Origin of the sequence: Kribbella sp. NPDC006257 (assembly GCF_040613535.1) — a bacterium.
In the GTDB taxonomy this organism is placed as follows: domain Bacteria; phylum Actinomycetota; class Actinomycetes; order Propionibacteriales; family Kribbellaceae; genus Kribbella.
The window spans coordinates 168392-221857 of the sequence record NZ_JBEXSJ010000005.1 but is presented as its reverse complement, the minus strand read 5'-3'; the positions used below and the strand labels follow the sequence as shown (position 1 = coordinate 221857).

The 53466-nt window shown below is 67.0% G+C and carries 65 protein-coding genes and 1 pseudogene (1 of these 66 running past the window's edge); 33 read left to right on the top strand and 33 right to left on the bottom strand.

Annotated elements, in window-relative coordinates:
• Positions 1-147: 147 nt before the first annotated feature.
• From ABZ004_RS08965 to ABZ004_RS08945, 5 genes are read right to left on the bottom strand one after another with little or no spacing between them, the layout of a single operon-like run.
• Complete coding sequence (locus tag ABZ004_RS08965) at positions 148-1212, bottom strand: LacI family DNA-binding transcriptional regulator (protein ID WP_355679221.1); 1065 nt, start codon at positions 1210-1212, stop codon at positions 148-150.
• A gap of 10 nt (positions 1213-1222) precedes the next feature.
• Positions 1223-2344 carry a glycoside hydrolase family 172 protein gene (locus ABZ004_RS08960; protein ID WP_355679220.1) on the bottom strand — a complete coding sequence of 374 codons (1122 nt, stop codon included), beginning with the start codon at positions 2342-2344 and terminating at the stop codon, positions 1223-1225.
• Positions 2345-2370: 26 nt separating this feature from the next.
• Positions 2371-3210 (bottom strand): carbohydrate ABC transporter permease, encoded by an 840-nt coding sequence (locus tag ABZ004_RS08955; protein ID WP_355679219.1) that lies wholly within the window; start codon positions 3208-3210, stop codon positions 2371-2373.
• The gene (locus ABZ004_RS08950; protein WP_355679218.1) at positions 3207-4097 is read right to left on the bottom strand and encodes a sugar ABC transporter permease; all 891 of its coding nucleotides are present in this window, start codon (positions 4095-4097) and stop codon (positions 3207-3209) included. Before ABZ004_RS08950 ends, ABZ004_RS08955 begins: the two co-directional genes overlap by 4 nt.
• 13 nt (positions 4098-4110) lie before the next feature.
• The gene (locus tag ABZ004_RS08945; protein WP_355679217.1) at positions 4111-5421 is read right to left on the bottom strand and encodes an extracellular solute-binding protein; all 1311 of its coding nucleotides are present in this window, start codon (positions 5419-5421) and stop codon (positions 4111-4113) included.
• A 221-nt stretch (positions 5422-5642) separates the two neighbouring features.
• Here ABZ004_RS08945 and ABZ004_RS08940 point away from each other — a divergent pair, with 221 nt between their 5' ends.
• From ABZ004_RS08940 to ABZ004_RS08925, 4 genes are all read left to right on the top strand, one after another.
• Entirely contained in the window at positions 5643-5792 is a 150-nt protein-coding gene (locus ABZ004_RS08940) for a hypothetical protein (RefSeq protein WP_355679216.1), read from the top strand.
• 38 nt (positions 5793-5830) lie between these two features.
• Positions 5831-7042, top strand: a complete 1212-nt coding sequence (locus ABZ004_RS08935; protein ID WP_355679215.1) for a NosD domain-containing protein — start codon at positions 5831-5833, stop codon at positions 7040-7042.
• Positions 7039-8913, top strand: a complete 1875-nt coding sequence (locus ABZ004_RS08930; RefSeq protein ID WP_355679214.1) for a ricin-type beta-trefoil lectin domain protein — start codon at positions 7039-7041, stop codon at positions 8911-8913. The genes ABZ004_RS08935 and ABZ004_RS08930 overlap by 4 nt, the downstream gene beginning before the upstream one ends.
• A 115-nt stretch (positions 8914-9028) precedes the next feature.
• Entirely contained in the window at positions 9029-10015 is a 987-nt protein-coding gene (locus tag ABZ004_RS08925; RefSeq protein ID WP_355679213.1) for a right-handed parallel beta-helix repeat-containing protein, read from the top strand.
• An 80-nt stretch (positions 10016-10095) separates the two neighbouring features.
• Here ABZ004_RS08925 and ABZ004_RS08920 read toward each other — a convergent pair whose 3' ends face one another.
• Entirely contained in the window at positions 10096-11661 is a 1566-nt protein-coding gene (locus tag ABZ004_RS08920) for a cellulose binding domain-containing protein (protein WP_355679212.1), read from the bottom strand.
• Positions 11662-11811: 150 nt separating this feature from the next.
• Between ABZ004_RS08920 and ABZ004_RS08915 the strand changes: the two genes are divergently transcribed.
• From ABZ004_RS08915 to ABZ004_RS08905, 3 genes are read left to right on the top strand one after another with little or no spacing between them, the layout of a single operon-like run.
• Positions 11812-12306 carry a SigE family RNA polymerase sigma factor gene (locus ABZ004_RS08915; RefSeq protein WP_355679211.1) on the top strand — a complete coding sequence of 165 codons (495 nt, stop codon included), beginning with the start codon at positions 11812-11814 and terminating at the stop codon, positions 12304-12306.
• Positions 12303-13175: a hypothetical protein gene (locus ABZ004_RS08910; RefSeq protein WP_355679210.1), complete on the top strand. Its 873-nt coding sequence runs from the start codon at positions 12303-12305 to the stop codon at positions 13173-13175. The genes ABZ004_RS08915 and ABZ004_RS08910 overlap by 4 nt, the downstream gene beginning before the upstream one ends.
• An 8-nt stretch (positions 13176-13183) precedes the next feature.
• Entirely contained in the window at positions 13184-13567 is a 384-nt protein-coding gene (locus ABZ004_RS08905) for an ester cyclase (protein WP_355679209.1), read from the top strand.
• 4 nt (positions 13568-13571) lie between these two features.
• Here ABZ004_RS08905 and ABZ004_RS08900 read toward each other — a convergent pair whose 3' ends face one another.
• The gene (locus tag ABZ004_RS08900; protein WP_355679208.1) at positions 13572-14210 is read right to left on the bottom strand and encodes a response regulator transcription factor; all 639 of its coding nucleotides are present in this window, start codon (positions 14208-14210) and stop codon (positions 13572-13574) included.
• Entirely contained in the window at positions 14198-15760 is a 1563-nt protein-coding gene (locus ABZ004_RS08895) for a sensor histidine kinase (RefSeq protein ID WP_355679207.1), read from the bottom strand. Before ABZ004_RS08895 ends, ABZ004_RS08900 begins: the two co-directional genes overlap by 13 nt.
• Before the next feature lie 163 nt (positions 15761-15923).
• On the opposite strand from ABZ004_RS08895, the gene ABZ004_RS08890 reads away from it, so the two are divergent.
• From ABZ004_RS08890 to ABZ004_RS08870, 5 genes are all read left to right on the top strand, one after another.
• Complete coding sequence (locus ABZ004_RS08890) at positions 15924-16556, top strand: hypothetical protein (RefSeq protein WP_355679206.1); 633 nt, start codon at positions 15924-15926, stop codon at positions 16554-16556.
• The gene (locus ABZ004_RS08885; RefSeq protein WP_355679205.1) at positions 16553-17131 is read left to right on the top strand and encodes a hypothetical protein; all 579 of its coding nucleotides are present in this window, start codon (positions 16553-16555) and stop codon (positions 17129-17131) included. The genes ABZ004_RS08890 and ABZ004_RS08885 overlap by 4 nt, the downstream gene beginning before the upstream one ends.
• A 41-nt stretch (positions 17132-17172) precedes the next feature.
• Positions 17173-18162, top strand: a complete 990-nt coding sequence (locus ABZ004_RS08880; protein WP_355679204.1) for an ornithine cyclodeaminase family protein — start codon at positions 17173-17175, stop codon at positions 18160-18162.
• 174 nt (positions 18163-18336) lie between these two features.
• On the top strand, positions 18337-18627 hold the full coding sequence (locus ABZ004_RS08875; RefSeq protein ID WP_355679203.1) for a DUF167 domain-containing protein: 291 nt from the start codon (positions 18337-18339) through the stop codon (positions 18625-18627).
• A gap of 355 nt (positions 18628-18982) precedes the next feature.
• The gene (locus ABZ004_RS08870; RefSeq protein ID WP_355679202.1) at positions 18983-20584 is read left to right on the top strand and encodes a molybdopterin-dependent oxidoreductase; all 1602 of its coding nucleotides are present in this window, start codon (positions 18983-18985) and stop codon (positions 20582-20584) included.
• A 36-nt stretch (positions 20585-20620) separates the two neighbouring features.
• On the opposite strand, the gene ABZ004_RS08865 is transcribed toward ABZ004_RS08870, so the two are convergent.
• From ABZ004_RS08865 to ABZ004_RS08850, 4 genes are all read right to left on the bottom strand, one after another.
• The gene (locus ABZ004_RS08865) at positions 20621-21325 is read right to left on the bottom strand and encodes a GAF and ANTAR domain-containing protein (protein ID WP_355679201.1); all 705 of its coding nucleotides are present in this window, start codon (positions 21323-21325) and stop codon (positions 20621-20623) included.
• Positions 21326-21410: 85 nt separating this feature from the next.
• Positions 21411-21767, bottom strand: coding sequence for a J domain-containing protein (locus ABZ004_RS08860; protein ID WP_355679200.1), 357 nt, complete (start codon positions 21765-21767; stop codon positions 21411-21413).
• Positions 21768-21953: 186 nt separating this feature from the next.
• Complete coding sequence (locus ABZ004_RS08855) at positions 21954-22229, bottom strand: hypothetical protein (protein ID WP_355679199.1); 276 nt, start codon at positions 22227-22229, stop codon at positions 21954-21956.
• Positions 22230-22294: 65 nt separating this feature from the next.
• The gene (locus tag ABZ004_RS08850; protein ID WP_355679198.1) at positions 22295-22738 is read right to left on the bottom strand and encodes an Hsp20/alpha crystallin family protein; all 444 of its coding nucleotides are present in this window, start codon (positions 22736-22738) and stop codon (positions 22295-22297) included.
• Positions 22739-22916: 178 nt separating this feature from the next.
• Here ABZ004_RS08850 and ABZ004_RS08845 point away from each other — a divergent pair, with 178 nt between their 5' ends.
• The gene (locus tag ABZ004_RS08845) at positions 22917-23423 is read left to right on the top strand and encodes a DUF2231 domain-containing protein (protein WP_355679197.1); all 507 of its coding nucleotides are present in this window, start codon (positions 22917-22919) and stop codon (positions 23421-23423) included.
• A gap of 37 nt (positions 23424-23460) precedes the next feature.
• Here the strand turns inward: ABZ004_RS08845 and ABZ004_RS08840 are convergent, their stop codons facing one another.
• From ABZ004_RS08840 to ABZ004_RS08825, 4 genes are read right to left on the bottom strand one after another with little or no spacing between them, the layout of a single operon-like run.
• A complete protein-coding gene (locus ABZ004_RS08840) occupies positions 23461-23598 on the bottom strand; it encodes a hypothetical protein (RefSeq protein WP_355679196.1) in 138 nt (45 codons plus the stop codon).
• 58 nt (positions 23599-23656) lie between these two features.
• Positions 23657-24532 (bottom strand): Vms1/Ankzf1 family peptidyl-tRNA hydrolase, encoded by an 876-nt coding sequence (locus ABZ004_RS08835; RefSeq protein ID WP_355679195.1) that lies wholly within the window; start codon positions 24530-24532, stop codon positions 23657-23659.
• A 60-nt stretch (positions 24533-24592) separates the two neighbouring features.
• The gene (locus ABZ004_RS08830) at positions 24593-24766 is read right to left on the bottom strand and encodes a hypothetical protein (RefSeq protein WP_355679194.1); all 174 of its coding nucleotides are present in this window, start codon (positions 24764-24766) and stop codon (positions 24593-24595) included.
• On the bottom strand, positions 24763-24924 hold the full coding sequence (locus ABZ004_RS08825) for a hypothetical protein (protein ID WP_355679193.1): 162 nt from the start codon (positions 24922-24924) through the stop codon (positions 24763-24765). Before ABZ004_RS08825 ends, ABZ004_RS08830 begins: the two co-directional genes overlap by 4 nt.
• Positions 24925-25044: 120 nt before the next feature.
• On the opposite strand from ABZ004_RS08825, the gene ABZ004_RS08820 reads away from it, so the two are divergent.
• Positions 25045-25266, top strand: coding sequence for a DUF6343 family protein (locus ABZ004_RS08820; RefSeq protein ID WP_355679192.1), 222 nt, complete (start codon positions 25045-25047; stop codon positions 25264-25266).
• A 57-nt stretch (positions 25267-25323) separates the two neighbouring features.
• Positions 25324-25704: a hypothetical protein gene (locus ABZ004_RS08815; protein WP_355679191.1), complete on the top strand. Its 381-nt coding sequence runs from the start codon at positions 25324-25326 to the stop codon at positions 25702-25704.
• A 1-nt stretch (position 25705) separates the two neighbouring features.
• Here ABZ004_RS08815 and mmsB read toward each other — a convergent pair whose 3' ends face one another.
• From mmsB to chvE, 3 genes are read right to left on the bottom strand one after another with little or no spacing between them, the layout of a single operon-like run.
• Entirely contained in the window at positions 25706-26956 is a 1251-nt protein-coding gene (mmsB, locus tag ABZ004_RS08810; protein ID WP_355679190.1) for a multiple monosaccharide ABC transporter permease, read from the bottom strand.
• On the bottom strand, positions 26953-28491 hold the full coding sequence (gene mmsA, locus ABZ004_RS08805) for a multiple monosaccharide ABC transporter ATP-binding protein (RefSeq protein ID WP_355679189.1): 1539 nt from the start codon (positions 28489-28491) through the stop codon (positions 26953-26955). The genes mmsB and mmsA overlap by 4 nt, the downstream gene beginning before the upstream one ends.
• A gap of 27 nt (positions 28492-28518) precedes the next feature.
• Positions 28519-29652, bottom strand: coding sequence for a multiple monosaccharide ABC transporter substrate-binding protein (gene chvE, locus ABZ004_RS08800; protein WP_355679290.1), 1134 nt, complete (start codon positions 29650-29652; stop codon positions 28519-28521).
• A 279-nt stretch (positions 29653-29931) separates the two neighbouring features.
• Here chvE and ABZ004_RS08795 point away from each other — a divergent pair, with 279 nt between their 5' ends.
• From ABZ004_RS08795 to ABZ004_RS08770, 6 genes are read left to right on the top strand one after another with little or no spacing between them, the layout of a single operon-like run.
• Positions 29932-30165, top strand: a complete 234-nt coding sequence (locus ABZ004_RS08795) for a hypothetical protein (RefSeq protein WP_355679188.1) — start codon at positions 29932-29934, stop codon at positions 30163-30165.
• Between the two features lie 43 nt (positions 30166-30208).
• Positions 30209-30694: a DUF6328 family protein gene (locus ABZ004_RS08790; protein ID WP_355679187.1), complete on the top strand. Its 486-nt coding sequence runs from the start codon at positions 30209-30211 to the stop codon at positions 30692-30694.
• A 42-nt stretch (positions 30695-30736) separates the two neighbouring features.
• Positions 30737-31402 carry an HAD family hydrolase gene (locus ABZ004_RS08785; RefSeq protein WP_355679186.1) on the top strand — a complete coding sequence of 222 codons (666 nt, stop codon included), beginning with the start codon at positions 30737-30739 and terminating at the stop codon, positions 31400-31402.
• 41 nt (positions 31403-31443) lie between these two features.
• Positions 31444-31929, top strand: coding sequence for a hypothetical protein (locus ABZ004_RS08780; RefSeq protein ID WP_355679185.1), 486 nt, complete (start codon positions 31444-31446; stop codon positions 31927-31929).
• A 42-nt stretch (positions 31930-31971) separates the two neighbouring features.
• Positions 31972-32457: a MarR family transcriptional regulator gene (locus ABZ004_RS08775; protein WP_355679184.1), complete on the top strand. Its 486-nt coding sequence runs from the start codon at positions 31972-31974 to the stop codon at positions 32455-32457.
• Positions 32454-33641: an MFS transporter gene (locus ABZ004_RS08770; protein ID WP_355679183.1), complete on the top strand. Its 1188-nt coding sequence runs from the start codon at positions 32454-32456 to the stop codon at positions 33639-33641. Before ABZ004_RS08775 ends, ABZ004_RS08770 begins: the two co-directional genes overlap by 4 nt.
• Positions 33642-33673: 32 nt before the next feature.
• On the opposite strand, the gene ABZ004_RS08765 is transcribed toward ABZ004_RS08770, so the two are convergent.
• Positions 33674-33886, bottom strand: coding sequence for a CDGSH iron-sulfur domain-containing protein (locus tag ABZ004_RS08765; protein ID WP_355679182.1), 213 nt, complete (start codon positions 33884-33886; stop codon positions 33674-33676).
• 72 nt (positions 33887-33958) lie between these two features.
• Here ABZ004_RS08765 and ABZ004_RS08760 point away from each other — a divergent pair, with 72 nt between their 5' ends.
• From ABZ004_RS08760 to ABZ004_RS08735, 6 genes are all read left to right on the top strand, one after another.
• A complete protein-coding gene (locus ABZ004_RS08760; protein ID WP_355679181.1) occupies positions 33959-34936 on the top strand; it encodes an iron-containing redox enzyme family protein in 978 nt (325 codons plus the stop codon).
• Positions 34937-35047: 111 nt separating this feature from the next.
• Positions 35048-35989 carry a hypothetical protein gene (locus ABZ004_RS08755; protein ID WP_355679180.1) on the top strand — a complete coding sequence of 314 codons (942 nt, stop codon included), beginning with the start codon at positions 35048-35050 and terminating at the stop codon, positions 35987-35989.
• A complete protein-coding gene (locus ABZ004_RS08750; RefSeq protein ID WP_355679179.1) occupies positions 35986-36969 on the top strand; it encodes a polysaccharide deacetylase family protein in 984 nt (327 codons plus the stop codon). The genes ABZ004_RS08755 and ABZ004_RS08750 overlap by 4 nt, the downstream gene beginning before the upstream one ends.
• A 4-nt stretch (positions 36970-36973) precedes the next feature.
• Positions 36974-37354: a VOC family protein gene (locus ABZ004_RS08745; protein ID WP_355679178.1), complete on the top strand. Its 381-nt coding sequence runs from the start codon at positions 36974-36976 to the stop codon at positions 37352-37354.
• 76 nt (positions 37355-37430) lie between these two features.
• Complete coding sequence (locus tag ABZ004_RS08740) at positions 37431-37988, top strand: hemerythrin domain-containing protein (protein ID WP_355679177.1); 558 nt, start codon at positions 37431-37433, stop codon at positions 37986-37988.
• A gap of 22 nt (positions 37989-38010) precedes the next feature.
• Positions 38011-38235, top strand: coding sequence for a hypothetical protein (locus ABZ004_RS08735; protein ID WP_355679176.1), 225 nt, complete (start codon positions 38011-38013; stop codon positions 38233-38235).
• A 41-nt stretch (positions 38236-38276) separates the two neighbouring features.
• Here the strand turns inward: ABZ004_RS08735 and ABZ004_RS08730 are convergent, their stop codons facing one another.
• From ABZ004_RS08730 to ABZ004_RS08690, 9 genes are all read right to left on the bottom strand, one after another.
• Positions 38277-39227 (bottom strand): YihY/virulence factor BrkB family protein, encoded by a 951-nt coding sequence (locus ABZ004_RS08730; RefSeq protein ID WP_355679175.1) that lies wholly within the window; start codon positions 39225-39227, stop codon positions 38277-38279.
• Positions 39227-39859: a DUF3618 domain-containing protein gene (locus ABZ004_RS08725; protein WP_355679174.1), complete on the bottom strand. Its 633-nt coding sequence runs from the start codon at positions 39857-39859 to the stop codon at positions 39227-39229. The genes ABZ004_RS08730 and ABZ004_RS08725 overlap by 1 nt, the downstream gene beginning before the upstream one ends.
• Positions 39835-40260, bottom strand: coding sequence for a phage holin family protein (locus ABZ004_RS08720; protein ID WP_355679173.1), 426 nt, complete (start codon positions 40258-40260; stop codon positions 39835-39837). Before ABZ004_RS08720 ends, ABZ004_RS08725 begins: the two co-directional genes overlap by 25 nt.
• A gap of 1 nt (position 40261) precedes the next feature.
• Positions 40262-41008, bottom strand: a complete 747-nt coding sequence (locus tag ABZ004_RS08715) for a hypothetical protein (protein WP_355679172.1) — start codon at positions 41006-41008, stop codon at positions 40262-40264.
• A gap of 205 nt (positions 41009-41213) precedes the next feature.
• On the bottom strand, positions 41214-42056 hold the full coding sequence (locus ABZ004_RS08710) for an SDR family oxidoreductase (protein ID WP_355679171.1): 843 nt from the start codon (positions 42054-42056) through the stop codon (positions 41214-41216).
• A complete protein-coding gene (locus ABZ004_RS08705; protein WP_355679170.1) occupies positions 42053-42508 on the bottom strand; it encodes an SRPBCC family protein in 456 nt (151 codons plus the stop codon). The genes ABZ004_RS08710 and ABZ004_RS08705 overlap by 4 nt, the downstream gene beginning before the upstream one ends.
• Positions 42509-42589: 81 nt before the next feature.
• Positions 42590-43408: an endonuclease/exonuclease/phosphatase family protein gene (locus ABZ004_RS08700; protein WP_355679169.1), complete on the bottom strand. Its 819-nt coding sequence runs from the start codon at positions 43406-43408 to the stop codon at positions 42590-42592.
• Positions 43409-43427: 19 nt separating this feature from the next.
• On the bottom strand, positions 43428-43664 hold the full coding sequence (locus ABZ004_RS08695; protein WP_355679168.1) for a hypothetical protein: 237 nt from the start codon (positions 43662-43664) through the stop codon (positions 43428-43430).
• An 89-nt stretch (positions 43665-43753) separates the two neighbouring features.
• Positions 43754-45427 carry an alpha-amylase family protein gene (locus ABZ004_RS08690; RefSeq protein ID WP_355679167.1) on the bottom strand — a complete coding sequence of 558 codons (1674 nt, stop codon included), beginning with the start codon at positions 45425-45427 and terminating at the stop codon, positions 43754-43756.
• A gap of 25 nt (positions 45428-45452) precedes the next feature.
• Between ABZ004_RS08690 and ABZ004_RS08685 the strand changes: the two genes are divergently transcribed.
• Positions 45453-46394, top strand: a complete 942-nt coding sequence (locus tag ABZ004_RS08685) for a glycosyltransferase (RefSeq protein WP_355679166.1) — start codon at positions 45453-45455, stop codon at positions 46392-46394.
• On the opposite strand, the gene ABZ004_RS08680 is transcribed toward ABZ004_RS08685, so the two are convergent.
• Both ABZ004_RS08680 and ABZ004_RS08675 read right to left on the bottom strand, forming a co-directional pair.
• The gene (locus ABZ004_RS08680) at positions 46364-46876 is read right to left on the bottom strand and encodes a DUF1360 domain-containing protein (protein WP_355679165.1); all 513 of its coding nucleotides are present in this window, start codon (positions 46874-46876) and stop codon (positions 46364-46366) included. The two genes, ABZ004_RS08685 and ABZ004_RS08680, sit on opposite strands and share 31 nt — an antisense overlap.
• 58 nt (positions 46877-46934) lie before the next feature.
• Positions 46935-47501, bottom strand: a complete 567-nt coding sequence (locus ABZ004_RS08675; protein WP_355679164.1) for a hemerythrin domain-containing protein — start codon at positions 47499-47501, stop codon at positions 46935-46937.
• A 335-nt stretch (positions 47502-47836) separates the two neighbouring features.
• Between ABZ004_RS08675 and ABZ004_RS08670 the strand changes: the two are divergent.
• The 3 genes and pseudogenes from ABZ004_RS08670 to ABZ004_RS08660 form a co-directional block, all read left to right on the top strand.
• Positions 47837-47926 (top strand): annotated as a pseudogene (locus ABZ004_RS08670) (DEAD/DEAH box helicase); the annotation flags it as partial.
• A 134-nt stretch (positions 47927-48060) separates the two neighbouring features.
• A complete protein-coding gene (locus ABZ004_RS08665) occupies positions 48061-49386 on the top strand; it encodes a RecQ family ATP-dependent DNA helicase (RefSeq protein WP_355679163.1) in 1326 nt (441 codons plus the stop codon).
• An 81-nt stretch (positions 49387-49467) separates the two neighbouring features.
• A complete protein-coding gene (locus ABZ004_RS08660) occupies positions 49468-50469 on the top strand; it encodes a Ppx/GppA family phosphatase (protein ID WP_355679162.1) in 1002 nt (333 codons plus the stop codon).
• Positions 50470-50477: 8 nt separating this feature from the next.
• On the opposite strand, the gene ABZ004_RS08655 is transcribed toward ABZ004_RS08660, so the two are convergent.
• Together ABZ004_RS08655 and ABZ004_RS08650 are read right to left on the bottom strand one after the other, a co-directional pair.
• Positions 50478-51698, bottom strand: coding sequence for a divalent metal cation transporter (locus ABZ004_RS08655; RefSeq protein WP_355679161.1), 1221 nt, complete (start codon positions 51696-51698; stop codon positions 50478-50480).
• Complete coding sequence (locus ABZ004_RS08650) at positions 51695-52126, bottom strand: hypothetical protein (protein WP_355679160.1); 432 nt, start codon at positions 52124-52126, stop codon at positions 51695-51697. Before ABZ004_RS08650 ends, ABZ004_RS08655 begins: the two co-directional genes overlap by 4 nt.
• 104 nt (positions 52127-52230) lie before the next feature.
• Between ABZ004_RS08650 and ABZ004_RS08645 the strand changes: the two genes are divergently transcribed.
• Positions 52231-52674 (top strand): hypothetical protein, encoded by a 444-nt coding sequence (locus tag ABZ004_RS08645; protein ID WP_355679159.1) that lies wholly within the window; start codon positions 52231-52233, stop codon positions 52672-52674.
• Positions 52671-53466, top strand: partial view of a divalent metal cation transporter gene (locus ABZ004_RS08640; protein WP_355679158.1) — the 5' portion only. Its footprint extends 434 nt past the window's final position; 796 of the gene's 1230 nt are visible here — the first part of the coding sequence; its start codon is at positions 52671-52673; the stop codon falls past the right edge of the window. The genes ABZ004_RS08645 and ABZ004_RS08640 overlap by 4 nt, the downstream gene beginning before the upstream one ends.

Below are 53466 nucleotides of genomic sequence, written 5' to 3'. Positions count from 1 at the left end.
CGTGGCCTTGGTGCAAACATCATACGTATGCTAAACGAACCGCTAGTCGTGCCGGAGCGCGGAAAGTCGTGGACGTGCCGGCCATCGATCTCGAGAAGCTGCGGGGGTGAAGTAATATCGCGGACGCATGCCGGCCTTCCGGTGGTGTCAATGGTTGTTCTGGGCAACAGACTCACGAACGACGACCGGGCAGGGCAGCAAGGTCGGGTGCGTCGATCGGTACCACGAGGTGCTGCTGCTCTGGATGAGCCGGGTCAAGGTGGCCACCGCCCAGGCGCCCATCTCGTAGTGCGGCAGGGCGACGGTGGTGAGCGCCGGGTAGACACTGGCCGCGATCGGCGCCTGGTCGTCGAAGCCGACGATCGACACGTCATCGGGAATTCGCAGCCCGAGCTCCTGAGCCGCCCGGTAGGCGCCCATCGCCATCCGGTCGTTGTAACAGAAGATCGCCGTCGGCCGATCCGCACGATCAAGCAACTCGAGGCTGGTCGTGTACCCGCCGCCGGCCTCCGAAACCCCCGAGGCGATCAGCCGGTCGTCCCGCGGGATCCCTGCCTGCTCGAGACCCCGGAGGTACCCGGCCAGCCGGCCTTGGGTCGCCGGAACCTCGATGCTCGAGTCTGCGAACGCGATCCGCCGATGACCGGCGTCGACCAACAGGGCGACGAGATCGGCCGCCCCATTGGCCTCGTCCGGTAGCACGGCCGGTACGACGCCCTGCCGGTCGAGGGCTCCTATCAGCACCGCCGGTACCGCGCGCAACTCGCGCGGTACCGACACCTCGTGGTGGAAGACGGTGGCGTAGATGATGCCGTCCACCTGACGTTCGATCAGCGCCCTCGCGTCGGCGCGGCGGGCGTCCGCGCCGGCGTCGAGATGCGAGTTGATGATCGCGAGCGTGAGGTTGTGCCGGCTCGCCTCCTCCTGCGCGCCGAGGATGATCCGGCCGGCGTGCGGGGTGGTCGCGATCTCCTCGGTGAGCAGCCCGATCATGTCCGACGCGCGGGTTCGCAGCCCGCGGGCAAGCCGGTTCGGGGTGTACCCCAGGGTCCGGGCGACCGATCGCACCCGGTCCCGGGTCGCCTCACTCGTTCGCGTGTGCGGAGTCTCGTTCAGCACATGCGAGACCGTCGTGACGGACACCCCCGCCGCGCGCGCGACATCCCGGATGCCCACCTTCGGCGTGACCGCTTCCTCGTCTGCCCCGCTCATCGGTTCGACCTCACTCGTCCCAGAGGCCGTGCTCCGGCCAGCGTCGCGGTAGCCGCTCCTCGACCGGTGGCAGCTCGGCATGCGGGGCATGCTCGCCCAACTGGTACCAGTAGGCGACGCTCGAGTAGTCGTTGCCCTGATCGTTGGCATGTCCGTGCTCGATCGACACCCGCAGGCTCTTCGCGAACCGGACCGGGTCCTCGATGTGCCAGCGGAACATACTCCACAAACCGAAGTGTTCCTGCGGGCTCGCACCGAGCGTGATGCCGTGGTACGGACCGGCATACTCCCCACTGGGGAATCCCCAGGCGGCGCCGAAGTAGTCCTCCGTGCCGGTCCCGTGCAAGGACGGCGGCCAGACCTCCCCGTCGATGAAGAACATGTCGTCGCCCTCCCCAGGCCAGGTGAACACCTGGTTGGAGGCGTCGAAGTTGTCGATGCTCAGCACGCAGCCAACGTAGTGCCCGGTGCCGATCGCATCGAGGATCACATAGTTGTCGTCACCGGTCAGGTTCGTCCCCGGCAGGTCCCACGGTGCCGGGTTCTCCAGACCAGAGCTGTGCCGTACGGCGGTTGTCGGCTTCTCCTGCCGGTAATACGCATGGAAGCGAGCCACGTCGTCCGGGATCGGCTGGTCGCTGAGCTCGTAGTCGACGTAGTAGAAGAGGTTCTCGATCGGCTGATCGCTCTCGTTGCGGATCTGGATCTTCGCGTGGCTGCCGAACGGCATCGGGAAGTAGCTGTTCATCGCGGCCGCGAACGGACCCTTGGGACCCCGCCGCGGACCGAACACGGCATTCAGCGGAAGGGAGATGTAATGCTTCGCGACCGCGTGCCCGACACCGAAGAAGTCGCCGAGCGGCGCGCGGACGCTCGGGTTCTGCTCGCCGTCCCAGAACATCTCGATGACGAGCTTGCGCAGGTACTTCTCCGAGTAGCACCGCGTGGTCAGCCAGATGTGCTCGATCCGTCCTGCCCCGCTGATGTCGGCGATCACGAAGGTCTCGCCCGCGGGGACGACCGCGAAGTCACGGTTGCCGCCGGTGCGGTCCCAGCTCGACTCGCGGCGCGATCGGCCGGACTTCACGTGCGCCAGGCCGCCGAGCGGGCTGTTGGGTTGCCAGAATTCCATATCTTTTCTCCGGTGGTCGAGTGGTGTCAGCCCTTGACGGCGCCGAGGGTCAGGCCGGCGACGATGTGCCGCTGGAGTGCGAGGGTGAGCAGGATGACGGGGACCGAGTAGACCGCCGAGAGCGCGGTCATCCCGCCCCAGTCGAGGCCGAACTGGGTCTGGAAGTTGGCGATCACGATCGGTGTGGTCTGGGCCCGCACCGACGTGAGCAGCAGCGCGAACAGGAACTCGTTCCAGGACGCGAGGAAGGCGAAGATGGCGGTGACCGCCAGGCCACCGGAGACGACCGGCAGTACGACGTACCGGAACGCCTGGAGCCGGCCGCTGCCGTCGACCTTCGCGGCTTCTTCGAGCTCGCCCGGGACCGCCTCGAAGAAGCTGGACATCAGCCAGATCGACAGCGGCAGCGAGATCGTGGTGTGGGCGATCGCCAGCCCGATCGTGGTGTCGGAGATGCCGAGCCGCCGCATCGTCTCGACCAGCGGCGCCCCGACCGCGATCGTCGGCACCATCCGGGTGATCAGTGCCGCGACCACGAAGATGCGCCCGCTCGGCGTCCGGAAGCGGGTGATCGCGTACGCCGCCGGCACCCCGAGAGCGAGCGAGAACGCCGTACTGAGCACCGCTGTTGCGACACTGTTGATCAGGGCCGGTACGACGCCTTCCTTGCTGAGCGCTGCGACGTAGTTGTCGAGCGTCCACTGCGATGGCAACACCTGGGGCGGTACGGCGATCGCGTCGAGCGGCGTCTTGAACGACGTCAGCAGCAGGTAGACGAAGGGGAATCCGTACAGCACCAGTACGGCGATCAGCGCGCCCCACAGGATGATGCGCGCCGGCCGGCGACGGGTCTCGAGGCCGTTCATGCCTGATCACCCCCGGGCCGCCAGATGGCGAAGATCGCGATCGTGGCGACCACGAGCATCCCGATCAGATAGACGGTGCCCATCGCGCTGGCCAGACCGGGATCGCCGTTGCGCGTCATCGTGCGGTAGATCAGCAGGCTCAACGTCGTCGTACTGTCCTGTGGCCCGCCGTTGGTCTGGATCAGGATGATGTCGAACGCGCGGGCCGCATCGATGCCGCGGACGATCAGCGCCACCGCGATCACCGGTCGCAGCAGCGGCAGGATGATCCGGAACAGCAGCGTCGGGAACCGTACGCCGTCGATCCGGGCGGCCTCGATGACGTCACCCGGCACGTTCTGCAGTCCCGCGAACAGGACGAGCGTGATGAACGAAGTCGTCAGCCAGATGTCCGGCAGCGCCACCGAGAACAAGGCGATGTCCGGATTGCTCAGCCAGGCGATCTGGTCCGTGCTGTGCAAAAGTCCGACCCGGCGCAGGAGCTCGTTGAGGATGCCGAAGTTGTCGATGAGCAGGAATCGCCACAGCAGGCCGGCTACCACCGGGGCGACCATCAGCGGATACATGAACACGGTCCGGAACACTGCCGACCGATTGCCGATCGCCGCGAAGACCAGCGCCACGGCAAGCCCGAAGGTGAACTCGAGCGCGACCACGATAACCATGTAGACGATCGTCCGCAGGGCGGCTCCCTGGAAGGCCGGCGAACCGAACGCGGTCGCGAAGTTGTCGAATCCCACGAAACTCCGCGGGCCGCCGGCCATCGGCGAGATCTCGTAGAACGCGTTCGTGACGAATCTGAGCAGTGGCCACGCCACGAACGCGGCCAGGAAAAGTGCGGCCGGCGCGATCAGTGCGAGCGCGAAGCGGCGGTCGGTAAGGCGCACGAGAGTGTCCGGTCTACTTGACGATCGCCTGGATCTGAGCCTTCGCCTGTTTCAGTAGGGCCGCGTTGTCCGCACCCTTGGCGACCGCCTTCTGCAGCATCGGTGTCAGTACCGAGGTCACGATCTGCTGCCACTTCGGGGTGGCCGGCCGCGCGACCGTCGCGGGAGACTTCAGTGTCGTGAGGATGGCCGGGTAGTTCTCGTGCCCGGCGACACCGGCCTGCGATTCGAAGGCCGAGATCCTTGCCACCAAGCCCAATGACGTCTTGATCGAGAGATCGTTGTGTGCGTAAGCGAAGGTGATGAACTTCTTCGCCTCGGCCTGTTTGCTGGTTGCCTTGGGCACCGAGAGGTACCAGGCACCTGGTACGCCGGCGACGCCGCCCGGCCCCGCGATCATCGGCGCGACACCGATCTTGCCCTTGACCGCTGCGTTGGCCGGAGTCTGGGTGTAGGCGTGTCCCCAGAAGCGCATCATCGCGAGCTTCCCCTGGTAGAAAAGGTTCTGCGCACCGGCCCAGTCGAGCTGCGCGGCACCTGGTGGGGCCGAAGGCAACAAACTGGTGTAGAAGTTCAACGCTGCCAGGTGATCGGCGTCGTCGATGGTGACGTCGCCGCTCTTCGGATCGAGAACCATCGTCTTCTCGCCGGTCTGCGAGACCGTGGCCAGCCATTCCGTCTCCACCGCACCCTTCACATCGGTGCCGTACAGATCGGTCTGGCCGTCGCCGTTCGTGTCCCGGGTGAAGAACTCGGCCACGTCCTTGTACTGCTTCCAGGTGGTCGGCGGCACCAGCGGATACCCGTACTTCGTTTGGAAGGCAGCCTTCTCCTTCGGGTCGCCGAACAGGTCGGTGCGGTAGTAAAGAATCTCGGAGTTCGTCCAGACCGGCATCCCGACGTACGATCCGCCGACCTGTGCCTCGGTCACCAGGCCCGGGAACAGATCGCGTTTCACGTCGTCGGTGAACAGATCGTCGAGCGGCGCGACGCCGGCCGAGAAGGCGCTCAGCCAGATGGCGTCGAGCGCCGCGACGTCGAAGGACGTCTTGCCCGCACCGAGCTCGGTCTGGATCCGGTCGTAGAGACCGTCGTAGGGCAGTTCGACGAGTTCGACTGTCGTGCCGGTCTCCTTCTGATAGAGATCGGCGATCGGCTGGAGCTCGGCCTTGCCGCCACCTTCCACCAGGACGGTGAGCTTGCCGGCGGCACCTTCCGGGCTACCACCGGCACCGCAACCGGCCATGGCCAGGGCCACACTCGTCGCCACGGCGATACCGGCCATCGCGGTCCGGAGACGACCGCCCGTACTACGAAGCTTCATACTCCGACTCCGTTCCCAAGCTTGTGATTAAACGTTTTGGCAAAACGTCTTGGCAGAAGTGTTTGCCCGCCGGGGCCACGCGGTCAACGCCAAACTTCCGCCAAACAGCTGCCAAAACTTTTGGCAGCCACGACGACCTTGCCGCCGCCTGGCGACCGTCCTACCTTCGGATCAATTCAGCTCTGCCAAAACCTTTTGGCACCTCTCGAGAAGGAGCCGCCATGCCCTCCTCCAACCCTCTCTCGCGCCGGGCCTTCCTGGCTGCAGCGGCCGCCGCGAGCGCCGCGGGCTTGCTCCGGCTGCCGAGTACACCGGCCGTCGCCGCGGCCCCGGCGCCTCGACCGCACAACACGCTCCTCGGCGTGCTCTGAACGATCCAGCCATCCCCGCATCCCCGAAGGAGAAGACGATGCCCTCGACGATCTACGACGTCACCACCTGGACCATCCCCAGCAGCCCGTCGACCACCGCCTACACCGACATCGGCGCGGTCGTGAACAGCATCATCGCCGACATCAAGACGAACCAGCCGAACCAAGCCTCCAAGCCCGGCGCGGTCATCTACATCCCGCCCGGCGACTACTCACTCAAGACCCGCATCGTGATCGACATCAGCTACCTGCAGCTCAAGGGATCCGGGCACGGGTTCACGTCGTCGAGCATCCGGTACAACTCCGGCAACACCTCGAGCTGGCACGAGATCTGGCCCGGCGGCAGCCGGATCCGGGTCGAGAACACCGACGGGAATGCCGAGGCCATCCTGATCAGCCGGAGCGGCGACCCTCGGCTCAGTTCGATCGAACTGCTGGACTTCTGCCTGGACGGCATCTCGTTCACGCCGAACCAGAACAGCTATCTCAACGGCAAGATCGGGATCCGGTCGGCCACCGCCACCGACTCGCTGCGGATCCGCGGCCTGGGGATGGTCTACCTGCAGCGCGGACTCGTGATCACCGACGCCGACGCGCTGCACATCCAAGGCAACTTCCTCTGCGAGAACGGCAGCTGCATCGAGCTCGTCGGTTCCGGACAGGCCAGCATGGTCAACGACAACATGATCGGCGCCGGCTATGTCGGCTACTCGATCTTCGCCGAGAACCATTTCGGCCTGATCACCTCCGGGAACAACATCTTCCCGCGCGGCAAGAGCTCGGTGCACCTGAAGAACTGCACGAACAACAACATCAGCGCGAATCGCCTGCACGCCTTCTATCCCGGGATGATCCAGTGCGAAGGCGCCTGCCACAACAACCTGATCGGGTCGAACCACTTCCTCCGGGTCCCCGAGTCGTTCCCGGCGATGACCGGCTTCAACAACGGGCTCGACGATCTGTTCGGCCTCGTGCAACTGAACGGCAGCGGCAACACCGTGGTCGGCAATCACTTCTCGTACGACGTGCCGCCGGCGAACATCACGCCCGCCGGAGCGACCCCGACGATGGTCCTGGTGAAGTCGGGGAGCAACAACTACGTCGCCACCAATCACACGGCCGCCAACGTCGCCGTACGGACCGTCGTCCTGGACGGATCGACGGTCAACACCAAGGTCCTCGACTGCGGCAGCACGGCGGAGTTCCAGGCGCTGAGCGGAGCGACGTACGGATTCCGGGCCACGCCATGATCCGGGTCGCGTCGTTCCTGGCCTGGGTTCTCGCACTCACCGGTCTCACGGCGCTGCCGGCCGCCGTAGCCGGTTCACCTGCTGACTATCCGGAGTACCCGTACGCCGCCACCGACTACACCGAACCGCTGCGTGGTCAGTTCCACTTCAGCCCGCAGAACGGCTTCATGAACGACGTCAACGCTCCGCTGTACTACCGCGGCGTGTACCACCTGTTCTTCCAGCACAATCCGCACGGGCTCGGCTGGGACGCCGCGGTGCACTGGGGACACGCAACGAGCACGGACCTGGTGCATTGGACGCAGCAAGCGATCTCCCTCGAACCGGGTGTGCACAGCGGCAATCTCTGGTCGGGATCGGGCTGGGTCGACGTGAACAACGTGACCGGGCTGAAGACCGGGGCCGACGATCCGATCCTGTTGTTCACCAATACCAACGGCGTCAGCATCGCGTACTCGACCGACGGGGCGAAGACCTTCCAGATGTACAACGGCGGCGCGAAGGTCATCACCGATCCGGTCGAGAGCCGCGACCCCAAGGTTCAATGGGACCCACAGCACAACCGCTGGGAACTCGTCACGTTCCGGGCCGGGACCGGCGCCGCCTTCTACACCTCGACGAACCTGCTCGATTGGTCCTATCGCGGCGCCTACGCGGCCAGCTGGTTCGTCGAATGTCCTGACCTCTACCAACTGCCGGTCGACGGGAACACCAACGTCCGGAAATGGGTCCTCCAGGATGCCAGCGGCGAGTACGTCACCGGCTCACTCGACGCGAACGGACTGTTCGTCGCGGACTCGGCGACCCCACAGCGGATGGAATGGGGAGTCTCCGGTGCGGCCTTTCCCCCCTCGACCTGGTACGCACCGCAGACGTTCAACCAGCTGCCGAACGGCCGCATCGTCCAACTGGCCTGGCAACCGAGCAACGCCGGCGTGACCTGGACCGGCAACGCGTCCTTCCCGGTCGAGCTCGCCCTCAAGACCTATCCGGAAGGCATCCGCTTGACGCGCAATCCGGTCAGCGAGATCTCTACCCTCCGGACGTCGACGCAGACCTGGGGAACGCGCACGATCACAACGGATCCAGCGACCGATCCGCTCAGCGGCAGCTCGGCCGACACCTACGAGATCAACGCGCGGTTCGACCTCACCGGCACCACCGCTTCGGAGTTCGGCTTCCGCTTGCACGTGCGCCCGGACGGATCGAGCGATCGCACTGTCGCTTATGGCGTTCCGGCGCAGTCCCTGTACGGCGTACCGATGCCGCCGATCGCGAACCAGGTCACGATCAGACTCCTGGTGGACCGCGGGCAGCTAGAGGTCTTCGGCAATGACGGCAAGACCGTCGTGAGCGACAACGTCGCCTTCAACTCTTCTCCCACAAGTCTCGGGCTTCACCTGTACGCCGTCGGCGGTGCGGTCACCCTCACGTCGCTGAGCTTCTCCCCCATCGGGGCGACCTGGACTCCCGCCCCCGAGGGCACGGCTCCCGCCAGCGCGATCGTGTCGACAACACGCCAGGGCTTTTGCGTCGACCGGGATGTTGCCAGCGGCAAGGTTCAGCTGTGGTCATGCCTGGCGAACTCCAACCAGACGTGGACTCTCGACAGCTCTGGAGAACTGAAGACAGGAGGCGTCTGCCTGGAGGTGCCGTCCGGCCAGACGGCGAACCTGACCTTGCTGCGCGTCGCGACCTGCTCAGGCAGCAGCAATCAGACGTGGCATCGCGGCAACTTCGGTTCACTCGTCAACCAGGCTTCCGGGCGGTGCCTGGATCTCCCCGAGGCCGACTTCACCAACGGCCGCCAGCTGCAGATCTACGACTGCGTCGGCACCCGCAACCAGAGCTGGGTCGGTCCTCCCGGTTGATCGAAGCGCTTCGAAATCACAGGGGGTGAGCTATTGACCGGCACGCCGGGCGTTTATAGGTTTCGTCCTGGAAAGCGCTTCCCGTTAAATTCTCCGCCCCAACTGGAGGTTTCCGATGCAATTCTTTCCATCGATGACGCCTGCCCGGCGCCGGTTGCCGTACCTGGTGATGGCAACAGTGCTGACCGCTACGACCGTTTCCGCCGTCGCTGCTCCTGAGCTCCTCCCGAAAGCGTCAGCGTCGACCTACGCCTTGCAGGGCTGGGCAACGCAAGGAGGCGGGACATCCGGCGGAGGCAGTGCTTCTGCCGTCACGGTGACCACTGCTTCCGCCTTGATCAGCAACATGCAGGCTTCCGGAGCCCGGGTCATCCGGGTCTCCGGCACCATCGCCTTGTCCGGGATGAACAAGGTCGCCGCCAACAAAACCATCATCGGCGTCGGCAGCGGTGCCGCGATCACCGGCGGCGGCCTGAATGTCGCGAGTGTCAGCAACGTGATCATCCGGAACATCAACTTCCACGACTGGAGCGACGACGCGATCAACGTGCAGTACTCGACCCGGGTCTGGATCGATCACAACAGCTTCAATCACGGGTACGACGGTGCTGTCGACATCAAGCGTGCATCGGATTACGTCACCGTGTCGTGGAACAAGTTCTCCAACCACGACAAGGTCGGCCTGATCGGCCACAGTGACGACAACGGCGCCGAGGACCGCGGCAAGCTGCGGGTGACCTACTACGCCAACTGGTTCGACGGTACGACGCAACGGCACCCGCGGGTCCGCTTCGCCAACCCGGTGCATGTCTTCAACAACTACTACCGCGGCAACAGCGGGTACGGCGTGGCCTCGACCTGCAACGCAGGGGTCTACGTCGAGCGGAACTACTTCGACGGTGTCGCGAACACGGTCGTCGCCCAGACCGGCGACTCACCGGAGGGCAACGTCAAACTACTCAACAACTACCTGGTGAACTCCGGTACGCCGGTCTCCCGTAACGCGGCCAGCGTTGCGGCGATCCCCTACTCCTACGTGGTCGACGCCGCCGAGAACGTCAAGTCGATGGTCACCGGCGGAGCAGGCACCGGCAAGATCTGACCCCACTCCGACTGCCGTCTCCGGCCCGCCCCATCCGGGGACGGCAGTCACCCAATCAGCGGTGAGCCGAGTTGTGAGGATCAGCCGGTGTAGGCGGCGAAGAGTTGGCTGAACTGGTAGGGGGTTTGGGGGACGTTGGTGCAGTTCGTGAGGGAGCCGTTGCAGGCGTTGCGGTCGCGGGTCATCTCCCAGAAGGACAGCATGCCGAGGTGTTTGGTGCGGGCGAAGTTCACCAGTTGGGTGGAGTGGGTCTGGTTGAAGGTGCCGCCGTCGTCGTTGCGGCCGAGCATCGGCGTGACGCCGACCTTGAGCCAGGCTTGCGCATCGGTGAGGGCCGGCCAGAGCGACTTGATCTGGCTGAACGTGCTCTGCGCAGCCTGTACGGCGAAGTCGCCATAGTTGCCCGAGGCCCGGTTGTAGTCCATCGCCATGATGTTCACCAGGTCGAGGTTGATGCCGTTGTCGCGAGCGGACTTGAGGACCGCGAACCCGTTCGCGTCGAGGCCCTCGGGCAGCACCGGCAGCGTCAGCGAGATCTTCAGGTTCGGCCGGTTCTGCTGGAGGATCGAGAGCGCCTGGGACCGCCGGAGGATCGAGACCGGATCTGCGACCGCACTACCTTCGATGTCCACGTCCAGATAGCGCAACTGGTAGGCGTCGACGACCGCCTGGTACTCCGTCGCGGTCGCCTGCGCGGTCGGGCAGACCTGCGCGAGCTCACTGCCGGCCGCACCACCGAAGGAGATCTTGACGTCGCCACCGCGGGCCCGGATCGCATCGGTCTGGTCCTTGCCCCAGGCCGTCCGGGGATCGTAGGCGCCGAACCAGCTCGCCTTGCAGCCGTTCCCGGTGATGAATCCCAGGGAGAAGGAATGCAGGTTGCCGGCGGTGGCCATCTCGGTGAGCGAGGGTGTCGGCCAGGCACCCATGTCGACGTACGGCGCGACCGGCACCAGCGACCCGGCCGGCCCGGACACGGTCGTCGCGGTGACCGAGTTGCCAGGCTGGGACGAATTCCCGGCAGCGTCATGCGCCCGTACGGCGAACGTGTAAGTGGTCCCCGGATTGAGTCCGCCGACTGTGCCGGTGGTTGTTGCAGTGCTGATCAACAGCGCGCTGCCCGAATACACGTCGTACCCAGTGACGCCGATGTTGTCGGTCGATGCGTTCCAGGCCAGCGACACGGTGCTCGTGGTGGTTCCGGTGACCCGGACGTTCCCGGGTGCGGTCGGCGCACTCGTGTCGCCCGCACCGCCCTCGCACAGGCCGCCGTTGACCCGGCAGTTCGCCGGACGAGCCGGACCATTCGCGATGAACCCGAAGGTGGCGGATTGACCCGCGGCCAACGGAGCATTCCAGCTCGCGTTCCCGGCGACGATGTGATTCCCGGTGCGGGTGATGACGGCATCCCAGGAGCTGGTGATGTTCGTCCCGGCCGCAAGGTCGAACTCGACCCGCCAGGTGCTGATGGTTGCCGCGGTCCCATTGGTGATCGTGTAGGCGGCCTGGAAATTGCCGTTCCATTCACCGGTCAGGGCATACGCCGCGGTGACCGATCCCGCCGCCGTCGCCGGGGGCGCAGCACCGAAGGGAACCAGCAAGGCTAGGAGGGCGAAGAGCAGGACACGTGATCTGGGGCGGATCATGGCGGCCTCCGGGCAGCTGTTCAATATATTTAAGAAGTAACCATATATAAAGAACCTTTCCAGTCAATAGCTCGTCGATCGGCGCGCGGATGCAACCAACTTCTCCCCCGCGGGCGTGTCTAACCCGGTAGCGAGGACGGCGGAGGACAGATGAGTGATCGGGACGCCGCCTTCGAGGCGTACTTCGCGGCGCGGTCGGATGCAATGCGCGGTACGGCGTATCTGCTGTGCGGCGACTGGCATCGGGCGGAGGACCTGGTCCAGCTGACCTTCACGAAGATCTACCTGGCGTGGCGCCGGATCCAGCGGCACGAGTCGATGGACAGCTACACCAGGCAGACGCTCGTCCGGACGTTCCTGTCCGAGCGGCGCCGCGGCTGGTTCCGGCACGAGTCGGTCGGCTCTCCGGCGACCGATCGGCCCGCGCCGCCGATCGGCCATGCCGACGACCGGGTGGTGTTGCTGGAGGCGCTCGCGAAGGTGCCGCCGAGGCAACGCGCCGTACTGGTACTGCGGTACTGGGAGGACGCCTCCGTCGAGCAGACTGCCGCGCTACTCGAATGCTCTACCGGAACTGTCAAGAGCCAGGCATCCCGTGGGCTGGCCACGCTGCGGGGTCTGCTCGAGGAGGAGAAGATTCGATGAACGAAGAGGATCTCAACCAGGCACTGCACGACGTCATGACGCGGAGCAGTCCGCCGCCGTCGATGGATCCGGCGCCGGTGATCGCCCAGGGTCGCCGCGCTCGCAAGCGGCGCAGGGTGGCCTGGGCAGGAGTCGCCGTCGTACCGCTGGTGGTCGGCGTCGGAGCAGGCCCGGCGCTGGTCGCGAACTTCACCGGTCACCGGCCGACGGACCAGATGGTGGCGGGCGGCGGCACCCCGACAACGGTGGGCGGGACGACGAAGGCGCCGGTCTCCAGCGTGGCGCCGACGACGACGCGAAAGACCGGTGACCCTTGGCCGGAGGGTCAGACGGACCGTACGGCGACCGCCGGCCCTCGCGCCGAACGAGCCGTCACGCTGATGAACGACCTGACGTCCGTAGTACCGGCAGGGTTCGGTACGCCGAACCTGAGGTACCCCGATGGTCGTGCGATGAGGTGGCCGCAGGGCCAATATGCGTCGAATGACGGCGAGCCGGACTACTGGGAGTACTCGGCAGCCATTCCGGTGCAGCAAGGCGACAAGGTCGGCGAACTGCGGGTGCAGTCGACCACGCCCGACGGCAAACCAGCGACTGACCCCTGCAGGCTGGCGCAGAGGTTCTGGGGTGGAGCCGGTAGCTGCACCATCGTGGACGTCGGCGGCAAGAAGGTCGGCGTGGTGACGGACAACGGAGCCGGCCGCTACAACCAATGGGCCGCCTACCGCCACGACGACGGCACCGTCGTCTATCTCGCGCAGGCCAAGGCCACCGACGACCCGGACCTGTCACCCCTGACGCAACCGATCTTCACCAACCTCCAACTGGCCGACCTGGTCACGTCGCCAAAATTCAAGATCAGCAGTTGAATCGAGGTATGTCGAGTCGAGACGAAGTCGTCCGCCGGTACCGCGACTACCTGGACGCGTGTAACCGGCGGGCGTGGGATGAGATCGGGACGTTCGTTGCGGACTCGGTGCTGGTCAACGGAATCATCCGATCCCGCTCGGAGTACATAGCGGACGTTCAGCACACCTTCTCGATCTTTCCGGACTACCGATGGGAACTTCGCCGGGCCGTCCAAGAAGGCGAATGGCTGGCCGTCCACCTCTACGACACGGGCACTCGGCGAGACGAGTTCCTCGGCGCGCCAGGCGACGGCTCCCCGGTCGAAACCCATGAGTTCGACATGTACCGCATCGTCAAGGGCCTCATCGTCGAAGTAGAAGGCACCGCCGACAACGCAAGGTTGCGTCAGTAGCCGGCTAGCGGGCGCCGGCGCTGAGGTGGGTCAGTACGGCGAGAACGCGGCGGTGGCCGTCTTCGGTTTCGGGGAGCGCCATCTTGGTGAAGACGTGGCGGACATGCGCCTCTACTGTGCGCTCGCTGACGTAGAGGCGCTTCGCGATCCCGCTGTTCGTCAGTCCCTCTGCCATCAGCTCCAGCACCTCCCGTTCCCGATCGGTCAGCAGAGCCAGCGGGTCGCTGCGGGCCACCAGCCCGGCCACCACCTGCGGATCGAGCGCCGACCCACCCCGCGCGACCCGCTCGGCCGCGGCCAGGAACTCGCTCACGTCGAGGACCCGGTCCTTCAGCAGGTAGCCGAACCCGCCGAGTGCCACCAGGTCGACCACGGGCTGGGTCTCGATGTGCTGCGACAACAGCAGCACGCCGACCTCGGGATGCGCACGCTTCACCGCCTGAGCCGCCCGGGCTCCCTCGTCGCTGAACCCCGGCGGCATCCGGATGTCCGCAACCACCAGATCCGGCCGGTACGACGTGACCGCGGCGAGCAACTCCTCCGCGTCGCCGAGCGTCGCCACCACCTCGTGGCCACCATCGACGAACAGCATCGCCAGTCCCTCGCGCAACAGCACCTGGTCCTCGGCGATCACGATCCGCATGGCAACTCCGCGGAGAGTGTCGTCCCTTGACCAGGGACGCTGTCCAGACGGAAAGTGCCGCCGAGTGCGGCGATCCGATCCGCCAGGCCGGTCAGCCCGGTGCCCTTGCCAGCGTCGGCGCCACCGACGCCGTCGTCCGTCACCGACACCAGCAATCGTTGCTGACGACAACGAATTGTCAGTCCGACCGAGCTTGCGTTCGCATGCTTGACCGCGTTGGTGAGGCCTTCACAGCAGAGGAAGTACGCCGCTGCCTCCACGCCAGGGTCGAATCGCTCACCGGGCACGTCCACCGAGACCGGCAGCGGGGCCCGGCGGGCCAGGTCGTCGACCGCCGGCCGCAGACCGGCGTCGAGCTGCGTCGGTGGCAGACCGCGAGCGAGTTCGCGCAACTCGCCGATCGCCATGCTGACCTCGGCGACCGCCCGGTCCAGCGTCGCGCCGACGGCCTCCGGCGAGGGGCCCAGCTGATGCTGGGCATGCCGGAGCGCCAGCCCGATGGACACCAACCGCTGTTGCGCCCCGTCGTGCAGGTCCCGTTCGATCCGGCGGCGCTCGGCGTGACCGGCCGCAACGATCCGGGCCCGGGAAGCCTCGACCTCACTCAGCTGCAACCGCAAGATCGCGCACACCACCGTGGCCGCGGCGGTCGCCCACCCCGAGCCCCGGCCGAACAAGATGCCGAGGGCAACGATCAGTACGCCGTACGCCGCCGCCAGCGACACGGTGAGGGTGGCGTAGGCGACTGTGCGGCTGATGAACAGGTCGATGTCGTAGAGCCGGTAGCGCAGGATCGCCGCCCCCGCCGCCAGCGGTAGCGCGGACAGGACGAGGGCGGCGCCGACACCGGCGACCGGCGTGACGTACCAGAGCACGAAGGTGGCGGGAAGGACCACTCCGGCGACCGAAGCCGCGAGCACGAACCATTTCAGCTGCTGACGTTCGAGACCGCTCGACCTGCGGAAACGGACCGCGAGGGACAGTACGGCGGCCATCAGCGAGCCGAGCAACAGCGGCACTCCGACGGCGAGCAGGAGCCCGGTCGGCAGCGACTCGGCCGCCCACGGGTTGCGGCCACTGCTGAAGTCGCGACCGCGGTCCGGACTCAGCGCCCACCCCGCCGTACCGAGCACCAGGCCGAGCGCACCGACCCACGGCAGGACCCGCCACCGGGGACCGGGCAGGCGGCCCGTCGGGAAGAGGGCGAAGGTCAGTGCCCAGCCGTAGCCGCTGACCAGCCAACTGCTCGAGGCGATCCATTCGGCGAGTGGTCCGCCTGGCCAGGACTCGGCGGCGGCCCGGAGTCCCCATCCTTGGAAGAGGTCCGAGGCGATCGCGTTCAGCAGGCCGAAGCCGCAGAACAGCCAGCCGATCGGGTTCTCCGGCCGGCGCCAGGCGATCACCGCACCGGCGCCGACGGTCGTCAGCCCGAAGACGCCGTACAGGATGGTGTCGTACTCAGGCTCCAGGCGCCACGACAGGACGACCGCGGCGATCTCCACGACCACGGTCGCTCCGAAGAGCACTGCCGGTACAGTCCGTCGGCCCACCCGCCCATCGTGACAGCGCGCAACGGTCGCGGCCAACAGTGCTGGCACTTACGGCGATCCGCGCGTGATCACCCATCCAGGTCTCGTGCTGGCGCCGATGCCCGCGGTGACCGCTCGCTCCTAGCGTCGAAGGCATCAGCTTCCTCCGAAGGAGTGGGACATCATGAACAACCTCTCGATCCGACGGCTCACCGTGGCCGGACTCACCGGCGCTGTCCTCACCGTCTTGTCCGGCGTGGTCATCGAGGCGATCGTCAAGCCGGCGTCCGACGTATCCGACGACCGCTGGAGCTACCCGTGGAGCAGCGACGCCTTGACGCCGGTGTCGATCGTGTTCGCCGGGGTGCACCTACTCGTCTTCCTCGGAATGCTCGCCTTCGCGCGTACTCTTCGCCGCGGACGGGCCGGCGCGACCGTCGCGCTGGCCGGGACGTTGCTCCTCTTCCTCGCGGAGTTCGCCAGCATCCCGTTCGCCGACCAGCGCATGAACGAGACCGGGCCACAGGTGGTGGGCGGAGCCTTCGGTCTCGGGGTCGCCCTCACCGCGATCGGACTGCTTGTTGCGGGCGTCGGCGTACTGCGATCGCAGGATTGGCAAGGGTGGCAGCGGTACGCACCGGTGGTGGCTGGTGTCTGGTCGTTGCTCATGATCGGCTTGAGCTTCACCAGCGCGCTGCCTGTCGGGGTCGCGATCTACGGCGTCACCTTGTGCGGCCTGTACCTCGCCGTCTACACGTTGCACACCAGCCCGGGCGACGACCGGCCCGAGCGCCTCCGCGCCCGGATCGAGCAATGAGCCTGCGCTTGCCGGCCTGGGGCGGAGTGTGCGGAATGGCCTGGGCCTCGGGGCTGCGGGGCTTCATGGCCCAGGTCGCCGGCCCGGATTCGTCGGTGTCGTGGTCGGGCACGTTCGGCTGGATCCTCCTCCCCGGTGTGCTGGTCGGCGTACTGCTCGGCTGGTCCGAACACCAACGCCGGACAGGCGGTGAGCGTCGACGGTGGTTGGCGCTCTCCCCGTTGCTCTTCGCAAGCGTCCTGCTGCCAGGATTGGCCGACCCTGCGAGCTTTCTGGCCGACGGCATCGGCGGCGGAGCTCTCGCCCTTCCGCTCTTCGCCATAGCGGGTGGCTATGCGCTGGCCGGTCGCGGCCGTCGGCCTCTCCGGATCGCGGCCGGTGTGTTCGCGCTCGGGCCGGTCCCGGGCTGGCTCATCGCCACCCTCACCCAGTCCTCGACCATCGGTCCCCGCGATGCCTGGATAGCCGTCTACTTCTGGTCCTTCCAAGCAGTCCTGACCCTGGCCACCTCCATTCCTTTTCGTGGATCGGTACCCATCCGAGAGGCGACTGGGTCCGGGAGAGCCGAGTGGTGAGGAGTAGGCTTCTGGCGAAGCAAGGCTGGAGGTCGAAGCGCGTGCTTGTTCTCGGGTCCTCTCAGGTGGATGCCCTGCTGGACCTTGACGCGTTGATCGACGCGCTGTCGGCCGCGATGGCAGACCTCAGCGCGGGCCGCGCATCAGCGCCCGACCGGATCGCCTCGCTGGTGCCCGAGCAGGAGGCACTTCTGGCCGCCATGCCCGGCTATGTGCCGTCGGCCGGCGCGCTCACGGCCAAGCTGGTCACCCTGTTCCCGCGCAACTCCGGCACGCGGCTGCCGACCCACCAGGCGTTGATCGTCGTGTTCGACCCCGAGACGGGCGAGCCCGTGGCGTTGCTCGACGGCACGGTCATCACGGCCGCCCGAACGGGCGCCTGCTCGGCACTCTCAGCGCGACTGCTGGCCCGCGAGGACGCGACGGTGCTGGCGATTCTCGGCACCGGCGTACAGGCTCGCTCGCACGCCCGCGCCATGTGCCGGGTGCGCCCCATTCGGCAGATCAGGATCGCCGGCCGGGATCCGGCGAAGGCGGCGGCCCTGGCCGACGAGCTGTCATCCACGCTCGAGGTCGAGGTGCGGCCCGTGGCCAGCTACGCCGACGCCCTCGATGGCGCGGATATCGCCGCCGCTGCCACCCACGCTCTCACCCCCGTGATCCGGCGGGAGTGGCTGGCGCCTGGAACGCACGTCACCTCGGTCGGCTATAACCCGGCCGGCCGTGAGCTCGACGACGCGACCGTCGCCGATGCCCTCGTCTGCGTCGAATCACGGCGCGCCGCGCTGGCTCCGTTCCCGGCCGGCAGCAACGATCTCCTGACACCGATCAGCCAGGGCCTCATCACAGCTGACCACGTGTACGCCGAACTGGGCGAACTCATCACCGGCAGCAAACCAGGACGCACCTCAGCGAACCAGCTCACCCTCTACAAATCAGTAGGCGTAGCAGTCCAGGACGCCGCAGCCGCCGCCCTGATCATCGCCGCCGCCCGCACCCAGTCGATCGGCGACGAGATCACCCTGCACTGACCCATCCCAGCAGACCCCTCTCGTTCTGGTGTGCGTCAGAGGTCTTTCCGGAAGAGGTGGTTGGAGTGGCCTGGTGGGTAGTCGTGCTTCACCCGTTGCCGGTCGGTGCGGCGTCGACAACAGAATTCAGCGAGCGACCGGTGCAGCAGGGCGCGGATCGGCGAGAATGCGGACGTGAGAATCCTGTTGCGGGTGCGCCCCGGCGCCTCCCGTTCGGCGGTCGGCGGGCGCTATGACGGGGTCGCCGGACCGGCTCTGGTGGTCGCGGTCGCCGCCCGCGCAGTAGAGGGCCAGGCGACGAAGGCGGTACTGGAGTCCGTCGCCGCGGCGTTCGGCGTACGGCGTGCTGCTGTCACCTTGATCCGAGGCACCACCAGTCGCGACAAGCTGGTCGACGTCGCCGGAGAAGAGGACGACCTCCGCCGGAGACTCGACGAGCTGCTCACCAAGTCCCCCAACCGCTGACCACACCTCCACGTTGTTCCTGAAGATCCCGGCCGGGGAACCCGGCGAAGTGAGGGAGCGTACCGACCGACATGAGGTGTCGGTGTCGGGAGGATGGGGGCACGCTCGGGTGGGGCGGCGTGAGGGTGGGATTGGTGGATACCTCATGTCCGTCGGTACGGCTGCCGATGTCTGTGGATCGGTTCGGTTCGGGCGTGGGCAACCGGGCGAGGGTGGGCGGGGGCGGTTATCCAGCCACGCAGTGGTCCAGGATGGCCGGCGGATCGGGGTGGAGGTGGCGACCGGGCACGCCAGGTGGACTGCCCCTCCGCGGGTCGGCACCCATCCGAAGGGCGACCGGGTCCGAAGTGTCGGTATGACGGTGACGAAGCGGCGGCGGATGGTGGGGGCGGTTGGTGGGCTGCTGGCTGCGGGGGCGGGGCTCGGGCTCGGTGAGCTGGCGGCGGGGCTGGCTGGGGGTACGTCGCCTGTTGTGGGGGTCGCGACTCACTTGGTGGATCTGGCGCCGGGGCCGGCCAAGGACTGGGCGGTGAAGAATCTTGGTACTGCGGACAAACCGATCCTGATCGGGGTCGTTCTGCTCGCGGTGACCGTCTTCGCCTTGCTGGCCGGGGCGATCGGGGCATCGATCCCCCGGGTTGCCGTGGTCATGACCGTCTTTCTCGGTCTGTTGGCGATCCTCGCCGCCGCGACCGGGCGAACGCTAGCGGCGAACCACTTCGTCCAGGTACTTCCCGGCATCATCACGTTGCTCGTGGCAACCGCCGGGATCGTCTGGGTCCAGCGTTCACTCAACCTGAACCCCTTCGGTGGCGGTCGGCGCCGGAAGACCGCCGCCACCGAAGGCTCCAACCAACTTGCCCAGGGCAAGCTTCAGGGTGATGCTCCGGCGGGTTTCGACCGGCGCGGGTTCCTGGTGAGTGCGCTGGCGCTTGGGGCCGCGGGGGTTGGTGGCCTGGTTGGATCGCGGTTGCTGCCCGACGCGGTCAGCGAGGCGACTCGGATGGGGATCAAGATCCCGACTCCGGCTAGCCGAGCGCTCGGCGTACCGGCTGGGGTTTCTGCTGATGTTGCGGGAGTCAGCCGGTTCATGACGCCGAACAAGCAGTTCTATCGGGTCGACACGCTGCTCACGGTGCCGAAGATCGATCCGCGGAACTGGGAGCTGCGGGTGCACGGCATGGTCGACCACGAGCTCCGCCTGAACCTCGCCGACCTGCTCGGACGCCGCCTGATCGAACGCGACATCACCCTGACCTGCGTCTCCAACGAGGTCGGCGGGCCGTACGTCGGGAACGCCCGCTGGATCGGCGTACCGATCGCCGACATCCTCCGCGAAGCCGGCGTCCAGGCCGGAGCCGACGCCGTCCGGTCGACCAGTGTCGACGGACTGACGATCGGTACTCCGCTGCAGGCCCTCACCGACGGCCGGGACGCGATCTTCGCCGTCGCGATGAACGGCGAACCGTTGCCGTTCGAGCACGGCTTCCCGGTGCGGATGGTGGTGCCGGGTCTGTACGGGTATGTCTCCGCGACCAAGTGGGTGGTCGATGTCGAGGTGACCCGGTTCGAGGACTTCAGTGCCTACTGGACCGATCGTGGCTGGTCCGTCGAGGCGCCGATCAAGACCTCGTCGCGGATCGACGTACCCAAGGGCTTCGCGCGGATCAAGGCCGGCCCGGCCGTTGCCGCCGGCGTCGCGTGGGCGCAGCACCGCGGGATCGAGAAGGTCGAGGTCCAGGTCGACGACGGTCCCTGGCAGCCGGCCACCCTCGCGGCCGAGGACACCATCGACACCTGGCGCCAATGGACCTTCCGCTGGAACGCGACCCCCGGCAACCACAAACTCACCGTCCGGGCGACCGACGCCGACGGATACGTCCAGACCGCTGACCGGGTAGCCCCACGGCCCAACGGTTCGAGCGGCCTGCACAACACCGTCGTGATGGTCGAGTAGCAGCTCGCCTACCTGGTGGCTGAGCAGTAATGCGATCTACCGGGCCGCGCCGGCCTTCTTGATGATGTCGGTGACTATGCCTTCGGCGACGGCTCTCAGTTTGGTGTTGCTGTCCTGGGAGATCCGGACCAGGAACGCGAAGGCACGTTCGGGGTCGATCGTGTAACGCTCCATCACGATCCCGATTGCCTGGCCGATCACGTTCCGCGTCACGAGCGCCTGGTTCATACTCTCGTCCTGACGGGCCCATCCCATCGCGACCGCGATCAGCCCGGCGAACAACGCACCGAGTGCGCGGGTGTCCGTATCGATGCTGTGGGGCCGTTCCGAATAGAGGTTCAACGCTCCCCGGGCGTGCGGTTCGGCCCGGAACTGGAAGGCGATCTGCGCACCGAAACCCAGCGCCGCGGCCTTCGGGCCGTACTGCGGCCAGCGCGGATCCGTGGCCAGATCGGCTGCCTCCACCACCGGCTCCGCCAAAGCCGCCTCCAGACACGGGCCTTCCATCAGCTCGTACTGCAACTGGTCGGCCAGCACCACGCGCTGATCGGTCGGCGCCAGGGTCTCGATCCGGCCGTCGCGCGTCGTGATCGACAGGCTCGCCTCATCGATCCCCGGAACAGTGTCGATCACGCTGGCCAGGAGCTGCTCGAGGGTCTTGTCCAGATCGATCGGCGCCAGCAGCGTCGCGGCGGCCGCGGTCATCACCGCGGCAAGGTCGTCGGAAGGATCCGAAGTCATCAATTCTCCTCAGAGCACAACAGTCGTAGGCTCACCATAAGTTGTGCACCGGCAAGTAGCGAGACCGGCATCGCACGCCCCCTCGTCATCGCGGTGGAGCATCCCGCGGAAACGGTCTCCATCGCACCGGGCCGACCCGGATCGCTGGTTCGGTCCGGGGCTTCGGAGCGGCGACCCACTCGGTCGAGGCCTGAGCTGCGGTGGCTGGTCCGATCCGCAGACGGTCGTAGGCGGCACGGCGTACGGGGTCCCGCAGGGTGGCGTAGGCGGCGAGGATCTCCTGCAGGCGCCGGTCGGCATCGGGGGCGGCCGCGTCCGGCGTACGGGTGTCGGGGTGGTGTCGACGGACCAGACCACGGAAGGCGTGGTCGAGGTCGTCGGCAGAGACGGTGGCACTCACCCCGAGGATCGCGTACGGATCGGGATGTGATGACGCGGTCATGGCTGGCTCCAACTCGACGACGTGGTGATGCGGCGGCCCGCGCGAAGCTGTGTCCTAGGAAGGACGGGCGGCAGAAATGGGGCCGCCGGATCGAGGGGTGACTGGCGGGCGGCCGCATCACCGGTCAGATCATGCGTGGACAGTGGGTGGTACTCACCTCCTTCGAGCAGGGTCAGGGACATCGCATCAGCGCTCCGGAGGTCCGCGTTGACGGCTCTCCGGGCGTCGCCGTGGTGCCGGCGCCAGGGGTAGGCCGCGACCGCGCGGCGAGCGAGCCGACGGCCGATCGGCGTAGGCGCCGGCCGGTGGACAGGGCCGGCGGCGGGGCGGTTCGCAGGGCGACTCCCAGCAGGCGGCGATCAGGGCGTCGAACTCCGCCCGCATCAGATCGTCGTCGGAGAGCACGAGGTCCAGGAAGACCTCGGGCGCGCCGACCGGCTGCTGTGCGCTGGTCGCCCTCATCGATCTCACCTCATCGACAACGAACCCCGTCAGCGGTCCCGCCGCCGACGGTCCGGAATGACTGCTCAGGCGTCGATCTGCTTGCGGTCGCTGTCGGTCTCAGCGATCGCGATCTTGCGCGGCTTGGCCTGCTCGGCGATCGGAATCGTCAGAGTCAGGACACCGGCCTCGTAGGAGGCCTCGATCCGGTCGGCATCCAGGGTGTCACCGAGGAACAGCTGCCGGGAGAACACACCGAGCGGCCGCTCGGCGACCTGCATCTCCACGCCCTCGCCGAGCTCGACCGGGCGCCTTTCGGCCTTCACCGTGAGCACGTTCCGCTCGACGTCCAGGTCGATCGCGTCCGGCGAAACGCCCGGCAGGTCGAACGAGACGACGTACTTGTCGCCGTGCCGGTAGGCATCCATCGGCATCGCGGTCGGCCGCGACCACGTGCCCGGTGCCTGGCTCCCGAAGAACTGCTGGGTCAGCCGGTCGATCTCCCGGAACGGGTCAGTGCGCATCAACATCGTCAGTGCACCTCCTCAAGGTCTCGATCAACGGTGGTGTCAACACGCACTTCTCTTATAACACGTCATCGGAACGATGACAATCATCTTTGTCATCCAATCGCTGACAGTACCTCTAGCGCTGTTTTTCTGGCGGCTACGGCGGGTACCTGGGCGCTGCCGAACCAAGGAGGACACCATGGACACCAACCAGCAGCAGGCGAAGCAACCTAAGAACGTTCTCGCCGGACCGTACGGCCACCCGTTCCATCCGGTGCTGGTGACCGTCCCGATCGGCGCGTGGGTGGCCGCCCTGGTCTTCGACATCGTCTCGCTCGCCTCGAACGAGGAGGAGAGCACCTTTGCCGAAGGTGCCTACTGGCTGATCGGCATCGGCATCGTCGGCGCCGTACTGGCGGCCGTCTTCGGTCTGCTCGATCTGCTGGCCATCCCCCGCGGCACCCGCGCCTTCACCACCGGCCTCACGCACATGACGCTCAACCTGATCGTGGTCGTCCTGTTCGTCGTCAACTTCATCATCCGGGCCGCCCAAGACTATGAAGAAGCGACCGTCCTCGGTTTCGTGCTCACCCTGATCGCCCTGGCCATCCTCGGCGCCTCAGGCTGGCTCGGCGGCAAACTCGCCTACACCTACGGCGTCCGGGTAGCCGACGAAACCACCCAGAACAAAGGTTTCACCCACTGAGGGTCAGCACTTGGGCGCCAACGGCACCGCCGGGACATCAGCCGTTCCAGCGGAGCAGGGCCGCGGCAGGAGCACCGCCCAGGGCTGCGCGAGGCATGACTGCGATATTCGCCCCGGTCCGCGCCGCTGCCGCCACCAGCGCCTGGTCCGCCGGAAGGGGCTGGTCGGTGGGCACCGCCCCTAGATCGAGGCCGGGGTGGTCGCCCGGTACGAGCTGGACGTCGCGTACTCCGTCAGGATCGATCAGCAGCGTGTCGACCTGGCCCTGGACGAAAGCGTCGGCAATGTCTCGTACGCCGGTGGCCACGGCGGTGCCCGAGCCGGTCCTGGAGTTGGTGGTGCAACTCCAGTTTGCGCGCCACGGCGTACTCGAGCAGGGCCTCGCGAATCGCTTGTTGCTGCGCTTCGTCTCCCCCGTCCTCCGCCCGGCTGCCCGTCTCCAGCCGTACGACGGTCGCTTGCGGCTTCTTCAACCGCTCCTCGACCTCAGCCACTGACCGCGGATCACCCGCCAGCAACACCAGCCGTACGCCGGAGGCGATCACCGAGTCCAGTTCCTCGGTGACGGCCTGGGCATTGCGCCGCCACACATTCTCGGTCTCGTGCTGGTACCTCAACGCCGACCAGCCACCGACCGGCACCTTGTGGACGTGCGTCGTCTCGCCGCCCGCCGACGTCTCACTCTCGGGCTCGGGAACATCGGACTGGTAGACAGCGATGTCACCACCCTTGTGGTCCACCAGGGCGAGAACGAAGCGAATGTTCCGCTCCGCCGACCGGATCCATCCCGAGAGCTCAGGCAGCGGTCCCCAGTGCACCGACGGCTGATCGATCCGCTCATGGAAGGTCTCGTCGAAGACCACCCCACCAGCGTTCGCGACCACCGTCCTGGCCACCGGCGCCGGCTCGCCGACCTGCTCGATGAGCCTGCCGGCGACCTGCTGGACCACCGTCTCGCCGGCGCCCTGCTGAGTGAGCTGCTCACAAACAGAACGGACTCGCAGCTCGTGCTCCTGCGCACCTGACTCACTGTCGTGGCTCACGTCCACGGTCGCCGTCGCGAAGGGCCCATCGGCCTCGAACACCGTGTTCAGTCTGCTCGCGTCCATGGTCGCGGAGTACCCACCCGAACGCATCAGAAACGATGCCGTCTCAGGCGCCGCAGATCATCAGCCCGCCGAGCGGTTCTCCGATTCGGTCGGCTGCGGATCCGGTACGCCGTCCAGGTCCGGTGGTTCGTCCGGGTCCGGTACCCCTAGCGGATGCACCGGATCCGGACCCGTCGGTTCGGATTCCTCCGGCGAGCCCAGTGGCTCGATCGGGTTGGGCTCGGCGGTGGTCATTCTCGCGGCAACTGTTCGTCGGGATCCTCGTCCGGATCGGGCTCCGGGACCGGCTGCTCCAGCGGACTGTCATCACCGGGCCGCGTGCTGACGTCGGGTCCATCGGGATCGTTCCCCGGCACCACCGGTGGCACGGGCGGTACAGGCGTGGCGGTCATCGCAATGCCTCCTAACGCGGTAACAGACCGCCTCCGGGTACCCGGCGGTCCGATCGGGCAATCACGATCTCCGCGTTTCCCAGCGGGTACCGGAGGAGATCAACTCCTGAGGGATCAACCGTGACGAATCTCAGCGGCACCTCACCGCCTCCGCGGAGCGCCTTGACGCTGCGATTGGTGCTCGCTGGGTTCGGGTTGATCGTCTGCGCGGGTGCCGCGCTGCTCTTCGCGTACTACGGACTTCCGGCGGCCCTTATCGTGATCGTGGCGCTCGCGGCCCTGGTTGCCGCGGTCGACCTGGTGATCGTCATCCGGCGAAAAGCCCACGGCGAACCCGGCTGACCGCCCGCCATCTTCGACCGCGGGATTGCAGCGACCTTGGTTGGGTACCGCGGAAGAGTGACCGAGAACTACCGCAAGCTCCTCGCCCGGGCCGGCGCCATAGTCGCGCTGCTCCTGTTGCTCGCCCTCGGCTCCGTCGCGACCTCGACCGCGTCATCGGCGGCGTCATCGACCTCGCAGTCGGCTGCTGCCTCGGCAAACCCCGTCGTGGACTCCCCCTCCCCCAGCCTCGGTGCCACGTCGCAGCCGAACCGGCCGATCCCCGGCGACAACGACTCCGACCCCAACGACTGGTCCGGCGCACCGTGGATCATCGCCGCGGTCGTGGTCGTCGCCGTGCTGGTCGGGGTCATCACCTACGTGCTCTTCCGCGGCCACCGTCTCACCTGGCGCAACCAGCGTACGCCGGAGGACTTATCTCACCGCCGCCTCAATTGATTCAGCGGGCGGTGCCGGCCCGGCGCTTGTTGTAGATGTCGAAGGCAACGGCCAGCAGAAGCACCAGGCCCTTGACGACGGACTGCGTCGACTGGTCGATGCCCATCAGCTGCATGCCGTTGCTCATCACGGCCATGATGAGACCGCCGACCATCGCTCCCACGACGGTGCCGACACCACCGGCGACCGCCGCGCCGCCGATGAAGGCCGCCGCGATCGCATCCAGTTCGAACATGTTGCCGGCCGCGGGCTGGGCGCCGTTGGACCGGGACGAGTAGATGACCCCGGCGACACCGGCCAGGAACCCCATGTTGACGAAGATCCAGAAGTTGACCTTGCGGACCTTGACCCCGGACAGCATCGCGGCGGACAGGTTGCCGCCGATCGCGTACACCTGCCGGCCAAGCACGGTGTTCTTCGTCATCAGCCCGTAGACGATGACGAGGACGGCCAGGATGATCAGCACGATCGGGAGCCCGCGAGCGTGCGCGAGTTGCCAACCGAAGTACAGGACGACCGCCGCGACCACCAGCACCCGGGTGACGAACAAGGGGAACGACTCCACCGGCTGCTCGTACCGGATCCGCGCCAGCCGGGTGCGGAACACACTGACCGCGTATCCCGCGATCGCGATCGCGGCGATCAGCAGGGTGAACGCGTCGTACCCCTGACCGCCGATCAGGCCGTTCAGGAAGCCGCTGGCGACCTTCTGGTACTCCGACGGGAACGGCGACAGCGAGACGTTGTCCAGCACCTGCAGGGTCAGCCCGCGGAACAGCAGCATGCCCGCCAGGGTCACGATGAACGCGGGCATCCCGACATAGGCCACCCAGAAACCGTGCCAGGCGCCGACCGCGACACCCACCGCCACGGCCGCCACGACGCCGATCCACCACGGTTGGCCGTGCTGGATCACCAGGACGGCCGAGACTCCTCCGGTCAGCGCGACGATCGAGCCGACCGAGAGATCGATGTGACCGGCGATGATCAGGATCACCATCCCGATCGCCAGTACCAGGATGTAGGAGTACTGCAGCACGATGTTCGTGATGTTGCCCGGGCTGAGCAGGACGCCGTCGGTCAGGAAGGCGAACAGGGCCACGATGACGACGAAGGCGATGTAGATCCCGCTCTGCCGCAGGTTCCGCATGATCAGCGTCCGTGGATCGCTGGTGCCGACGTGCAACGCAGCCGCGGGGGCGCTCTCGGCCACCGTGTCCTCGACCGGTGCGGACGGTTTGATGCTGGTCATCCCGCGAGCTCCTTCTCCCTGGTCATCAGGGCCATCAGACTTTCCTGGGTCGCCTGGCCGACCGGCTGTTCGCCGGTGATCCGGCCGGCCGACAGCGTGTAGATCCGGTCGCACATCCCGAGCAGCTCCGGCAGTTCGGAGGAGATGACGACGACGGCCTTACCGCGGGCCACCAGCCGGTTGATGATCGTGTAGATCTCGAACTTGGCGCCCACGTCGATGCCGCGGGTCGGCTCGTCGAGGATCAGCACGTCCGGATCCGTGAAGAGCCACTTGGACAGTACGACCTTCTGCTGGTTCCCGCCGGACAGTGTGCCGACCACGTCCATCACGGTGCGGGTCTTGATGTTCATCTCCCGGCGGCCGTTCTCGGCGACCTTGATCTCCTCGTTGCCGTTCACCCAGCCGGCCCGGGACAGCTTGCCGAGGGCCGCCGCGGACACGTTGGCCCGGACATCCGCGATCAGGTTCAGCCCGTACCGCTTGCGATCCTCAGTGGCGTAGGCGATCCCCTGGCTGATCGCCTCGGCGACCGTTCGGGCCCGGACCTGCTGTCCGTGCATGTACAGCCGGCCGCTGATGTTGCGTCCGTAGGACCGGCCGAAGATGCTCATCGCCAGCTCGGTCCGCCCGGCACCCATGAGTCCCGCGATGCCGACCACCTCGCCGGCCCGGACGTTGAAGGCGGCGCCGTCCACGACCTTGCGCGCCTGGACCGGGTGCCACACCGTCCAGTCCTCCACCCGGAGCACCTCCGGGCCCGGCTCGGAAGTCCGCTCCGGGTAGAAGCTCGCCAAGTCGCGGCCGACCATGCCGCGGATGATGCGTTCCTGGGTCGCCTCGCCGGAGCGCATGTCCAGCGTCTCGACCGTGCGCCCGTCCCGGATCACCGTCGTGGAGTCGGCGATCGCGGTGATCTCGCTGAGCTTGTGGGAGATCATGATGCAGGTGATCCCCCGGTCCCGCAGCCGGCGCAGCAGCTCGAGCAGATGGGCCGAGTCGACGTCGTTGAGGGCGGCGGTCGGCTCGTCGAGGATGAGCAGCCGGACCTCCTTCGACAACGCCTTGGCGATCTCGACCAGCTGCTGCTTACCCACGCCGAGCTCGATCACCGGCGAGACCGGATTCTCGTCGAGCCCGACGGAGGTGAGCAGCTGCCGCGCCTCGGCATTGGTCCGGTTCCAGTCGATCAGCCCGCCGCGGCCGCGGCGCTCGTTACCGAGAAAGATGTTCTCGGCGATCGACAGGTAGGGAACGAGAGCGAGCTCCTGGTGGATGATGACGACGCCGACGGCCTCGCTGTCCCGGATGCCGGTGAAATGCACCGGCGCACCGTCGAAGACGATCTCCCCGTCGTAGCTGCCGGTCGGGTAGATCCCGGACAGCACCTTCATCAGGGTCGACTTGCCGGCTCCGTTCTCACCGCAGATCGCGTGGATCTCGCCTCGCCGGACGCTCAGCGAGACGTCCTCGAGCGCCTTCACGCCGGGGAAGCTCTTGCCGATCCCGCGCATCTCGAGCAGCACGTCGTTCATCCGCTCTCCTTCCCGATCAGCCGGCCGTCATTTGGCCTGGCCGGCGGCCACCTCGGCGGCCGTGTAGTAGTTCGAGTCGATGAGCGCCGTCTTGATGTCCTCCTTGAAGACGGTCTGGATCGGCAGCAGGTACGCCGGGACGACCTTGACGCCGTTGTTGTAGGTCTTGGAGTCGTTGGCCTCGGGGGTCTTCTTCTGCAGGAACGCCTCGGAGGCGTTGACGGCCTGCTCGGCCAGCAGCCGGGTGTCCTTGAAGATGGTGGAGCTCTGGAGGCCGTCGTTGATCAGCTTCACCGAAGCGATCTCGGCGTCCTGACCGGTGATCGCCGGGATCGGGCCGGCCGTCTTGCCGTAGCCGGCGTTCTGCAGGGCGGTGATGATGCCCCGCGAGATTCCGTCGTACGGCGAGAGCACGCCGGCGACCTTGCTGCCGTCGTTGTAGCTCGAGGTCAGCAGGTTCTCCATCCGCTTCTGCGCGGCCTCCTGCTGCCAGCGCAGGATCGCGACCTGCTCGAGCTTGGTCTGCTTGGACTTGACGACCAGGGAGCCGTTGTCGAAGTACGGCTTCAGGGTGTCCATCGCGCCCTGGAAGAAGAAGTGCGTGTTGTTGTCGTCCAGGGAGCCCGCGAACAGCTCGATGTCGAACGGGCCGGTCTTGGTCCCCTTCGAGCCGTCAGCGTTCTCCAGGCCCAGCCCGCGCAGCAGCGCCTTGCCCTGGGCGACGCCGACCTTGTAGTTGTCGAAGCTGACGTAGAAGTCGACGTTCGCGCTGCCACGGATCAACCGGTCGTACGAGATGACCGGGATCTTCTTGTCGGCCGCGGCCTGCAGCTGGCTGCTCAGCGCGGTGCCGTCGATCGCCGCGATCACCAGCACATCGGCGCCCTGGGTGATCAGCTGGTCGACCTGTTGCGACTGGGTCGGGATGTCGTCGTTCGCGTACTGCAGATCGACCTTGTAACCCTTCGCCTCGAGCTTCTCCTTCACGGCCTTGCCGTCGGCGATCCAGCGCTCCGACGTCTGCGTCGGCATCGAGACGCCGATGGTCAGATCGCCGGGCTTCTGACTGGCGGTGTCGGTGGTCGCACCCGCCCCTGAACCACCACACCCCGCCAGGCCGAGCACCAGCAATGCGCCACTGAGAGTGGCCACGAACTTCATCCTCACGAACTTCTCCCCTTCCGGGACACGTCACTGGTGTAGCAACGAGGCCTGATTGTTAGCGCTCACATGTTTGCCTTCACATCGTGATCGGTCAAGTCATCGGAAAGCCTTGCGGGCGTCACGGTCTCGTAACAACCGCCACCGAAACCTTTCGATCTCCGCCCCGGCGCCGCTACGAAATCGATTCCCCGGGCAGGCGGACGAACGCGTTTCCGGAGCGTGACGGTGGGGCACCGGAGCCGCGACGGTTTCCGGCGAAAGGCGGGAGTGGCGGCGATGTCGATTCTGGAGCGGTTCACAAGGTGGCGGCTGGCGCACAAGCTCAACGAGGCAGATGCGCCGGCTGACACCGGTACGGCGATGACCAGAGCCGAAGGCGGCGAACCGCGAGGCGGATCCCCGACGACCACCGGCACGGGATCGAGCGGCGAGTTCGTCGGCCGCGTCGCCGGTGACGACGCGGAGACCGGCCCGAGCGGCGCCGAAGCCCGTGCGCAGGAGGACGGCTGAGACGACGAACCGACCTCAACCCACTCGAGCTTGTGAGGATGCGATGAGCCGTCCGCCCTACGTCCGTGAGGATGAAGACGCCGGTGAGCGACTGGATCGGCACTGGAGCGAGATCCTGCAGGAGCTTCGGCTCGCTCAGACCGGAACCCAGATCCTCTTCGCGTTCCTGCTGACCATCGCTTACCAGAACCAGTTCCAGGCTGCCGATCAGTTCACGCATGACGTCTACGCCGTCACTCTGATCACGTCAGCACTGGCAGTCGCACTGTTCCTGGCGCCCGTCGCACTCCATCGCATGCTCTACCAGCAGGGCCTTCGACACCGCCTGGTCCCGATCAGCCATCACCTGGTCGGCGCAGGTCTCGTCTTCCTGATGGCCGCCATCACGGGCGGCGTCCTACTCGCCCTCGACGCCGTTCTCTCTCGCCCCGTCGCGTTCACCATCGTCGCCGCAGTACTGCTCTGCTTCCTCATCCTCTGGTACGCGCTCCCGGCGTACGTCCGCGCCACCGCCCGCCGCAGCGACTAACCACTCTGGTTGGCGCATCGGACCGACGGGTACCCGTACGCCGTGACTGAATCGCTCATCGCCGTTCTGGACATCGACGGAACCCTCATCGACTCCAACTACCAGCACGCACTCGCCTGGTACCGAGCACTGCGCTCAGTAGGCGAGACCTATCCGGTCTGGCGGCTGCACCGGCTGATCGGCATGGGCGGCGACCAGGTGGTCACCGCGATCGGCGGGGAGGAACTGGAACGTCGAGCCGGCGACCAGGCCCGTGAAGCGCAGGGCAAGGAGGTCGACGCGCTGCTCGACGAGATGATGCCGTTGCCTGGGGCCCGCGATCTGCTGGTGGCCATCAAGGAGCGCGGTCACCGGCTGGTGCTGGCAAGCTCCGGCCAGGAGCGCCACGTCGACGTCTTCCTGGACAAGCTGAACGCGCGCGACATCGCCGACGCCTGGACCACCAGCGACGACGTCGAGAAGTCCAAACCGGCGCCTGACCTCCTCCAGGTGGCACTGAAGACGGTCGGCGCATCACCCGACGCCTCGAGTGTCGTGGTCGGCGACTCGGTCTGGGACGTCAAGGCGGCGAACAAGGTCGGCATGCCCGCTCTCGTGGTCCGCTCCGGCGGCTTCGGCGACGACGAACTCCGCGAGGCCGGCGCTGTCGCCATCTACGACACCCCCGCTGACCTGACGAAGGCGCTGAACGACACTCCCCTCGCCTAGGCCGCCGATTCCCTCGGCAGGACAGGGGGTACCGGGCGCGCATGGAACCAGCTGATCTCAGACCTGAACTGGAAGTCGAGGGCCCGGATCCGCAGCTGCCGGCGGATCATCAGCGTCCGGAGGGTCTCGACGACGCTTCTGTCGCTGCCCTCGGAACGCTGACCGATGCCTTGGAGACCGCCATCCGAGCCCGCGGACATCTGTACGCCTTCCATCAGCTCACCGGCCGTGCCGACCACCGCCTCGACGACGCCGTCGACCTCCTCCGCGAGGCAGGACACGACGAGCTGGCCGAGCGCATCAGCACCGAGCTGATCGGCCGCAACGTCAACCCCGGCCGATGGTCGTTCAAGATCATCGAGGACTACGACGACAACTACTACGACGTGTTCGTCGCCATGGAGCGCCTGGCCCGAGACCAACTAGCCGACGGCAAACGCCACCTCAGAGAAGCAGAACTGAAACTCCGCCGCATCACCCCCGGCCACCCCGGCCACGAGATCACCCCGACAGACGGCACGTCGTAGCCACCGCTTGCCCCCGGCTCAGCGTCGATATATGAATGACTCATGCATGAGAGCAATCTCTGGGCCGCGTGGACGCTGCGGAGCCACGATGCACTGACGGCGGCTCTGCCGACGGGGCTGGGCCTGCGCGATGCGTCCGCGCTGACCTTGATCGGGAGTCACCCAGGATGTTCGGCCGACTGGTTGTGGGCGCGGATCGGGCTGACCCAGTCGGGCACCGTCCGCTTGGTCGACCGGCTGCAAGGCCTTGGGTACGTCGCTCGGGAGCGGGCGGGTCGATCGCTCAGGCTGACACTTCTCGAAGCCGGTGAGGATGCGCTCAAGAGCTGGAACCAGGCTCGCGAGGAAGCGAGCACCGCAGTACTGAGTGGGCTGGATCGCGCGCAACGAAAGCAGTTGGCGGAGTTGCTGGAGTTAGGACTGCGCAGTACGCAGCGCGTCCGGGTCGAAGCCGATTCGACCTGCCGGCTCTGCGACTGGCAAGCGTGCAAGCGATGCCCCGTCGACCGTTCCGTCACGGAGCCGTGAAAGCTACTGAGGCGCCTAGGCTGACCGCCGCGACGTGGTGGCTCGCGACAGCCTGGACGCTGGCCTCGACGGCCGACAACTTCCTGTTCTTCGTCCTGTTCTGGATCGCTGGACCGCAAGGCTGGACCGGCATCGAGACCGCCGTCCTGGTGATCGCGATGCGCCTCCCCACCCTGGCCGGCGGAATCCTCGGCGGCCGGGCCGTCGACCGGTTCGGGCCCATCCGAATGATGCTCGTCGACGGCGTCGCGCGAACCCTGCTGATGGCCGGCCTCGTCGTCGCAAGCGTCGGCGGAACACTGAACATCTGGATCGTGCTCCTGCTCGGAGCAGCCGCCGGAACGACAGCACCCTTGAGCTATGCGGCCGCGCGAACCCTCGTACCCCGTCTCGTTCCACAGGACCTGCTGGGCAAGGCGAACGCCCTGCTCAGCATCGGCGATCAACTACCGCTGCTACTCGGCGCGATCCTCACCGGACCGGCCCTTGCCCTGCTCGGCACCGGCCCAGCCTTCCTGCTCCCCTGCCTCATGATGGCGGGCGTGACCGCGATCACCGTCCACCTTCGCGACGCTCCGCAGTACGGAAACCGCATCAGCACCCCAGCACCACGACCAGGGACCACCCGCCGCTCGCCGCGCGTCATCGGTCTCGTCGCGCTGTCCGTGGCCTACTACTTCACCTACGGCCCCTACGAAACAGTTCTTCCGTACTACGTACGCGAACAACTCGCCTCCGGCCTCGGCGGCTACACGTTGCTCTGGGCCCTCTTCGGAGCCGCTGCGCTCCTCACCCTGCCCACCGCCGCACCCCTCTCCCGCCACCGCCCCGGACTCGTCAATGCAGCCGGCGCGATCGCCTGGGGCCTGCTCATGCTCCCGTTGGCCTTCACCCACCAGCTAGCCGTCGCCGCGGTCGGTTTCGCCGTCGCCGGCGCGATCTGGGGTCCGTACTCCGCCATCGAAACCACTGCCCTGCAACGCTGGACCGACCCAGCCGACCACGGCCGCATCTTCGGAACCCAACGTGCCCTGCTGGCTCTCGCCTCACCTTTGGGCGCCGCCGTCGGGGCCCTTGCCTCGGACAAGTTCTCGCCGGCGGCGATCCTGGCGGCGTCCGCCCTCGGCTGCGCCCTCGCCGGTCTCGCGGCCTGCATGATCCCCGGTCTCAGACGACCTGCCTGATCGCCGGTCTCAGGCGGCCTCTTGACCAGGGGTCATTCCTGGTGGCGCTTCTTGGTCAGGGCGTGAGTACCGTCACACAGCGGTTTCAAGGCTGAGCGTCCGCAGCGGCACAAGGCGATCGTCGCCCGGCCGGGGTCGATCAACTCGCCGGCCTCGTCGCGCAGCTCGAAGTCGCCGCGCACCAGTAGCGGCCCATCGGCGTACGCCTGGATCACGGCGCAGTCACGGCTTTTCGGCTCTCCCATGACTACCCAGTGCCCAAACTCATGCATCCGGTTTCCAGGCGGGTACCGGCGGTGCGGACAAGGAGAACAACGATGCAACTACCACCTGCACGGGGACCGTTGAGCGGCTGGTTGACCGACCGGCTGCGAGGCGGCGCGGAGCTGGCACCACCGACGATTCCTGGTGAGCAACGAGCGCCATGGGCCGACGACGACCTTCAACTGGCACTGTGGTGCTGCTACGAGCTCAGCTACCGAGGCTTCGAAGCCGTACCGGCCGAATCCGAGTGGGATCCGGAGATCCTCGCGTTCCGTGCGAGCCTCGAGAAGCCTTGGTCGCAGTGGCTCCGCGCGACCTGGTGGCCGGAGGCAACAACCGAGCCGGTGTCGGCCCAGCTGCGCCGGATGGTCGACGCCGATGACGGTCCGTCGCTGGCGGCGTACCTGCGTCGGCATGCCGACCTCGCACAGTTCGCCGAGTTCGTCGCCAACCGATCGGTCTACCAACTCAAGGAAGCCGACCCGCACAGCTTCGGCATCCCCCGGCTCGACGGCGCCGCAAAGGCTGCCCTGGTAGAGATCCAAGCCGACGAATACGGCGGCGGACGACCGGAGCGGATGCACGCGGAACTGTTCCGTACGACGATGCGCTGGCTGGGGCTCGATGACAGCTACGGCTACTACGTCCCCGAAGTACCGGCCGTGACGCTGGCGCTGTCGAACGTGATGTCGCTGTTCGCGCTCCACCGCCAATGGACCGGTGCCCTCGTCGGTCATCTGGCGGCCCTCGAAATGACCTCGACCCTTCCCAACCGCCGGTACGCCGCCGGCGCCACCCGCCTCGGCGCGACCGCGGAGCAGGCGCGCTACTTCACCGAACACGTCGAAGCCGACGCCGTCCACGAACAGATCGCCGCCCACGACCTGTGCGATTCCTACGCCAAGGACCACCCCGAAGCGGTTCCCGACATCCTCTTCGGCGCCGCCTGCTCATTGGGCATCGACAACCTCTTCGCCACCCACCTGCTCAGCGCTTGGAACGCCCTCCCCGATCAACAAGAAGCAAGCTGATCGTCCGGTGCGGCTAGATTACATTTTGCGACTTATCGACTACGATCAGTGGCCGAATGGGTACAGGGACGTTGCCCGGAGAGTTGCAGCTCTTGAGAGCAGGGTTCCTTGATGGCGAAGACCGCGTACTGCCTGCTTGTTCTCTTCGTGGTGATCGGCCTCGCCGGGTGTGCTGATGTGCCGCCCGACCTGCCGGCATCCGACCAGCTCGCCGAACACCCCGCCGTGATCCCGAGACCCAGGCCGACGCAGCAGCCCCTCGCGCAGCTACCGCGAGGTGGCCGGCAGATCTTTCCGGCGTACCAGCTGGTCGCCTTCGTCGGGGCGCCGGGATCGCCGGCCCTCGGACCGCTCGACAGCAACCTCGACGAACGGGCCCGGCGACTCGAGCGCCTCGCCTCGTCGTACCGGACTGGTCGGCGGATCCTTCCCGTACTGGAGCTGATCGTCGTCACGGCGCAGGGTGCACCTGGTCGCGACGGTAAGTACCGGTCGCGGATCGATCCGCGCCAGATCGACAAGTACCTCGCGACCGCACGGAAGTACCGGATGCTGTTGATGCTGGATGTGCAGCCCGGCCGCGCCACCCCGCTCGACGAGGTACGAAGGCTCGAGCCCTGGCTCAAGCAACCCGATGTCGGCCTGGCCGTCGATCCCGAATGGGAGGTCGGGGCAGGGCAGGTCCCGGGCCGGGTCTTCGGCCGAACCACCGGCACCGAACTCAACGGCATCGGCGCCTACTTGTCCGCCCTGGTGACCAGATATCGCCTGCCGGAAAAGCTTTTCGTCTTTCATCAACTGGCCAAACCGATCGTTCGCGACGAAGCCTCGCTGCGGACCCATCCGGGCGTGGCGACGGTGAAGTCCGTCGACGGGATCGGCAACCGCGGCCAGAAGCTCGCCACCTACCGGGGACTGACGAAGACGATCCCGAAGGGCATCCGGCCCGGCTTCAAGCTCTTCTACCAGGAAGACACCCGCCACGGTGCCCTGATGACGCCGGCCCAGGTCCTCGCCGTACGGCCGCAACCGGAGCTGGTGATCTACGAATGACCGGTCTCAGCCGCCGGCGCTTCCTCACCCTGGCAGCAGCATCGACCGTCGTCGCAGGGTGTGCCGACACAGCCGCCGACACAGCACCGGTCGTGACCGGCCAAGGGGGAACAGCACCACACCGTACGCCGGTTCCTCGGCCGGCCGGCCGAGAGCTCGGTGCGATCCCGGTTCTCATGCACCACCGGTTGGTCGCGTCCTCCCCCGGCACCTACGACATGACGCCGGCCTTCTTCCGCGCGGAACTCGCCCGCCTGTACCGCGAGAACTACCACCCGATCCGCGCCATCGACCTCGTCCGCCGCAACTTCACGTCGGTCCCGGCCGGCAAGACTCCCGTCGTCCTCACCTTCGACGACAGCACTCCCGGACAAGTGGCGTTCGATTCCGCGGGACGCGTCGCCCCGGACTGCGCCCTGGGCATCCTGCAGACCTTCCACGCGGCCCACCCCGATTTCCCTGCAGTGGCGACCTTCTACATCAACAGGCGCCCCTTCGGCCTCTCCGGCGCAGACGTCACTCGGGCCCTGGTCCGTCTCAACCAACTGGGTTGCGAGATCGGCAACCACACCTGGAGTCACCCGAACCTCCGCACGTTGACCCGGGCACAGGCCGAAGCCGAGATCGGCAAGCTCGCCGCTCTGGTGAACCGAGCCATCCCCCAGGCCCCGGCGAGAACGCTGGCGCTTCCGCTCGGCGTACACCCTCGTGACCCCGCCGTACTGGCCGGCGGCGCGGCAGACGGTACGGCGTACCGCAACCTCGGTGTGCTCCTCGTCGGCGCCGGTCCCTGCCACTCCCCCTTCCACCGCGACTTCGACCCGATGGCCATCCCCCGCATCCGCTGCAGCTCCCACGACGGCGACCTCGAATTCACCTACTGGCTCGACCACCTCGCCGCCCACCCCAGCCAAAAATTCATTGCCTCAGGCAACCCCAGCCAGGCCCCCAGTTCGTCAACCACTGCATCACGGAGGTAGTCCGATGACAGAGCCGATCCCGCTCGCGGGCATCGTCCTGGACGCACCCGAGCCGCCAGCGCTCGCCGACTTCTATCACCGGCTGCTCGGCTGGAAGATCGTCCAAGCCGACGAGAACTGGGTGTCGCTGGAGGGACCGGCCGGCAGCAGCAAGCTCTCCATCCAGCGCGAACCGCACCACCAGCGGCCGACCTGGCCCAGCAAGACCGACGTGCAGCAGATGCAGATCCACCTCGATTTCGAGGTCACCGATCTCGAGGCCACCCAACAGCGGGCCGTCGACGCCGGCGCGACGCTGATGGACTGGCAGCCGCAGGAGGAAGGTGTGCGGGTGCTCGCCGACCCGGTCGGGCACATCTTCTGCATCTTCATCGCAGGCTGGTGACAAATACGCAGCGTTAAAGACCGATTAGGGCGGGGTACAGGGCGGCTGCGAAGTTCCGAACCGAAAGGATCACCAGATGTCCGGGGACGTTGTCGATCTGATCATGCAGGACCACCGTGAGGTCGAACGGCTGTTCGACGAGCTCAAGGAGGAACCTGAGAAGCGCCCGAATCTACTGCCGGTGCTGACCACTCTGCTGACCGCGCACAGCCGGGCCGAAGAGGCCGAGGTGTACCCGGTCGCAGCGGCGGAGGCGGGCGAGAAGGAAGAGGTCTCGCACAGCCAGCAGGAGCACATCGAGGCCGACCAACTGCTGGCCAAGCTGGCGCAGACCGACCCGACGTCAGCGGATTTCGACAAGGCACTGCAGAACCTCATCGACGCGGTGTCGCATCACGTCGAGGAGGAAGAGACGAAGGTCCTGCCGGGGATGCGCGCCAACCTGTCGGACGAGCGCCGCAGCGAGCTCGGTGAGGCCTTTGCCGCCAGCCGCAAGGAACACCTCGGCGAGCAGCCCGGCGACATGACCAAGGAGCAGTTGGCCCAGCAGGCCAGCAACGCCGATCTGTCCGGAACCGCTGGCCTGTCCAAGGACCAACTCCAGAAGAAGGTTCAGAGCGCAGCCGAGGAGTAACTACCGCGGGAAGGAGAGGGCGATGCCTGGAAAGTCGTCGAACGTCAAGAACGAGAAGCAGTACGAAGCCCTCAAGGACAAGGGAATGTCCAAGGAGCGCGCCGCCAAGATCGCCAACTCACCGAAGGCGAGCGAACACGGCGGCAAGCAGAGCGGCAAGGGCGGCGACAGCAGCCAAGGCGGCACCACCGCCCAGAAGAAGGAAGCCGGCCGCAAGGGCGGCAAGGCAGCCGCCAAGAGCAGCTGACCCAACGAACCGGCCGCTGCACAGCTTGCAGCGGCCGGTTTCTACTGTGGGATCGAGTCGGCCTTGACCGCGTTGCGCTCGCCGAGGGGCCGCGGCTCCCCTCGCGTGGTATCTCGAGCCGTCTGCTGCTCCGCCTCGGCGTTGATCTCGGCTCCCAGCAGTACGGCGTACGCGGTCAGCCAGAGCCACAGCAACAGGACCACCACAGCGGCCAGGCTGCCGTAGGTCTTCGCGTAGTTGCCGAACGTCTCGACGTACACCGAGAAGCCGATCGATGCGAGCAGCCAGATCACCGTCGCGACAACCGCCCCGACAGAGATCCAGCGGAACCGCGGAGCATCGCGATCCGGCCCGAGCCGGTACACGACCGCGAGAGCCACGGTGATCAGAATCACGGCGAGCAACAGACGTGCAGCAGCGAGTGCGACGCGCACTGGCGTGACCACGTCACTCCCGATCGCCGCTCCTGCCGCGAACAGGGCGATCGCGAGAAGAACGAAGACGATCGCGCCGAGCGTCATCCCCAAGGCCAGCAGTTTCCGGCGGACGAAGCCGCGCGTCTCCTCCTCGTCGTACGCGAGGTTCACCGCGGTCAGCAAGTAGCCGACCCCGCCCGAGGCACTCCACAATGCGGCCACCACGGCGACGGCGACACCGATTCCCAGGCTCTGGCGCGGCGCCGACGTCAGAGCGTCGAGCTGCTGAAGCAGCAGATCGCGCCCCGACGCCGGCATCGCCTTGCTCAGATCCTCCACCTGGCGACGGATCTGAGCAGGGTCCGCGACCAGCCCATAGGTCAGTACTGCGGCGACGACGGCCGGAAACAGCGAAAGAAAGGCGAAGAAGGCCACCCCGGCCGCGAGCAGCGGCACCTGATCGGTCTTGGCCTCCCGCCACGCGCGCCGGCTGACCTGCCACCATCCTTTCGCAGGGATCTGGCTGGGCTTGTCGGCATCGACTCCCGGGACCTCCGGCCGTCGCTCGTCGATCATCAGCTCGGTGAGCCGGCCTGGCGAACGTTGCCGGCCGAGTCCTTGGCCCCCTCGGCGACCTGTTGAGCGGCCGAGCGACCCTCGTCGGCAACCTCGGTGGCGGCCTCGGACGCGGACTGTTTGACGTTCTCGACCGCCTGTTGCGCCGGCTCCTGGAGATGTTCCTTCATCTCCTGGGCAACCTGCGCGGCCTGTTCCTTCACCGGACCGGCGGCTTCCATCGCCTTGTCCTTCGCGTCCTGTGCGATCTCACGCTCCTGCGTCGACGCAGGCAGAGCGGAGGAGACGACCCAGCCGGCCGCGAAGGCGATCAAGCCGGCGGCCAACGGCGTACCGCGCGTCTTGGACCGCGCCATCTGCGGCGCCGAACCGACTGCGTCGCCGACCTTGCTGCCCGCCTCCTGCATCGTCGCGACTGCTGATCCGGCCGTATCGGCGACCGATCCACCGGCCGATTCGGCGGTGCCCATCACGTGCTCCTTCAGCCGGTGGACGCCACCGCGGGCACGCTCGACCCGGCGGCCGACGACACGGCTGGGGCTGACCTTCTCGGTCAGGGCGTCGACGTCGCGGCCGACATTGCGCCGGGTGTGCTCGATCCTGCGCTTCAGTTCTTCCGGGTCTTCAGCCATTTCGCGTCCTCCTTGAGTGATTCGACCGTCTGGTCGGGTGTGGGGTTGACCTCCTGGAGCTCCTTGCGGCCCGTCAACCCCAGTACGGCGGCGACAACGGCCCAGATGACCGCGACGATGAGCGCCGACCAGATGAGATCCATCGCCTCGTCCAGCGCCCACATCGCCGTGAGCGAGAGGAACAGCGCGACCATCCAGCCGGCGAAAGCCGCGCCGCCGAGCATCCCTGCGCCCTTGCCTGCCTTCTTCGCCTCTGCACGGAGTTCGGCTTTGGCCAGCGCCAGTTCCTGGCGGGTCAGCTGGCCCAGATCATTGGTCAACTGCGTCACCAGCTCGCCGACCGACTCGTCGACCGAAGGCCGATGCGTGCTGCTGCCGGGCGGTGATCCGTCGACGGTCATCTCACTGCACCTGCCCCGGCCCGAAACGAGGCGTCACCGGAGCGCCCGGATCCGGGTCCGGCGCGACCGGCGTCGGTGTCGGCGGCGGCGGCGCGGTTTCGCCGATCGGCGGAGCGCTCATCGGGGTCGACGTCGGTGGCACCAGGTACTCATCGTCGGCCTGCGCCGGCGTACTGAGACCGTTCGCCGAAGTGCTGAGGCCATTCGCCGACGGATAACTGCTCGAACTGCCGGGCGAACCAGTGTCACCGGCTGCGAGCGCGCGGGTCAGGCGGCCAGCGACGACGCCGGCGGCGGCTGCCAGCAGCAGGAACGTGCCGGGCTTGCGCCGTGCGAAGCCACGCACCTCGTCCAGCAGTTCGCCGGGCTCATGGTGCTGCAGGAAGTCCGCGGCCTGGGTCGTGAAGTCGGCGCCGTGGTTCGCCAACTGGGCGCCTAGTCCGGACCGACCGTGCTCGGCCATCCCCCGCAGCTCGTCGCCTACCGCGCGAAGACTGCCGACGGCCCGCTCCTTCTGCTGGCCGGCTTGGCCGATCAGCTCGTCCCGCGTCTGCGCGGCCAGCCGGCGGGTCTGCTCGCGGGCATCCGAGGTCACGGAGGACGCCTTGTCCTTAACGGATTCCGCCACCTGGTGCGCAGCCTGTGCCGAAGTCTCCTTCAGCTGTCCGGCTTCGTCCCGGGCTGTCGCGGTAACGCCGTCCGCGGGCGGACTGCCAACGTCTGCTTGATTGTTCGTGAAGGACGACATGCAACTACTCCTCTAGGAGATGTGATGGTCGTCGCGAGGCGAGTGCCTGATCAGCAGGTCGGTGCCGTATCTCTCTGCCTCGCAACAGGAATGAGAGTGAAGTGGCACACTTCCGTACCACCACCGAAATCTGATCAGCCGGTACCCGAACCCAAACCGGCGTCAACCGCCCGCGGAGCCGTTCATCAGCTCCGCGGGTTTGTCGTCAGTCGCGTCGTGATGCCGTGGCCGTGACCCGCTGTGCCGCCTTGTCGAACAGGCGATCCGGAATCAGGCGACGGACCTTGGGCAGCATCACCGCTGCAGCGCCGACCGGATAGCGGGTGCGCGGTTTCGGCGCCGTGACCGCGTGTTCTATCGCCGCGGCGACCTTGGCCGAATTCGCGCCGTTCTTGGACGCGCTGCGCAAGGACTCACGGAAGGCGTCGATGCGTTCGGCGTACCGTTCACTGGCCGGCAGCCGGTCCAGGGTCTGCACCGCCTTGGCCCACAACGGCGTCGCGATCGGTCCGGGTTCGACGATCGACACCGAGATCCCCTCCGGCGCCAGCTCCTGACGCCAGGCGTCACCGATGGCTTCGATCGCGTACTTCGAAGCGTGGTAAGCGCCGGCCAGTTGCACTGACACCAGGCCACCCACCGAGCCGACGAACACCACCCGGCCACCTCGGCCACGCCGAAGCAGTGGAAGGACCGACTGGGTCACCGCGACCGAACCGACCACGTTGACGTCCAGCTGATGCCGGAGGCTGTCGATCGGCAGGAGTTCGAGCGGACCCGCGATCCCTTCGCCCGCCACGTTGACGACCGCAGTCAGTGCGTCCCCGGCGAGCTCGGACGCCACCGCCTCGGCCAGACCTTCGACCGAGGCACGATCGGTGACGTCAACGGTGTGCACACTGAGACCGGGAGACGCCTGCCTGGCAAGGATTTCGCCGTCGACCGGGTTGTGCACCGCGGCGAACACCCGGATCCCGGCCCGATCGAGGCGGAGTGCCGTGGCCGCTCCGATCCCGCTGCCCGCACCGGTGATCAGTACTGACGTCATGGCCGTTCGACATCCCCGCGCCAGCCGCCCGTCTCGTGGCCGCGCTTCTCGATGAACTCCTTGAAGTTCTTCAGGTCTCCCTTGACCCGATGGCTGATCAGGCCGGCCTTGTCGCCCACCTGCTCGGCGAGGCCTTCCGGCTCCAGGTCCATCTGGGCCGTCACCCGCGTCGTGGTGTCGTCGATGCGGTGGAAGGTGATCACTCCGGCGTGCCGCGGCTCGGTGTCCGACGTCCAGGCGACCCGCTCTTCGGGGTGCTGCTCGGTGATGGTCGCATCGAACTCGCGGGTGACCCCGGCGATGCTCGTCACCCAGTGCGTGTGGGTTGGGTCGAGCTGCTCGACCTTGTCGACGCCGTCCATGAACTCCGGGAACGACTCGAACTGCGTCCACTGGTTGTAGACCGCGGTGATCGGTGCCTCGACATCGATCGACTCAGTGGTGTTACCCATTTCAGCTTCCTCCCAAGACGTGCACGGGTTGGTCCTCTCGCAGTACCCGTACGCCCGCCCGGCAATCCGAAACCTGTGCGGCTACCTGTCGTGCCAGCGCAGATCGCAGACGACTGACCGATGGTCGGACGGATAGACCCCGTCGACCGGGTCACCGGCGATCGTCGCCGACTCCACGTTCACCAACTGGTTCTCATGGCCGGGTCGGTAGAAGATGTGATCGATCCGCTGGTCGACCAGTTCCGGACCCGCTTCGAGCGGCGCCGATGGATGACTGGACGGCAACGTGATCGCGTCCGGGGCTCCACCGCCGGCTACCCACGCATCGATCAGTACTTCGCGCAGCGGCCGGAGTACGGCGCTGTCGGCAGCCGCGTTCAGGTCGCCGATCACCAGCGAAGGACACGGCCCGTCCGTCGCCGGATCGGTCGCAAGATCGGCCAGCAGACCGGCTTGAGCCAGCCGATCGTCGCTGTAGGTCGTCGCGTGCTCCAGACAGGCGACCAACACCGGCAGAGGTCCCGCGGGATGAGCGACGGTGGCTTTGAGGACGACCGGATCCCAGGCACGATGACGGGACGGCATCGCGATGGCGTCGTACCGCGTGATCGGCCACCGGCTGAGCAGCGCGACCCCCAGTTCGACGCCGGCCTGGTCCGGTCTCTCCGGGGAATCGGGTGCCGACGGGTACGAGGGTGCGGCGAAGACGGCGGACATCCCCAAGGCATCGGCCAGTTCATCGGCCTGCGTCACCGCGTCGGTCCCCCACACCTCCTGGAGACCGACCAGGTCCGGGGTGAACCGGCGGATGGTTTCGAGGATGCCGGGTTGGCGCTCCTGCCACCGGGGGCCGAAGCGCCACCAGATATTCCACGTCATCACCCGGACCTGGTGATCCACCATCAACTCCCCTGAATGCTCAGTTCCACCAGTAGAAGTGGTAGCCGCCGCCGCGGTAGTAGATCTTGCTGACGATGTAGTTCTTGACGAGAACGTAGTCGTACCACTGGGTAACGCACTTGCCATAGTCGTAGCCGCACGCCACCTCGCCCTCGCCTTGCACACCAACGTTCTGCGCACTGGCCACCGTCGTACCGCCGACCGCCACCGCCGCCACCACACCCACGATCGCAACCATCCGCCTGATCGATCTCATGAGTCACTCCGCCCTTCGTACCCTGTTTGCCTTGCGCAACATCGTTACGCCTTGTATCGGCGCCAGTACCCTCCGCAATCAAGTTCCAATCACACGAGATACCGGTCCTCGGGCCGCAGGACGCGCAGCCAGCAAGCGCCGTACGCCGGCAGGTGGTGCTGCACAGTGCCATCCAGGTCGACCGCGATGGTCCGGCCGGTGAGCAGGTCGGCGAGCTGGAGACCGACGCCGGTGCCCTCGACCGGGATGGTGACGTCGACCGGCGTACCGGAGAAGTTGTGGACGGCAATCACCGAGCCATTCTCGTAGTCCGACCGGTGGGCGAAGACGGACGGCGCCCCCAATTTCAGGATGGTGCAGCTGCCCCAGGACAGCTCAGGGGTCTCCCGGTAGCGGCGGATCAGCAGCTGGATCCAGTTCAGCAGCGAGTCCGGGTCGTGACGCTGGTCCGCGACGTTCACCTGCGATGGTGAGAACTCACCGTCCACCATCGGCCTGCACAGCGCGTCGGGATCGGCCGTCGAGAAGCCTCCGTTGACTCCACCGGTCCACTGCATCGGGGTCCGTACGGCGTTTCGCCCTTCCACAGCAAGGTTCTCGCCCATACCGATCTCCTCGCCGTAGAAGAGCACCGGCGTACCGGGTAGGGAGAACAGCAGACTGTAGACCATCTTGATCCGCCTCAGATCGTTGCCGAGCATCGTCGGCAACCGGCGGCGAAGGCCACGGCCGTAGAGCTGCATGTCCTCCTCCGGCCCGAAGGCGGCGAAGACCTCTTGCCTCTCGTCGTCGGTCAGCTTGTCCAGCGTCAGCTCGTCGTGGTTCCGCACGAACATGCCCCACTGGCCCTCCTCCGGCGCAACCGGGCGCTGCTGAAACGCCTCGATCAGCTCGGTCGGATCCTGGCGCGCCAGCGAGAGGAACAGCTTCTGCATGCCGATGAAGTCGAAACACATCGTCAGCTCGTCGCCGTCCTCGTCGCCGAAGAACTGACGCGTCTGGGCGTAGTCCAGGTTGACCTCGCCCAACAGGACAGCTTGACCGTGGCGGCGGCTCAGGAACGCCCGCAGATCACGCAGGTAGTCGTGCGGATCCGGCAGGTCGGCCGCATCCGGAGCGCCCTTCGTATCCAGCAGGAACGGCACCGCGTCAACCCGGAAACCGGACAAGCCGAGCTGCAACCAGAAGCCGATGATCCTGATGATCTCCTCGCGGACCTCCGGATGGGCCACGTCGAGATCAGGCTGCTGCTTGTAGAACTGGTGCAGGTAGTACTGCCCCGCCGCTTCGTCGTACTGCCACAGGCTGTTTTCTTTATCTGGGAAGACCACTCCCTCGTGCTGATCGGCCGGCGGCTCGTCACGCCAGACATACCAGCCCCGGTACTTCGAACTGCGCGACTCGCGTGCGCTCCGGAACCACGGATGCTGATCGGATGTGTGGTTCACGACCAGATCCGCGATCACCCTGATTCCCCGGTCCTGCGCCAGCGTGAGCAGCTCGACCAGATCACCATGTGTGCCGAGCCGGTGGTCGACGCCGTAGAAGTCGGTGATGTCGTAGCCGTCGTCGCGATCCGCCGTCGGATAGAACGGCATCAGCCACAGGCATGTCACCCCGAGCTCGGCCAGATAGTCGATCCGCTGCGACAGGCCCCGGATCTCCCCGCACCCATCACCATCGGTGTCGAAAAAGGTCTCGATGTCCAAGCAGTAGACAACCGCGTTCTTCCACCAGACATCCGCAGTCTCAGTCAGCCTCACGAGCTGTCACCTCCACCCTTCCCGGGTGCCCACCAGCAGGCTCGTCATGCATGCCGATGCCGCCCCCGGGTACCGAGCCCCGGTGGACAGTCCGTCGTCGGCCGTGACCGTTGTCGTGGCAAGCCGCAACCGGAGGTCCGAGCTGGTGGAGTCGCTCGGGCACCATCGGCAGCCGGTGATCCTCGTCGACAACGGATCGACCGACGGCACGGCCGAGGCGGTCGAGCAACGACATCCGGCCGTCCAGGTGGTTCGGCTGGACCGCAACCGCGGGGCGACCGCACGCAACCTGGGCGTCGCGCTCGCGACCACGCCGTACGTCGCCTTCGCCGATGACGACTCCTGGTGGGAACCCGGTGCGTTGGAACTCGCCGCCCGCATCCTGGACGGTCACCCGCGGATCGGCTTGCTGGCGGCGCGGATCCTGCTCGGCCCGGAGAACGAACCGGACCCGATCTGCGATCTGATGGCGGACTCGCCGCTGCCTCCTGACCCTGGTGGCTATGGCAAGCCGGTGCTCGGTTTCGCGGCCTGCGCCGCAGTGGTGCGGCGGGATGCATTCCTGTTGGCACAGGGATTCGATCCGGTGATCTTCTTCGGCGGCGAGGAGGAGCGGCTGGCGCTCGACCTCGCGGTGGCCGGCTGGCAACTCGCCTACGTGCCGGAAATCGTCGTCCACCATCATCCGTCCCTGTCGCGCGGGAACCCAGAAGCACACCAGGTGCGGATCACCAGAAACAATTTGCTCACGGCAACTATGCGGCGCCCGTGGCGGGTTGTACTCCGACAGGCGTGGCGGGCGCTGAGAGCCGGCGGTGTCGGCCTACGGGCAATCCTGGCCGCCGTACCCCGACTGCCGGCCGCCCTGGCCGCACGGCGCAGAATTCCCGGCCGCCTTGAGCATCGCCTCGAACGCCTCGAAGGGTGGCAATCAGATCACTCGACGGCCTGCTGCAGGCGCGCGTAGAGGAGTTGTAGGTAGTCGGCGCCGGTGACGGCGGTCAGTGCCGATGCCATCATCCGGGTGAACCCTGGCGCGAACAAAAAACCGACAGTGAAACCCGTGGCGACCCAGACCGAGAAGCAGAACGGACAGGTCAGCAACTCCCCCACCGCATGCCGGAGTTCGCCTTGTTCCCTGACTTCCTCGTTCACCTCTCCCGGTCCTCCGGGCTCCTTGTACCGCGTGAAAGGAACGCGGAGCGGGCTGGTGATCGCGTCCTTGGTCACCAGCCTGGCGAGCTTGTGCGTTCCGGCGGTCATCAACAGCAGCTCGTACGGCGTGAGCCGGCGCTGCTGCGTTCCCCGGACGGCGGCCACTCCTCCGGCCACGGCGACCACTCCGGAGAAGAGCGCCATCACCATCGCATAGCCGCCCAACGGCCGCGGAGCACCTTGGCGGTACTCGTCGGCCTCCGTTTCAACTGCTTGTGCTGGTGCCTCGCCCACTCCGCCCACCTCCCACTGTTGCGACTGACGAACAAGCCGGTTCTGCATCCGCGCTGCGTCAGGTCGGCCGGTTGGTGAGACGGTCGCGGAGGCGGTCGACGAAGCCCACGCCGGGACCGACCAGCTTGTGGAACAGTTCGTTGTTCGGAGCCGCCGGATGGGGCCGCGTCGGTGCGACCTTCTTCGCCGCCTCGACCTCGTCGGCCAGGCCCGACAACTTGTCTGCCGGGATGTGCTGGCGCAGCAACGGGAACTGCTCGCCTTCCTCGTCCAGCACATGATCGGCCAGTACCTGCTGCAGCTTGGTGATGAGTTCGAGGAACTCCGGCTCGCCCGCGTCGGTGCCCTCGATCTGCTTCATCAAGGACTCGAGTTCCTTGTGTTCCTCGATGTCGTGCTCGACCGCCTGGTCGCCGTTCGGCAGGTGGTCGCGCATCGCCGGGTAGACGAACATCTCCTCCGCCACCGCATGCCGGACGAGTTCTGCGATCATCTGTTCGGCGAAGTCCCGCCGACGGTCGGCATCCGTCGCGGCGAGAATCTCGCGGGTCAGTTCCTCGACCTCGCGATGATCGGCAGTCAGAACGTCGATCACGTCCCGCCCGCTCGGGCTACTGGTAGTCATCGGTGCCTCCATGGGTTGATGGGTCGAGGTGGCGGGGATGGCCGGCACCTCACGCCGGCCGTCCCCCTGGCCTCGTTGTCCGGCCATCCCCGCCGGGTCTCCAGCCGTTCCCGAAGTCCCATCGGCCGGAGCGCCCGCTCAGTACCCCCGGACAACCCGCCGAAACAGCGCTTGAGCTCTCACTCTTCACAGCGCGATGCATACGAACCCGGCAGTTGGACACAGTGGGGCGACATCGCGGTCCAAGAGAGGAGTTTCGGGTGCAAGAGCTTCTGCAGAAGACTGCCCGGGAGCAATTCGGCTGGGACGAGCTACGACCCGGCCAGCTGACCGCGATGGCGGCGGTGATGGCAGGGCAGGACACGCTCGTGGTGATGCCGACCGGCGCCGGGAAGTCGGCGATCTTCCAGGTTCCGGCCCTGCTCCTCGACGGCCCGGCAGTGATCGTCAGCCCGCTCATCTCGCTCCAGCACGACCAGGTCATCGGGCTCCTCGACGCCGCGGCCGGCCGGTGGCTCGTGAACTCAACAGCACTCTCGCGGTTTCGGAGCGTGAGGCTGTGTACGAGGCACTGGCTAAGGGCGAGCTGCGGTACTTGTTCCTCGCCCCCGAGCAACTCGCGAAGAGCGACGTACTGCAACGGCTCGCGGCGGCGGAGCCGGCTCTCTTCGTGGTCGACGAGGCCCACTGCATCGCGTCCTGGGGCCACGACTTCCGGCCCGACTACCTGCGGCTCGGCGATGCGGTCCGGACCCTCGGACGTCCTGTGGTGCTCGCGCTCACCGCCACCGCGTCCCGGCCGGTCCAGGACGAGATCGTGCAGGCGTTGGGGATGCGCTCCCCCGCGCTCGTCGTGGCCGGCCTCGACCGGCCGAATCTGCGCCTCGACGTCCGGACCGCGGCAGATCCGGACGCGCGCCGCGAACTCGTGCTGGAGCAGGCCTCCACCGAGGCGGGGTGCGGCATCGTCTACACCGCGACCCGCCGCGACGTGGAGGAGTACGCCACCGCCCTGACCGAGCGCGGCCGCCGCGTCGCGCCGTACCATGCGGGGCTCCGCAAAGCCGACCGGGCGGCCACTCACGAGGCCTTCCTGGCCGGCGAACTGGAGATCGTCACCGCCACCACCGCGTTCGGGATGGGCATCGACAAACCGGACATCCGGTTCGTGATCCATGCCGCTCTGGCGGACTCGCTGGATTCCTACTACCAGGAGATCGGCCGGGCCGGACGGGACGGGGAGAAGTCCCGCGCGCTGCTGATCCACCGGCCCGGCGATCTGGGTCTTCGCCGTTTCCTGTCCTCCACGCCACCCCCGGAGAAGGCCGTCGGCCAGGTCCTCGCAGCCGTCGCCGAAGCAGCTGAGCCGGTACTGCGAACCGCGCTCGCCGACCACCTCCAGCTGTCCAGGAGCATGGTTGGCCGCTGCTGTTCGCTGTTGGAACGGGCCGGTGCCGTCCGCTTCGACCGGCGCAACCGACTCTGTCTCGTGGACGGGTCCAGCACTGCCTTGGCAACTGCCGTGGCACTGGGCGAGACCACTCAGCGGGTCGCCCAGTCGCGGCTCGACATGATGCGGGAATACACCGAGACCCGGAGCTGCAGGCGCCAGTTCCTGCTGTCGTACTTCGGTGAGGAGCTCGATCAACCCTGCGGTAACTGCGATACCTGCGCAGCGGGTCCAAGGCGACCCGAGTCCACCGGCAGCTCGCCGTACCGGCTGAACGACCGCGTCCGGCACCAGGAGTTCGGCGACGGCGTCGTACTGCGTGACGAGGGCGACCGGATCGTGGTCCGCTTCGACGACTTCGGCTACCGCACCCTGTCCGTCGCCGCCGTCACCACCGACCATCTCCTGGCCCCCGTCCGGTCTCCTGACCACTAGAGCGTTGGACGCCAGGCACGTTTCGGCTCCAGAAGCGCGGCTGAAAATGGTAGCGACGCTTGGAAGTGGGTACTTGAGAGCATGCGTCTGGGAGTTCTTGATATCGGATCCAATTCCGCGCAGCTCCAGATCGTGGATGTGGCGGCCGGCGCACCTCCGCTGCCCGCGCTCGCGGTGAAGACCCCGACCCTGCTGGGCGAGGAGATCGGCGCCGACGGCTGCATCAGCCCGGAGGGGATCAAGCGGGTCGTCGACGCCGTCGTCAGGTCGATGCGGGTCGCGGTCGAGCAGCAGGTCGATCAGTTGTATCCGTTCGTGACGTCGGCGGTGCGCGACGCCTTGAACCGCGACGAGGTGATCGGCCAGGTGGAGGCGGCGGCCGGTGTGCGACCACAGTTCCTGTCCGGTGAGCAAGAAGCACGGCTCACCTATCTGGCCGCCCACCGCTGGTACGGCTGGTCGGCCGGCCGGTTGTTGCTGATCGACATCGGCGGCGGCTCGATGGAGATCGTCCTCGGCCGCGACGCGGAGCCCAACCTGGCCGTCTCCCTCCCGGTCGGCGTCGGCCGGATGACGCGGCAGTTCCTGCCGGCGCACCCCAACCGGCCCCGGCAGCTCAAGGCCCTGCGTCGTCATGTCGCCGAAAACCTTGCCGAGGTGGCCGATCGGCTCCGCTGGGAAGCCGGCCCGAGCCTGGTCGTCGTCACCTCGAAGACCTTCAAGCAACTCACCCGGCTGGCCGGTGGCGCCCCGCAACGCAAGGGCCCGTTCGTCACCCGGCGACTCACCCGGTCCCAGATCAGGTCCTGGATCCCGCGGCTGGCCGCGCTCACGCCCGAGGAACGGGCCCGCCTGCGCGGCGTCTCGGCCTCCCGCGCCCATCAGATCCTTGCCGGGGCGGTGATCGCCAACACCACCTTGAAGGCCCTGAACGTCGAACAGGTCGATCTGTGCCCCTGGGCGCTGCGGGAAGGAATCATCCTTCGGCATCTGGAGCAGATCACCAACGACACCGAACTTCCGCTTCAGCCGGTGATCCCGGGCCGCGCCCGGGAAGCCACGGTGACGGCACTCCGGACCTGACAGCGGCGTCAGTGCAGTTCCCCGGTGTGGGTCAGGAGCATCAGGACCGGGCCGGCGATCGCGACGACGCAGACCACGGCGTACGAGAGCCAGGCCAGCGGACGGGCGACCGGGCCGCTGGCGTAGCGTCCCATCGTCTCGCGGTTCTGGGAGACCCGGACGATCGGCCAGAAGGACAGCGGCATCGCGACAGCGGAGGCGATCACGGCGTACTCGGTGAGGTTGACGGGGTCGACCCGGGTCTGCACGATGGCGAACCCGAGGCCCGCAGCGGCGAGCATGGTGCCGAACCACTTCGGCGCACCGCGGACGCCCTTGCTCTCACCCCAGGACCATCGCTGGTGCTGGGCGAGGGCGTAGCCGCAGGAGAACGCGCTGTCGATCGTCGCGCCGCCGATCGCGGCGAAGGCTCCGATGACGGCAGCGTAGAAGGCGACCGGGCCGAGTTCGTGCAGGGCTTGCTGTACGACGGTCGCCAGGCTGTCCGGGGTCAGTTCCAGCGGCATCAGCTGCTGGGCGGCGACGATCGTCAAGGAGGCCCCGAGGAGACCGCCGAGCGGGAAGCCGAGACCGGAATTCGCCCGGTTGACCCCGATGTCGTCGGTCGTCCACTTCTCCTCGATCGCGCCGGACGAATAGAAGTAGATCTCGTACGGCATCATCGCCGCGGCGATCATGCCGACCACGAAGTACCAGTACTGCAGGCTGCCGCCACCAGGGACCAGGCCCGAGCCGATCGCGTGCCAGGCGGGCCCGTGGTGCAGGGCCGCGATGATGAAGACGATCAGCCCGAGACCGAGATAGCCGAAGACGCGCTCGATCATGCTGAACGACAGCAGCAGACTGGCAGCGACGATGATCAGCAGCCCGATCAGGGTGAAGAAGCCCTCGTTCCAGCCGAGCACGTAGTGCAGGATCAGGCCGAGCCCGCCGAGCTCGGCCGACAGCGTGATCAGGCAGACCGCGAGACCGGCCACCAAAGTTGCCGTCGACAACCATCGCGGATAGCTGTCGCGCACCAGGTCGAAGTTGGCCTTCTTCGCCACGATGGCGACCCGGCCGCTGAGCTCGGCCAGCACCACGCTGATGACGACCCCGACGACAATCGCCCAGAGTGTGCGGTACCCGAACAGCGCGCCCGCCTGACTGTTGAAGACCAGCTCGCCGATGTCGAGAAATCCGCCCAGCGCGGCGATGACGCCGAGGGCTACTCCGAGATACTTCTTCATGGCATCATCCCGGCGGCGTCGTCCGCGAGCTTGCGGAGCGTGGTCTGGGCTTGTTCCGCGACCGACCGGTCATCGGGCCGCACCGCGATCGTGCCGAGCGCCGTACCGATGTCGTCGGCCAGCTGCTGAAGCTTGTCGTACTCCGGCAGGCGCTGGTCGTAGACGTTCTTCTCGATCTGCGTCGTGTCGTCCTGGAGCTCCTGGGCGTGGGTCCGGGCGAAATTGGCGTCCGTGCGTCCCGCGATGATCTCGCCGGCGAGCACCGCACCATCCGTGGCATCGCTCTGCAGACTCTGGATGTTGATCTCGAGGCGGTCAGCGGTCGATTCACACCCCGCGACCACCAGCAAACAACACAGCCCAGCGACGAGCTTGACGAGTACGCCGCCCGTCCGCCGCCGGATGCCGTCCTGGTCACAATCGGTCATGGAGAACCGGTTCCCAGCTCGGCCGCAGTTAACACCCGGCGTGGTCGGTTGTAGAGGGCAACGGCTGCGCGTGGGTAGGTGTAACCCGGGGTACCGGTGCCGGCATGGGTTGGCAGAGGCCTCGATGGCTGGTCGGCGTACTGGTGATTGTCATGGTCCTTGCGGGCTGCGGCGACCCGGATCAGAAGATGCGTTCAGCCGCGGCGCAAGCCGCGCGGGAGACGGCTTCGGAGGTGAACACCGCCCGGCTGGCCGTCGAGCAACTGCAGGCGGGGCGGTTGTGGCAGCAGCCTGCCGAACAGCTGGTCAAGGATGCCGAGAAGGCCGTGGGCAAGGCAGCTACCACCTTCTCGTCACAACAGCCCACCACGGACGCGTCCCGCCGGACCTATGAACAGGTCACCGACGTGCTGGACGACGCGGAGACAGCGGTCACGGCGATCCGGATCGCGCTGGGCAACGACGATCTGGCAGCTGCCGTCCAGCAGGCCGGGCAACTGCAGAAGACTTCCGACGAACTGGATCGCATCGGGGAGCTGGCCAAGTGAAAAAGGTCCTCGGCGTCACCCTCGGGATCCTGACCGCGATCGGCGGATTCGTCGACATCGGTGACCTCGTCACGAACGCCCTGGTCGGCGCCCGGTTCGGTATGCACCTGGCCTGGGTGGTCGTGCTCGGCGTGATCGGGATCTGCCTGTACGCCGAGATGTCCGGCCGCGTCGTGGCGATGTCGGGCCGGCCCGTGTTCGACCTGATCAGGGAGAGACTCGGCCGCCGGACGGGGCTGCTGACCCTGGTGGCCTCGTTCCTGGTCACCCTGCTGACGTTGATCGCCGAGATCGGCGGTGTCGCCCTGGCCTTCGAACTGGCCAGCGGGGTGCACTACCTGCTGTGGATGCCGCTCGCCGCGTTCGCGGTCTGGCTGGTGATCTGGCGGGTGAAATTCTCGAAGCTGGAAACAACCTTCGGGCTGCTGGGCCTGCTCCTGGTCGTGTTCGCGGTCGCCCTGTTCAAACTCGGCCCGGACTGGGGTCAGTTGATGCATCAGGCAACGAGGCCGCATCCGATCGGCCACGAGAGCTGGTCGACGTACGCGTACTACGCGATCGCGCTGTTCGGTGCCGCGATGACGCCGTACGAGGTGTTCTTCTTCTCCTCCGGCGGCGTCGAGGAGAAGTGGACCAGGAGTGACCTAGTGACCGCCCGCACCAACGTCTTTCTCGGGTTTCCTCTCGGTGGTCTGCTGTCGCTGGCGATCGCCGGTTGTGCGGCCGTCCTGTATCTGCCGGCCGGGATCCAGGTCGGCACACTGGGGCAGGTCACCCTGCCCGTTGCCGTTG

Excerpts from the sequence above, each read along its gene's own strand:
- chvE (WP_355679290.1), bottom strand. The coding sequence starts at position 29,652 with ATGAAGTTCGTGGCCACTCTCAGTGGCGCATTGCTGGTGCTCGGCCTG.
- ABZ004_RS08675 (WP_355679164.1), bottom strand. The coding sequence starts at position 47,501 with ATGACTACCAGTAGCCCGAGCGGGCGGGACGTGATCGACGTTCTGACT.
- ABZ004_RS08865 (WP_355679201.1), bottom strand. The coding sequence starts at position 21,325 with ATGACTTCGGATCCTTCCGACGACCTTGCCGCGGTGATGACCGCGGCC.
- ABZ004_RS08870 (WP_355679202.1), top strand. The coding sequence starts at position 18,983 with ATGACGGTGACGAAGCGGCGGCGGATGGTGGGGGCGGTTGGTGGGCTG.
- ABZ004_RS08830 (WP_355679194.1), bottom strand. The coding sequence starts at position 24,766 with ATGACCACCGCCGAGCCCAACCCGATCGAGCCACTGGGCTCGCCGGAG.
- ABZ004_RS08960 (WP_355679220.1), bottom strand. The coding sequence starts at position 2,344 with ATGGAATTCTGGCAACCCAACAGCCCGCTCGGCGGCCTGGCGCACGTG.
- ABZ004_RS08735 (WP_355679176.1), top strand. The coding sequence starts at position 38,011 with ATGCCTGGAAAGTCGTCGAACGTCAAGAACGAGAAGCAGTACGAAGCC.
- ABZ004_RS08845 (WP_355679197.1), top strand. The coding sequence starts at position 22,917 with ATGGACACCAACCAGCAGCAGGCGAAGCAACCTAAGAACGTTCTCGCC.
- mmsB (WP_355679190.1), bottom strand. The coding sequence starts at position 26,956 with ATGACCAGCATCAAACCGTCCGCACCGGTCGAGGACACGGTGGCCGAG.
- ABZ004_RS08855 (WP_355679199.1), bottom strand. The coding sequence starts at position 22,229 with ATGAGGGCGACCAGCGCACAGCAGCCGGTCGGCGCGCCCGAGGTCTTC.
- ABZ004_RS08935 (WP_355679215.1), top strand. The coding sequence starts at position 5,831 with ATGCCCTCGACGATCTACGACGTCACCACCTGGACCATCCCCAGCAGC.
- ABZ004_RS08645 (WP_355679159.1), top strand. The coding sequence starts at position 52,231 with ATGGGTTGGCAGAGGCCTCGATGGCTGGTCGGCGTACTGGTGATTGTC.
- ABZ004_RS08825 (WP_355679193.1), bottom strand. The coding sequence starts at position 24,924 with ATGACCGCCACGCCTGTACCGCCCGTGCCACCGGTGGTGCCGGGGAAC.
- ABZ004_RS08915 (WP_355679211.1), top strand. The coding sequence starts at position 11,812 with ATGAGTGATCGGGACGCCGCCTTCGAGGCGTACTTCGCGGCGCGGTCG.
- ABZ004_RS08860 (WP_355679200.1), bottom strand. The coding sequence starts at position 21,767 with ATGACCGCGTCATCACATCCCGATCCGTACGCGATCCTCGGGGTGAGT.
- ABZ004_RS08945 (WP_355679217.1), bottom strand. The coding sequence starts at position 5,421 with ATGAAGCTTCGTAGTACGGGCGGTCGTCTCCGGACCGCGATGGCCGGT.
- ABZ004_RS08885 (WP_355679205.1), top strand. The coding sequence starts at position 16,553 with ATGAGCCTGCGCTTGCCGGCCTGGGGCGGAGTGTGCGGAATGGCCTGG.
- ABZ004_RS08790 (WP_355679187.1), top strand. The coding sequence starts at position 30,209 with ATGAGCCGTCCGCCCTACGTCCGTGAGGATGAAGACGCCGGTGAGCGA.
- ABZ004_RS08730 (WP_355679175.1), bottom strand. The coding sequence starts at position 39,227 with ATGATCGACGAGCGACGGCCGGAGGTCCCGGGAGTCGATGCCGACAAG.
- ABZ004_RS08725 (WP_355679174.1), bottom strand. The coding sequence starts at position 39,859 with ATGGCTGAAGACCCGGAAGAACTGAAGCGCAGGATCGAGCACACCCGG.
- ABZ004_RS08765 (WP_355679182.1), bottom strand. The coding sequence starts at position 33,886 with ATGGGAGAGCCGAAAAGCCGTGACTGCGCCGTGATCCAGGCGTACGCC.
- ABZ004_RS08745 (WP_355679178.1), top strand. The coding sequence starts at position 36,974 with ATGACAGAGCCGATCCCGCTCGCGGGCATCGTCCTGGACGCACCCGAG.
- ABZ004_RS08955 (WP_355679219.1), bottom strand. The coding sequence starts at position 3,210 with ATGAACGGCCTCGAGACCCGTCGCCGGCCGGCGCGCATCATCCTGTGG.
- mmsA (WP_355679189.1), bottom strand. The coding sequence starts at position 28,491 with ATGAACGACGTGCTGCTCGAGATGCGCGGGATCGGCAAGAGCTTCCCC.
- ABZ004_RS08740 (WP_355679177.1), top strand. The coding sequence starts at position 37,431 with ATGTCCGGGGACGTTGTCGATCTGATCATGCAGGACCACCGTGAGGTC.
- ABZ004_RS08930 (WP_355679214.1), top strand. The coding sequence starts at position 7,039 with ATGATCCGGGTCGCGTCGTTCCTGGCCTGGGTTCTCGCACTCACCGGT.
- ABZ004_RS08655 (WP_355679161.1), bottom strand. The coding sequence starts at position 51,698 with ATGAAGAAGTATCTCGGAGTAGCCCTCGGCGTCATCGCCGCGCTGGGC.
- ABZ004_RS08925 (WP_355679213.1), top strand. The coding sequence starts at position 9,029 with ATGCAATTCTTTCCATCGATGACGCCTGCCCGGCGCCGGTTGCCGTAC.
- ABZ004_RS08850 (WP_355679198.1), bottom strand. The coding sequence starts at position 22,738 with ATGTTGATGCGCACTGACCCGTTCCGGGAGATCGACCGGCTGACCCAG.
- ABZ004_RS08900 (WP_355679208.1), bottom strand. The coding sequence starts at position 14,210 with ATGCGGATCGTGATCGCCGAGGACCAGGTGCTGTTGCGCGAGGGACTG.
- ABZ004_RS08940 (WP_355679216.1), top strand. The coding sequence starts at position 5,643 with ATGCCCTCCTCCAACCCTCTCTCGCGCCGGGCCTTCCTGGCTGCAGCG.
- ABZ004_RS08755 (WP_355679180.1), top strand. The coding sequence starts at position 35,048 with ATGGCGAAGACCGCGTACTGCCTGCTTGTTCTCTTCGTGGTGATCGGC.
- ABZ004_RS08795 (WP_355679188.1), top strand. The coding sequence starts at position 29,932 with ATGTCGATTCTGGAGCGGTTCACAAGGTGGCGGCTGGCGCACAAGCTC.
- ABZ004_RS08720 (WP_355679173.1), bottom strand. The coding sequence starts at position 40,260 with ATGACCGTCGACGGATCACCGCCCGGCAGCAGCACGCATCGGCCTTCG.
- ABZ004_RS08710 (WP_355679171.1), bottom strand. The coding sequence starts at position 42,056 with ATGACGTCAGTACTGATCACCGGTGCGGGCAGCGGGATCGGAGCGGCC.
- ABZ004_RS08750 (WP_355679179.1), top strand. The coding sequence starts at position 35,986 with ATGACCGGTCTCAGCCGCCGGCGCTTCCTCACCCTGGCAGCAGCATCG.
- ABZ004_RS08920 (WP_355679212.1), bottom strand. The coding sequence starts at position 11,661 with ATGATCCGCCCCAGATCACGTGTCCTGCTCTTCGCCCTCCTAGCCTTG.
- ABZ004_RS08660 (WP_355679162.1), top strand. The coding sequence starts at position 49,468 with ATGCGTCTGGGAGTTCTTGATATCGGATCCAATTCCGCGCAGCTCCAG.
- ABZ004_RS08780 (WP_355679185.1), top strand. The coding sequence starts at position 31,444 with ATGGAACCAGCTGATCTCAGACCTGAACTGGAAGTCGAGGGCCCGGAT.
- ABZ004_RS08650 (WP_355679160.1), bottom strand. The coding sequence starts at position 52,126 with ATGACCGATTGTGACCAGGACGGCATCCGGCGGCGGACGGGCGGCGTA.
- ABZ004_RS08695 (WP_355679168.1), bottom strand. The coding sequence starts at position 43,664 with ATGAGATCGATCAGGCGGATGGTTGCGATCGTGGGTGTGGTGGCGGCG.
- ABZ004_RS08715 (WP_355679172.1), bottom strand. The coding sequence starts at position 41,008 with ATGTCGTCCTTCACGAACAATCAAGCAGACGTTGGCAGTCCGCCCGCG.
- ABZ004_RS08905 (WP_355679209.1), top strand. The coding sequence starts at position 13,184 with ATGTCGAGTCGAGACGAAGTCGTCCGCCGGTACCGCGACTACCTGGAC.
- ABZ004_RS08910 (WP_355679210.1), top strand. The coding sequence starts at position 12,303 with ATGAACGAAGAGGATCTCAACCAGGCACTGCACGACGTCATGACGCGG.
- ABZ004_RS08890 (WP_355679206.1), top strand. The coding sequence starts at position 15,924 with ATGAACAACCTCTCGATCCGACGGCTCACCGTGGCCGGACTCACCGGC.
- ABZ004_RS08760 (WP_355679181.1), top strand. The coding sequence starts at position 33,959 with ATGCAACTACCACCTGCACGGGGACCGTTGAGCGGCTGGTTGACCGAC.
- ABZ004_RS08965 (WP_355679221.1), bottom strand. The coding sequence starts at position 1,212 with ATGAGCGGGGCAGACGAGGAAGCGGTCACGCCGAAGGTGGGCATCCGG.
- ABZ004_RS08835 (WP_355679195.1), bottom strand. The coding sequence starts at position 24,532 with ATGGACGCGAGCAGACTGAACACGGTGTTCGAGGCCGATGGGCCCTTC.
- ABZ004_RS08705 (WP_355679170.1), bottom strand. The coding sequence starts at position 42,508 with ATGGGTAACACCACTGAGTCGATCGATGTCGAGGCACCGATCACCGCG.
- ABZ004_RS08775 (WP_355679184.1), top strand. The coding sequence starts at position 31,972 with ATGCATGAGAGCAATCTCTGGGCCGCGTGGACGCTGCGGAGCCACGAT.